The 57081-nt window shown below is 61.0% G+C and carries 51 protein-coding genes and 1 pseudogene (1 of these 52 only partly in view); 28 read left to right on the top strand and 24 right to left on the bottom strand.

Annotation, left to right across the window (positions count from 1 at the left end):
- The first annotated feature begins 27 nt into the window (after positions 1-27).
- From VF629_RS22850 to VF629_RS22860, 3 genes are all read left to right on the top strand, one after another.
- Positions 28-999, top strand: a complete 972-nt coding sequence (locus VF629_RS22850; RefSeq protein WP_331060891.1) for a polyprenyl synthetase family protein — start codon at positions 28-30, stop codon at positions 997-999.
- A gap of 98 nt (positions 1000-1097) precedes the next feature.
- Positions 1098-1751 carry a rhomboid family intramembrane serine protease gene (locus tag VF629_RS22855; protein ID WP_331060826.1) on the top strand — a complete coding sequence of 218 codons (654 nt, stop codon included), beginning with the start codon at positions 1098-1100 and terminating at the stop codon, positions 1749-1751.
- A 100-nt stretch (positions 1752-1851) separates the two neighbouring features.
- Entirely contained in the window at positions 1852-2121 is a 270-nt protein-coding gene (locus tag VF629_RS22860) for a PLD nuclease N-terminal domain-containing protein (RefSeq protein WP_331060827.1), read from the top strand.
- Positions 2122-2235: 114 nt separating this feature from the next.
- Here VF629_RS22860 and VF629_RS22865 read toward each other — a convergent pair whose 3' ends face one another.
- Complete coding sequence (locus VF629_RS22865) at positions 2236-2859, bottom strand: hypothetical protein (protein ID WP_331060828.1); 624 nt, start codon at positions 2857-2859, stop codon at positions 2236-2238.
- A gap of 1227 nt (positions 2860-4086) precedes the next feature.
- Between VF629_RS22865 and VF629_RS22870 the strand changes: the two genes are divergently transcribed.
- On the top strand, positions 4087-4512 hold the full coding sequence (locus VF629_RS22870; RefSeq protein WP_331060829.1) for a helix-turn-helix domain-containing protein: 426 nt from the start codon (positions 4087-4089) through the stop codon (positions 4510-4512).
- A gap of 423 nt (positions 4513-4935) precedes the next feature.
- Here VF629_RS22870 and VF629_RS22875 read toward each other — a convergent pair whose 3' ends face one another.
- Positions 4936-5244: a DUF721 domain-containing protein gene (locus tag VF629_RS22875; protein WP_331060830.1), complete on the bottom strand. Its 309-nt coding sequence runs from the start codon at positions 5242-5244 to the stop codon at positions 4936-4938.
- Between the two features lie 71 nt (positions 5245-5315).
- Positions 5316-6431, bottom strand: coding sequence for a DNA replication/repair protein RecF (gene recF / locus VF629_RS22880; RefSeq protein ID WP_331060831.1), 1116 nt, complete (start codon positions 6429-6431; stop codon positions 5316-5318).
- A 215-nt stretch (positions 6432-6646) separates the two neighbouring features.
- On the opposite strand from recF, the gene pdhA reads away from it, so the two are divergent.
- The 12 genes from pdhA to recJ all read left to right on the top strand — a co-directional run bounded on the left by pdhA (position 6647) and on the right by recJ (position 21401).
- Positions 6647-7678: a pyruvate dehydrogenase (acetyl-transferring) E1 component subunit alpha gene (gene pdhA, locus VF629_RS22885; RefSeq protein ID WP_331060892.1), complete on the top strand. Its 1032-nt coding sequence runs from the start codon at positions 6647-6649 to the stop codon at positions 7676-7678.
- 63 nt (positions 7679-7741) lie between these two features.
- Positions 7742-8515: a tetratricopeptide repeat protein gene (locus VF629_RS22890; protein WP_331060832.1), complete on the top strand. Its 774-nt coding sequence runs from the start codon at positions 7742-7744 to the stop codon at positions 8513-8515.
- Between the two features lie 72 nt (positions 8516-8587).
- Positions 8588-9064 (top strand): 6,7-dimethyl-8-ribityllumazine synthase, encoded by a 477-nt coding sequence (gene ribH, locus VF629_RS22895; RefSeq protein WP_331060833.1) that lies wholly within the window; start codon positions 8588-8590, stop codon positions 9062-9064.
- 179 nt (positions 9065-9243) lie between these two features.
- Positions 9244-9627, top strand: a complete 384-nt coding sequence (locus VF629_RS22900; protein ID WP_196280318.1) for a TraR/DksA family transcriptional regulator — start codon at positions 9244-9246, stop codon at positions 9625-9627.
- Between the two features lie 190 nt (positions 9628-9817).
- Complete coding sequence (locus VF629_RS22905) at positions 9818-11761, top strand: pseudouridine synthase (RefSeq protein WP_331060834.1); 1944 nt, start codon at positions 9818-9820, stop codon at positions 11759-11761.
- 123 nt (positions 11762-11884) lie between these two features.
- Positions 11885-12625 carry a type III pantothenate kinase gene (locus VF629_RS22910; RefSeq protein WP_331060835.1) on the top strand — a complete coding sequence of 247 codons (741 nt, stop codon included), beginning with the start codon at positions 11885-11887 and terminating at the stop codon, positions 12623-12625.
- Positions 12612-13946, top strand: a complete 1335-nt coding sequence (locus VF629_RS22915) for a hypothetical protein (protein ID WP_331060836.1) — start codon at positions 12612-12614, stop codon at positions 13944-13946. Before VF629_RS22910 ends, VF629_RS22915 begins: the two co-directional genes overlap by 14 nt.
- Before the next feature lie 25 nt (positions 13947-13971).
- Positions 13972-14535, top strand: a complete 564-nt coding sequence (gene lptC / locus VF629_RS22920) for an LPS export ABC transporter periplasmic protein LptC (protein WP_331060837.1) — start codon at positions 13972-13974, stop codon at positions 14533-14535.
- Positions 14536-14585: 50 nt separating this feature from the next.
- Positions 14586-14849: a hypothetical protein gene (locus tag VF629_RS22925; RefSeq protein ID WP_331060838.1), complete on the top strand. Its 264-nt coding sequence runs from the start codon at positions 14586-14588 to the stop codon at positions 14847-14849.
- 248 nt (positions 14850-15097) lie between these two features.
- Positions 15098-17221 carry a peptidylprolyl isomerase gene (locus tag VF629_RS22930; protein WP_331060839.1) on the top strand — a complete coding sequence of 708 codons (2124 nt, stop codon included), beginning with the start codon at positions 15098-15100 and terminating at the stop codon, positions 17219-17221.
- Positions 17222-17539: 318 nt separating this feature from the next.
- The gene (locus VF629_RS22935) at positions 17540-19366 is read left to right on the top strand and encodes a tetratricopeptide repeat protein (protein WP_331060840.1); all 1827 of its coding nucleotides are present in this window, start codon (positions 17540-17542) and stop codon (positions 19364-19366) included.
- A gap of 295 nt (positions 19367-19661) precedes the next feature.
- Complete coding sequence (gene recJ / locus VF629_RS22940) at positions 19662-21401, top strand: single-stranded-DNA-specific exonuclease RecJ (RefSeq protein ID WP_331060841.1); 1740 nt, start codon at positions 19662-19664, stop codon at positions 21399-21401.
- Here recJ and VF629_RS22945 read toward each other — a convergent pair.
- The 6 genes and pseudogenes from VF629_RS22945 to VF629_RS25855 all read right to left on the bottom strand — a co-directional run.
- Positions 21316-21942, bottom strand: a complete 627-nt coding sequence (locus tag VF629_RS22945) for a hypothetical protein (protein WP_331060842.1) — start codon at positions 21940-21942, stop codon at positions 21316-21318. The genes recJ and VF629_RS22945 overlap by 86 nt on opposite strands.
- A 67-nt stretch (positions 21943-22009) precedes the next feature.
- Positions 22010-23560: a T9SS type A sorting domain-containing protein gene (locus VF629_RS22950; protein WP_331060843.1), complete on the bottom strand. Its 1551-nt coding sequence runs from the start codon at positions 23558-23560 to the stop codon at positions 22010-22012.
- A gap of 19 nt (positions 23561-23579) precedes the next feature.
- A complete protein-coding gene (locus VF629_RS22955; RefSeq protein ID WP_331060844.1) occupies positions 23580-24338 on the bottom strand; it encodes a T9SS type A sorting domain-containing protein in 759 nt (252 codons plus the stop codon).
- Positions 24339-24348: 10 nt separating this feature from the next.
- The gene (locus VF629_RS22960; protein WP_331060845.1) at positions 24349-25914 is read right to left on the bottom strand and encodes a T9SS type A sorting domain-containing protein; all 1566 of its coding nucleotides are present in this window, start codon (positions 25912-25914) and stop codon (positions 24349-24351) included.
- 19 nt (positions 25915-25933) lie between these two features.
- Positions 25934-28468, bottom strand: a complete 2535-nt coding sequence (locus tag VF629_RS22965) for a hypothetical protein (RefSeq protein WP_331060893.1) — start codon at positions 28466-28468, stop codon at positions 25934-25936.
- Positions 28469-28524: 56 nt separating this feature from the next.
- A pseudogene (locus VF629_RS25855) lies at positions 28525-29046 on the bottom strand (RCC1 domain-containing protein); the annotation flags it as partial.
- A 257-nt stretch (positions 29047-29303) separates the two neighbouring features.
- On the opposite strand from VF629_RS25855, the gene VF629_RS22970 reads away from it, so the two are divergent.
- Positions 29304-30464 (top strand): acyl-CoA dehydrogenase, encoded by a 1161-nt coding sequence (locus VF629_RS22970; RefSeq protein ID WP_331060846.1) that lies wholly within the window; start codon positions 29304-29306, stop codon positions 30462-30464.
- Between the two features lie 158 nt (positions 30465-30622).
- Entirely contained in the window at positions 30623-31549 is a 927-nt protein-coding gene (locus VF629_RS22975) for an AraC family transcriptional regulator (RefSeq protein ID WP_331060847.1), read from the top strand.
- Between the two features lie 82 nt (positions 31550-31631).
- On the opposite strand, the gene VF629_RS22980 is transcribed toward VF629_RS22975, so the two are convergent.
- Entirely contained in the window at positions 31632-32498 is an 867-nt protein-coding gene (locus tag VF629_RS22980) for a hypothetical protein (protein WP_331060848.1), read from the bottom strand.
- Positions 32499-32680: 182 nt separating this feature from the next.
- Between VF629_RS22980 and VF629_RS22985 the strand changes: the two genes are divergently transcribed.
- Complete coding sequence (locus tag VF629_RS22985; protein ID WP_331060849.1) at positions 32681-33475, top strand: SDR family oxidoreductase; 795 nt, start codon at positions 32681-32683, stop codon at positions 33473-33475.
- Positions 33476-33549: 74 nt separating this feature from the next.
- On the opposite strand, the gene VF629_RS22990 is transcribed toward VF629_RS22985, so the two are convergent.
- Positions 33550-33915 carry a hypothetical protein gene (locus VF629_RS22990; protein ID WP_331060850.1) on the bottom strand — a complete coding sequence of 122 codons (366 nt, stop codon included), beginning with the start codon at positions 33913-33915 and terminating at the stop codon, positions 33550-33552.
- Positions 33916-34242: 327 nt separating this feature from the next.
- Here VF629_RS22990 and VF629_RS22995 point away from each other — a divergent pair, with 327 nt between their 5' ends.
- From VF629_RS22995 to VF629_RS23010, 4 genes are all read left to right on the top strand, one after another.
- The gene (locus VF629_RS22995) at positions 34243-34938 is read left to right on the top strand and encodes a C40 family peptidase (protein ID WP_331060851.1); all 696 of its coding nucleotides are present in this window, start codon (positions 34243-34245) and stop codon (positions 34936-34938) included.
- Between the two features lie 225 nt (positions 34939-35163).
- On the top strand, positions 35164-36909 hold the full coding sequence (locus VF629_RS23000; RefSeq protein WP_331060852.1) for a DUF1800 domain-containing protein: 1746 nt from the start codon (positions 35164-35166) through the stop codon (positions 36907-36909).
- Positions 36910-37122: 213 nt separating this feature from the next.
- Positions 37123-38700, top strand: a complete 1578-nt coding sequence (locus VF629_RS23005; protein ID WP_331060853.1) for a DUF1501 domain-containing protein — start codon at positions 37123-37125, stop codon at positions 38698-38700.
- A 176-nt stretch (positions 38701-38876) separates the two neighbouring features.
- Complete coding sequence (locus VF629_RS23010) at positions 38877-39200, top strand: hypothetical protein (protein ID WP_331060854.1); 324 nt, start codon at positions 38877-38879, stop codon at positions 39198-39200.
- Between the two features lie 143 nt (positions 39201-39343).
- Here VF629_RS23010 and VF629_RS23015 read toward each other — a convergent pair whose 3' ends face one another.
- The 3 genes from VF629_RS23015 to VF629_RS23025 all read right to left on the bottom strand — a co-directional run bounded on the left by VF629_RS23015 (position 39344) and on the right by VF629_RS23025 (position 43263).
- On the bottom strand, positions 39344-39529 hold the full coding sequence (locus VF629_RS23015; RefSeq protein ID WP_331060855.1) for a hypothetical protein: 186 nt from the start codon (positions 39527-39529) through the stop codon (positions 39344-39346).
- Between the two features lie 302 nt (positions 39530-39831).
- Positions 39832-42294 (bottom strand): penicillin acylase family protein, encoded by a 2463-nt coding sequence (locus tag VF629_RS23020; RefSeq protein ID WP_331060856.1) that lies wholly within the window; start codon positions 42292-42294, stop codon positions 39832-39834.
- 153 nt (positions 42295-42447) lie between these two features.
- A complete protein-coding gene (locus VF629_RS23025) occupies positions 42448-43263 on the bottom strand; it encodes a septal ring lytic transglycosylase RlpA family protein (protein WP_331060857.1) in 816 nt (271 codons plus the stop codon).
- A 550-nt stretch (positions 43264-43813) separates the two neighbouring features.
- Between VF629_RS23025 and VF629_RS23030 the strand changes: the two genes are divergently transcribed.
- Together VF629_RS23030 and VF629_RS23035 are read left to right on the top strand one after the other, a co-directional pair.
- On the top strand, positions 43814-44401 hold the full coding sequence (locus VF629_RS23030) for a phospholipid scramblase-related protein (protein ID WP_331060858.1): 588 nt from the start codon (positions 43814-43816) through the stop codon (positions 44399-44401).
- Positions 44402-44434: 33 nt separating this feature from the next.
- Positions 44435-45352 (top strand): DUF72 domain-containing protein, encoded by a 918-nt coding sequence (locus tag VF629_RS23035; protein WP_331060859.1) that lies wholly within the window; start codon positions 44435-44437, stop codon positions 45350-45352.
- A 176-nt stretch (positions 45353-45528) separates the two neighbouring features.
- Here the strand turns inward: VF629_RS23035 and VF629_RS23040 are convergent, their stop codons facing one another.
- Positions 45529-46116, bottom strand: a complete 588-nt coding sequence (locus VF629_RS23040; protein ID WP_331060860.1) for an arylesterase — start codon at positions 46114-46116, stop codon at positions 45529-45531.
- Between the two features lie 286 nt (positions 46117-46402).
- Here VF629_RS23040 and VF629_RS23045 point away from each other — a divergent pair, with 286 nt between their 5' ends.
- The gene (locus tag VF629_RS23045; RefSeq protein ID WP_331060861.1) at positions 46403-48316 is read left to right on the top strand and encodes a T9SS type A sorting domain-containing protein; all 1914 of its coding nucleotides are present in this window, start codon (positions 46403-46405) and stop codon (positions 48314-48316) included.
- A 192-nt stretch (positions 48317-48508) separates the two neighbouring features.
- Here VF629_RS23045 and VF629_RS23050 read toward each other — a convergent pair whose 3' ends face one another.
- From VF629_RS23050 to VF629_RS23085, 8 genes are all read right to left on the bottom strand, one after another.
- Positions 48509-48811: a DUF4286 family protein gene (locus tag VF629_RS23050; protein WP_331060862.1), complete on the bottom strand. Its 303-nt coding sequence runs from the start codon at positions 48809-48811 to the stop codon at positions 48509-48511.
- Between the two features lie 110 nt (positions 48812-48921).
- Positions 48922-49368: a DUF6526 family protein gene (locus VF629_RS23055; protein WP_331060863.1), complete on the bottom strand. Its 447-nt coding sequence runs from the start codon at positions 49366-49368 to the stop codon at positions 48922-48924.
- A gap of 109 nt (positions 49369-49477) precedes the next feature.
- The gene (locus tag VF629_RS23060; protein WP_331060864.1) at positions 49478-49915 is read right to left on the bottom strand and encodes a hypothetical protein; all 438 of its coding nucleotides are present in this window, start codon (positions 49913-49915) and stop codon (positions 49478-49480) included.
- Between the two features lie 87 nt (positions 49916-50002).
- Positions 50003-51238, bottom strand: coding sequence for an MFS transporter (locus VF629_RS23065; RefSeq protein ID WP_331060865.1), 1236 nt, complete (start codon positions 51236-51238; stop codon positions 50003-50005).
- Positions 51239-51419: 181 nt separating this feature from the next.
- On the bottom strand, positions 51420-52349 hold the full coding sequence (locus tag VF629_RS23070; RefSeq protein WP_331060866.1) for a cation diffusion facilitator family transporter: 930 nt from the start codon (positions 52347-52349) through the stop codon (positions 51420-51422).
- A 204-nt stretch (positions 52350-52553) separates the two neighbouring features.
- Positions 52554-53258, bottom strand: coding sequence for an ATP-dependent Clp protease proteolytic subunit (locus VF629_RS23075; protein ID WP_331060867.1), 705 nt, complete (start codon positions 53256-53258; stop codon positions 52554-52556).
- Positions 53259-53458: 200 nt separating this feature from the next.
- The gene (locus VF629_RS23080; protein ID WP_331060868.1) at positions 53459-53725 is read right to left on the bottom strand and encodes a hypothetical protein; all 267 of its coding nucleotides are present in this window, start codon (positions 53723-53725) and stop codon (positions 53459-53461) included.
- Between the two features lie 3 nt (positions 53726-53728).
- Complete coding sequence (locus VF629_RS23085) at positions 53729-54304, bottom strand: sigma-70 family RNA polymerase sigma factor (RefSeq protein WP_331060869.1); 576 nt, start codon at positions 54302-54304, stop codon at positions 53729-53731.
- A 151-nt stretch (positions 54305-54455) separates the two neighbouring features.
- On the opposite strand from VF629_RS23085, the gene VF629_RS23090 reads away from it, so the two are divergent.
- Together VF629_RS23090 and VF629_RS23095 are read left to right on the top strand one after the other, a co-directional pair.
- Complete coding sequence (locus VF629_RS23090) at positions 54456-55388, top strand: GlxA family transcriptional regulator (protein WP_331060870.1); 933 nt, start codon at positions 54456-54458, stop codon at positions 55386-55388.
- 27 nt (positions 55389-55415) lie between these two features.
- A complete protein-coding gene (locus VF629_RS23095; protein ID WP_331060871.1) occupies positions 55416-56300 on the top strand; it encodes a DJ-1/PfpI family protein in 885 nt (294 codons plus the stop codon).
- A gap of 33 nt (positions 56301-56333) precedes the next feature.
- Here VF629_RS23095 and VF629_RS23100 read toward each other — a convergent pair whose 3' ends face one another.
- A protein-coding gene (locus VF629_RS23100; RefSeq protein ID WP_331060872.1) for a TonB-dependent receptor crosses the window boundary here: on the bottom strand, positions 56334-57081 show its final stretch. Its footprint extends 1733 nt past the window's final position; 748 of the gene's 2481 nt are visible here — the last part of the coding sequence; its start codon lies off the right edge, out of view; its stop codon occupies positions 56334-56336.

The following is a 57081-nucleotide window of genomic DNA, read 5'->3' on the forward strand; positions in this document are numbered from 1 at the left end:
CGGCGCCTGCCGTTCTTTGCACGCAATATGACCCCAGCCGACTTCCCCGCTAACATCACCGCCGCCCTCGCCCAGCTCAGCTACGGCGAGCAGCCCGACACCCTCTACGCCCCCATCCGCTACATCATGGGGCTTGGCGGCAAGCGCATCCGGCCGCTGCTCACGCTGCTTGGCGCCCACCTCTTTACCGATGAACTCAGCGGCGTCATCAAGCCCGCGCTGGCCACCGAAGTCTTCCACAACTTCACCCTGCTCCACGACGACCTGATGGACCAGGCGCCCCTGCGCCGTGGCCAGGCCACCGTGCACGAAAAGTGGAACCCCAACGTGGCCATCCTCTCCGGTGACGTGATGCTGGTGCGGGCCTACGAGCTGTTCCTGGAAGTGCGGCCCGAACTGCTCCCGCGCATCCTCGCCCGCTTCAGCCAGACAGCCGCCGAGGTCTGCGAAGGCCAGCAGTGGGACATGAATTTCGAGACCGAGCCCCAGGTCAGCATCGACCAGTACCTGGACATGATTCGCCTGAAAACTGCCGTCCTCCTCGGCTTCTGCCTGGAGCTGGGCGCCCGCCTCGCCGGCGCCTCCGAGGAAGACGCCGAGCACCTCCGCCAGTTCGGCACCGACATCGGCCTAGCCTTCCAGCTGCGCGACGACCTGCTCGACGTGTACGGCGACGCCGCCACCTTCGGCAAGCGCGTAGGCGGCGACATCATCTCCGACAAGAAGACCTTCCTCCTGCTCTCTGCCCAAGCCCAGGCCAATGCCGAGCAACAGGCCATCTTGCGCCAGTCCATCGCCCAACCCGTCACCGATGCAGATGCCAAGGTGGCCGCCGTGCGTGCCATCTACGACGACCTCGAAATTCGCCCCCAGACGGAAGCCCTCATCAACGACTACTTCCAGGACGCCCTCCAGCATTTGGAGCGCGTAGCGGCGCCCGCAGCGCGCAAGGAGCCCCTCCACCACCTCGCGCTCCAGCTCATGGACCGGGAAAGCTAGTTGTCAGTTGCTCGTTGGCCGTTGTCAGATTGTTCTCGATGATGGCTCTTCGGGCCTAGCAACTGACAACAAACAATTGACAACTACATCCCCTTTCCGTGTTCAATCCCATCCTCATTCTCATCGGCCTCACGGTCGCCATCTCTGCCTATGCTTGGTCGAAAGACGAGCTCATGGACTCCTGGATAATGCAGCCCTACCGCATGGCCCGCTCCAGCGGCCAGTGGTACCGCCTGCTCACTTCAGGTTTCTTGCATGCGGATTTGATGCACCTTTTTTTCAACATGTTTGCCTTCTACTCCTTCGGCCCGGTGGTGCTGCGGACGTTAGTAGAAGTGTATGGTCAAGGGGCAGGCATTGGCCTGTTTCTACTGCTCTATTTGGGTGGCATCATCATCTCCGATTTGCCTACTTACTTCCGTCATCGCGACGACCCCGGCTACCGCAGCCTCGGCGCGTCGGGTGGCGTGTCGTCGGTGCTCTTCGCCAGCATTATGATTATGCCTGTCGCTCCCAAAGGCCAAGGCATTACCATTTTTCCGTTTAACGATTTCCCCATTCAGCCCTTCGTGTTTGGCTTCCTCTATTTAGCCTACTCCTACTACATGGGCCGCCGTCGGGGCGATAACATCAACCACGATGCCCACTTTTATGGCGCTCTCTATGGCGTGGTGCTCTTACTTGCGCTTATGCCCACTGCGGCGCCTGCATTTATTGAACAAATAAGCTTGTTTATTCAGTCAAAACTCTGATTATCAGTTAATTGATTCTAATTTTATAATCTGAAATAATCTATTTAGGGAGCATTTCGTACTGAGGGAAGATTCCATCTTTCACTTTCCTTCCCTCCACATGCAAACCCTCCGTCAATTCGCTTCTCGCTTGCCTTCCACGGCTCTTTTGCTGCCCCTGCTGTTGCTGGCCACTTCGTGTAGCCGTTACAACAATAACGGCAGCCTTTCCATCGTCGGAGTACTTTACCTCATTCTGGCTATTGCAGCTGTCATCAGCCTGCTAAAACAAGATTGGAGTTTGACCAAAAAGCTCGTTTGGGGCGCCATCATTTGGTTCTTCCCAGTTCTTGGGTCCATTATCTACTTTCTGTTCTCAGGCCGTAGGTAGCTAAAGTCAGCCTGTTTCCTTCAAACAAAAAGCCCCGGCCAATTGGCCGGGGCTTTTTGTTTTGGGATGCTTCACCGTCGAGCCGATTCTGCGGTCTATTCCAATGAGTGGCTTTTACTGATTTAGCAGCCGCTTTTTTTCCAGCCGTGCTACGCCCCGCAGCAGTTCGCCGCTGTTCGTAATTTGGGTCATTTGCCAGTGGTCGCCTTGGCGCCGCATCTTCACTTCCACCACCATTGTGGTATCGTATTTGGGCTGCGTTATCTCCAACCCCACGAAAGCATTGTCGCCTTCCTCCCGAGTGTATTTGATGCCCTTGAATTCGCTCTCTGGGCTCGCCACGCGGCTGGCCAGTCCGGTCAGCGAGAGGTTTACCATGCGCTTGGGTGCTGTCGCGGCGGCGGCCTCTAGTGAGCCGGTTTCTACGTAGCGCTGCACTTCCTGGTGTGCCGCTTTAGCGAGGGCTGGCTTGAGCATGCGCAGGGCCCCACCAGTCACAAGTCCGCCGCCGGGTATGAGCGAAGTCAGCGCCGAGCTTTGCTGGGCTACGTCGTCTACCAAGTGGCCCGTCACGCTGCTCACGTCAACGTACTTCTCGAACGTGGCCATGTCGTGCGATTGCACCGCCGCCGCGGCCAGCACCAATGCGCCCTGCGGCCCATTCTTCAAGCTTCGGTAATAGTAGTAGCCTCCGGCACCCAGGGCTATGAGTAACACAAGTAGCAGCAGTTTTTTCATGGATGCGAAAGCAATAAAGATGAGCTGCGAAATTACCCCAAAGCTTGGGTTTTGCTGGAACCCCCTGTGTGGTGCCCAAGCGGCACAGCAGCATTTGCCCTGAAGGCACTTCGGCCGCCTACGGGCGGTTTTGCTTCCCATACTGCTAAAACCTGTAGCAACGCCCATGCTCGTTCGGTTTCCTGTGCAGCGCCGTCATAGCACATCTACCGTAGTTGACGCTGCCTGCTCCCCAAAAACGCCATGCGAGCCTTTTTTTACGCCCTCATTACTCGGGGTGAATGCAGTTGAATTAAACGTCATGGTATCGTCAACAACCAAGTTTTCGTCTCGCACGAGCCGTGGCTAAATCCATTCATTCCTTTGACCTGAATGGGCAAAACACACTCCTTAGCGGGCCACGGCACCGCTGCTTATTTGCCTAGTAACGCCACCTTATGGCGTTGTGACTGCGGCCAGCTCCAGCACTCCAATTGCTCCGAGCATTTCCCCGAGCTGCCTACAAGCCCCTGCTGAAACAATTTCTTGAGTGCCTTAAAAACCACACCTCATCAGGGAAGGCTCGCCTCAGTACAGTACTCGCTTGAGTTCAAACGCACGTCTGGAGGAGAGAGGGTGTTTTCCATCGTTAGCGCTAGGCTTTCCTCACTTCGACGCTTAAAGTTTTTCTGGTGCGGGCGTTCTGACGCTTGCCACGCCACGCTGCTGTGCTTCGACACCTGCAACTCGGGTTGGCTCATTAGCAAGCATCCAGTCTAACCACTTAATTATTGGCCGAAGATGAGTTGCCTTGAGGTACCACAACCATTAGGCTTTGTACCCACCACTCTTGGGCCGGACATTATGCTGTTCCCCTGAGACTGCGCGGACAGAGTTCCTGCCCTTGTACACATGTCTGTAAACGGATTCATCGATTTGGTACGCCTAACACTTTTATGAACGCATGGCATCACTACAACCTTTCCGGTTAGGTTGATTGCCGCCCTATCTGGCCGGTAACAAACCGGCTGCATTGATAGTACTGCTCCACTAATGAAAAGGGTTTGCTTGATTCAGCAGACCTGTTTTGTAATAATTACAGTGCTTGTATTGTAACAAGCGTGTTCGTAACGCGTTATTGTCACGACCTTAATTGTAATTGTTACACTGTCTTTGTTTGTAACACATGTGTGATTATACATAATTTGTAATTTTATTGTTCGTACAAATTTGTCTAATTCGCGTAGAATGGACATATTTGCACAAGCGTTACGGAACACGTCAATTATGCCACATCAAGGGGAAATCCTGCAAGAAGCCATCAAAAACAGCGGTATTTCCATTACGCGTATCGTAGAGGAACTGGGCATTACACGCCCAACAATTTATCGTAAATTCAAAGAAGAAACAGTCGATTACAACATTGTAAAAAGAATTGGGGAAATAATAAATCACGACTTTTCAAATGATTTTACAGTTGTCCAGCAATCTGTACTTTCATTTGTAACACAACAAGCCAAAACACCTGTTACAAGTACTGTTACACCGCGTGTAACATCCTCTCTTAATGCAGAATCCGACCCCGCAAAGCAACTTTTACTTCTGCAGGCGAAGTATATCTCCCTGCTTGAGGCCTATAATGAGCTCCTGTTGAAAGTGTATGGGCCAAAGTGACAAAAATGTTCCACGTGAAACATTTTTGTTCGGGTCAGGATTGACGAACAGATGTGTTCTCTTGCGCAGCTTAGTTTAAGAAAAGCAAAGGAAACAAGCGGCACTTAGGTAATCCATGCGCGGCATGTGGTTAGACCAGTGTTTGACCGAGCGAGCATGTTGTGGGAGACGGGTTACAACCAGTTACAAAACACTTGCTCTTGCTATAATGACGCTGCTGCAAAAGCCTGAAAAATCTCCCAGAAAAAGTATGGTAAGCTCAAGTGTCCAAACCCGCACTTGCACCTACGCGGTGGGTGAGAAGCGAGGATGAGGAACTCACTAAGGGAAATAGGGAAATGTTGGCGTCATGAACGCACGGGAGTCCTGACCCTACAATGGGCAAGCCAAGGGCATGCGGAGCAAAGCCGACGGACGCTACCGCTACAGGAAGATGACTTCCTTGATAACTGTTTCGCCCACCTCAGCATTGATGAGCTCAGCTACCCGGGTCTTCGCCATGAGGAGCTCGTGTTTGAGCGGGGCAGAGGTCAGCCGAACGAAAAGCCGGCCCTGATTGACGTAGACCTCCTGGGTCTTTAAAGCAACGGCCTTCCCCATCACGCGCTCCCAGCTGGACACCACGGTCACTTCATTGAGCTTGCCTTGCAGCCGGTAGGTACGCACCAGTGTTTCGAGTCCCTCCTTGAGGGAAATGTCACCGGAGCGAGTGGGGGAGGAAGGCTTTTTCACGAGGCAGGCAGGCAAAATAAAGGGGCGAATAAACCCCTGTTATGTTACCGCAAAGGTAGCCCAGGCTACCGTTATACCGGCGCGACAGTACCGTCCTGGACTCGGAAACGGAGGATGGGAATGGTCACCCGAGCCAAGGCCTGGTCGGTTCGCTCAAGGTTGGTGTCGGTAAGAAATACTTGCCCGAAGGTTTCATCCGCCACCAATTCCAAGAGCCGGGCAATGCGCTTGTCGTCGAGCCGGTCAAATATATCATCAAGGAGGAGCAGCGGCTTGTGCTGTTGCTTGGCGGCCAACATTTCAAACTGCGCCAACTTGAGGGCAATTGCGAAGGATTTCTGCTGGCCTTGGGACGCGTGACTCTTTACGGGTTGCTCATCCATGAGGAAGACAAAATCGTCGCGATGCGAGCCGGTGGTGCTGCGCTGCAAGGCAAAGTCGCGGCGTTCGTTGCTGCGCAAAAGATGAGCGAAATCGGCACCCAGGAGCTGGCTTTTGTACGTGAGCGTAACCAGTTCCCGGCCGTCAGCTAGCTGCTGGTAGTGGCGCTGGAAGATGGGCACGTACTCCGCCAGGAAAGCTTCGCGGAGGGCGGTGAGTTGCTGACCGATGGGAGCAAGCTGCTCATCAAGTGCCAGAAGGTATTCCCGGTCGAAGCCGTGAGCGGGCCGGTCGCCTCCCTGCTTCAGGACGGCGTTGCGCTGGCGGAGCAGCGCGTTGTAGGAAATGAGCAGTTCAAGGAACTCGTGGTCGAGCTGGGCCATCAGGCTGTCAAAATATTTGCGTCGTTCCTCGCTGCCCTGCCGAATCAGGTCCGTGTCGTAAGGTGAAATGAGCACCGCTGGATACTTGCCGATGTGGTCAGCCATGCGCTCATAGGGCTGCTTGTTGTGGGTCAGCGTCTTTTTCTGGCCTTGGCGCAAACTGACCTGGATGGTTTCCTGCCCTAAGTCAGAATTCGACGTAAAATTCCCCTTAACTACAAAGAAATCAGCGCCTTGCTTAATGCAAAGTGCGTCTGAAGAAGTTATCGCACTCTTGGTCAGCGACAAATAGTGAATGGCGTCCAACAAGTTGGTTTTTCCGCTGCCATTGTCTCCGATGAAGCAATTGAGGCCGGGGGACAAGCGCAGGGCGGCGTCATCGTAATTTTTAAAAAAAAGCAGCTGGAGGGAGTCAAGGGTCATAAGGTTCGGTATTGCCAGCACTTTTACGTAATTTCGCCCTCCCAACGCGAATTATTCTTTTCCTTGAACGAGCTATGGCAGATACGAAAGTAAAAGCTGCTTCAAAAAAATCGACGGCAACCAATGGCGCAGCAGCTGCAGCCAAAGGAAAAGGCAAGGCGGCCACCACCGGTGGCCAACCCGACCCGGTAATGCCCGGCACCGACGCCCCCACCATGGCGGCCTCCGGTACCGACTTGTCTAAAGAAGCCAAAGCCGGTACTTCCTTCCCGAAGGAAACCTACTTGCGCTGGTACGAGCAGATGCAGCTCATGCGGAAGTTCGAGGACAAGGCTGGCCAGCTCTACGGCCAGCAAAAGATTAAAGGTTTCTGCCACCTCTACATCGGCCAAGAGGCTTGCGTAGCGGGGCAGGTATCGGCGCTGGAAAAAGGCGACAAGTACATCACCGCCTACCGCGACCACGCCCACCCGCTGGCGCTGGGCACCTCGCCCAATGCCGTGATGGCAGAGCTATTTGCCAAAGCCACCGGCTGCTCGAAAGGCAAGGGCGGTTCGATGCACATGTTCGACAAGGAGGTTGGGTTTATGGGCGGCCACGGCATCGTGGGCGGCCAAGTGCCCATGGGCGCCGGCATTGCCTTTGCCGAGAAGTACAACAAGACCGGCAAGCTGTGCATTTGCTCGATGGGCGACGGCGCCGTGCGCCAGGGTGCCCTGCACGAAGCCTTCAACATGGCCATGCTGTGGAAGCTGCCCGTCATCTTCGTGATTGAGAACAACGGCTATGCCATGGGCACGTCGGTGCAGCGCACCTCCAACGTGACCGACCTCTACAAGATTGGCTTGAGCTACGACATGCCGTCAGAGCCCGTGAACGGGATGCGCGTGGAAGATGTTCACGAAGCGGTGGCCCGCGCCGCCGAGCGCGCCCGCGCCGGCGAAGGCCCCACGCTGCTCGAGTTCAAGACCTACCGCTACAAGGGCCACTCCATGAGCGACCCCGCCAAGTACCGCACCAAAGAGGAGCTGGAAGATTACCGGCACCGCGACGCCATCGAGGGCGTGCGCCACACCATCCTCACGAACAACATGGCCACCGAGGCCGACCTGGAAGCCATTGACGAGCGCATCAAAGCCCAGGTAGCCGAGTCGGTAGAATTTGCCGAAAGCTCGCCTTATCCCACGCCCGACGAATTGTACAAGGACGTGTACGTGCAAGAAGATTATCCTTACATCCACGACTAACTAACCCGGTCCCTGTGGGCCACCCGGCCTGCGTGCAGGCCTATAGTAGCAATACCCTCCGCAATGTCGAAGATTCCTTACACTGGCAAGAGCCAGCAGGCCCGTCAGGGGCAACCCGTTCAGAACGTTTCGGCCGACCCGCTGGCGCCTGCCGAAAACCTGGCACCGGAAAACCCGCTGCTCGAAGACCCGGACGCGTTGGCGGCCCGGCTGGCGGAGTCGGAAGATTTTGTACGCAACAACCGCAACCTGCTGCTCGGCATTCTAGCCGTGGTGGTGCTGGCCGTGGTTGGCGCGTTCGGTTTCTACTACTGGCGCAACACGCAGGACGCAAAAGCGCAGGCCAGCATGTTCCGCGCCGTGAACCACTGGGAAGCGGACTCACTGAACAAGGCCATCAAAGGCGACGGCAAGGCTCCGGGCCTGACCACCGTGGCCAACGAGTACGGCAACACCAAAGCCGGCAACCTCGCCAACTTCTACGCCGGCGTGGCTTCACTGAAGCAGGGCAAGTTCAAGGAGGCCCTCGATTACTTGGAGGACTTCAGTTCCGACGACTACTTGGTGCAGAGCCGTGCCTACGCCCTGATGGGTGATGCGCAACTCGAATTGAACAAGCCCAAGGAAGCTGCCGACCTGTACGCCAAAGCTGCCGACCACAACGCCAACGAGTACTTCTCGCCCGGTTACTTGCTTAAGGAAGCTACGGCTCGTGAATTGGCCAAGGACAACGAAGGCGCCGTGAAAGCCTACGACCGCATCATCAACGAATTCCCCTCGGCCCAAGAAGTGGCGGAAGCCCGCCAGTACAAAGCCAAACTGGAAGGCGCCAAATAAGCAGCACTCCACTATCATTGCCATCCCCATCCTGCACCGCGCAAGATGGGGATGTTGTTTATAAGACCACCTATGGCCACTTCTCTTCAAAACCTCAGCGACTACGACGCCACCAATTTTATTGACATCAGCGAAAAACGCTTCGGCCTAGTGGTTGCAGACTGGAACCGCGACATTACCGACGTGCTCAGCGCCGGTGCCTACGACACGCTCATCAAACACGGCGCCACTGCGGAGAACATTTTCTGCAATAGCGTGCCCGGCAGCTTCGAATTGACGCTCGGGGCGCAGTTCCTGGCGCAGCACGACGAGATGGACGCCGTCATTTGTTTGGGGGTCGTGATTCAGGGCGAAACCAAGCACGACGACTACATCTGCCACGCCGTGGCGCAAGGCATCACCCAAGTGGGATTGAAGTTCAACAAGCCCGTCATTTTTGGGCTTGTCACGACGAATACCTTGGAGCAAGCCTGGGACCGCGCCGGGGGGAAGCACGGCAATAAGGGAGTGGAAGCCGCTGTGGCTGCTATTCAAATGTTAGGTTTTTAGCATTCGGAGGAAAAGCGGCCCTGCGTTCGTAACTTTGCAGCCGCAAAATCAAGCGTGCAATGGCCTTACGTAGAGGCCGCAGGCACGCAACGGTTTGGCCAAACCATTTAGCAGGTGGCGGTGTTGCCGCTTCGCTGCCCAATGGCGGCGCATTTCCTACCCCTTTTACCCCCCTTTCGATGAACGAGGACAACATTCGCTATTCCCGGGAAGACTTGAATGAGTTCGACCAGATTATTCAGGAGAAACTGACGGCGGCCCGCAAAGAGTTGGCATTCATCAAGGAAACCCTGAACCGCAGCAACGATTCCGGCACCGACACCACCGCCTCGTCGGCCAAGGTGCTGGAGGACGGCGCTGACACCGCCGAGAAGGAAAGCATGAACCAGTTGGCCTCGCGCCAGATGAAGTTCATCCAGCAACTCGAAAACGCGCAGGTCCGCATCAAAAACGGCACCTATGGCGTGTGCATCGGCACGGGCAAGCTGATTCCGAAGGAGCGCCTGCGGGCGGTGCCGCACACCCAGCATTCCATCGAAGCCAAAATGGCTCGCCGCGACTAGTCCACGCGAAGGCCTGGGGCCCGAACCTGCGGGCTGGCGCTGCGGCGGCCGGCTAGCGGGTTCGGGCTTTTGCTTTTAACTTGAGGGAATCATTTTTGCCACCGTTAGCCTTTGTCGGCTATGCGAGCTTCCCCTCAGACCACCACGTTTTTCATCATACCGTAGCGATACGGCAAGCAACTACTTTCCCATGGGCAAGAAACATTTTTCAGAAGATAAGACGAACCGTCGCGGCGGTCGCAGCGCAGGAGGCCCGGGTGGCTTCGGCAACCAAAACGAGCGACCGAGCAATGGCGGACCCGCTGGCCGAGGCGAGCGCGAGCGTGGCAGTGACCGCGGCGGATACTCCGCGGCCCGTCCTGGCAATGGCCGTCCAGCCACGAACGGCGCTTTCGGGCGCCCGGCCACGAACGGCGCCTTTGGCCGTCCGAGCAACGGCGGCTTCGGCGGCGGGCGCAGCTTCGGCGAGGGCGAGAAGCGCAGCTTTGGTGCCGGTGGAGGCAAGAACTTCGGTGGTGGCCGCGATGGTGGCCCGCGCGAGCAAGGCGGTTTCCGCCCCGGCGCCGACCGGTTTGAGCGCGGCGAGCGCCCGGGCAAAGAGCAGCGCACCGGCACCAGCTACGGCCGCACGGCCCAGCGGCCGGAGCGTGGCGGCTTTGGCAATGACCGTGGCGACCAGCGCGGCGCGGGCCCCGATGCCCGGCCCATTCGGGAATACCAGCCGAAGGAAAACTGGAACGGCCAGCCTTACCGCCGCGATGGCGAAAAGGCCGTGCCCCGTGGCATGCCCGGCGAGCGCAACCGCAAGTTCCAAAAGCAAAACCCCAACGAGCCAACCGAAACCAGCGCCCCCCGCGGCGGCAGCTTTGGGCGGAGCACGCCCCGCGAGCCAGAGGATTTCCAGCGCAGCGAAGAGCGGGGCCCAAACCGGCCCATCCGAGCAGCCCGTCCGTTTGAAGCCAACCCGCCCCAGCCCCGTGAGGAGCGCGGTGAGCGGCGCGACTTTGCAGGCGGCAGCGATGCCGACCGCCGCGGCGACGAAGCGGCCTTCGGTCGGAAGTTTACGCCCGGCGCTTTTGGCAAACGTGAGAATGCTAACTACGCTGCTAGCCGCAGCACGGGCGAGCGCCCGGGTGGCTACGAGAAGCGCAGCCAAGAGAAGTGGACTCCCGCGCCCGGCAGCTTTGCCGAGCGTCGCGAGGCCTTGAAAGCGCAGGAGCGCAGCGTCCGTCGCTCGGGTACCGGGTATGGCGCTAGCGTCGACAAGCCGCGGGCGGCCCGCCCGGTGGTGCAGGAGAACCGCGCCGACAAGCCCCGCTACGGCGAGAAACCCGGCGAAGCGCCCGACTACAAAAACCTCAAGCACTACGAAAACGACAAGAACCGTGGCAACAAGCGTCGTCGCGAGGAAGAGGATTTCGGAGCTGACGAGACGCGTCTGAACCGTTACATCGCGAACGCCGGTATTTGCTCACGGCGTGAGGCCGACGCGCTGATTGCCGCCGGTGAAATCCGGGTGAACGGCGAAGTAGTGACGGAGATGGGCTACAAGGTGCAGCCCGCCGACACCGTGCAGTACGGCAAGACCAACCTCAACCGAGAGAAGTCGGTGTATGTGCTGCTGAACAAGCCCAAGGACTTCATCACGACCACCGAAGACCCCGAAGGTCGTCGCACGGTGATGGACTTGGTGGCCAGCGCCTCGAAGGAGCGCATCTTTCCCGTAGGCCGGCTCGACCGGAACACGACGGGCTTGTTGCTTTTCACCAACGATGGCGAGATTGCCCAGAAGCTTTCTCATCCTTCACACAAAAACAAGAAAATTTACCAAGTCGAATTGAGCCAACCGCTGGCGGAGGAAGACTTGCGCAAAATTGCCGAAGGGGTGGAGCTGGAAGACGGCAAAGCCGTGGTGGACGACGTGGCCGTAGTGGCCGGCAATGCGCACTTCGTGGGCATCGAAATTCACATCGGGCGGAATCGCATTGTCCGCCGCATTTTCGAGCACCTGGGCTACGAAGTGGTGGCCCTGGACCGCGTGCAATACGCCGGCCTCACCAAGAAGGACCTGCCCCGCGGCAAGTGGCGCTTCCTCAGCGAGCAGGAAGTAATTCGCTTGAAGTACTTCTTGTAAATCTGAAGCAAGTGTAAAGAAACGTCATGCTGGGCTGGTCGAAGCATCCTTACTACGGTAGGGATGCTTCGACCAGCCCAGCATGACGTTCTACTTCTACTCATTCTTCTCAATCAGTTCGAATTGCGCACGCTTGCATTGGACATCGGCAACACGGCAGTTAAGGCCGGCTGCTTCGAGGGGCCGCGCCTGCACCAGATGCAGGCTGCGCTCACGGCGCCGGAGGTATTGACGCTGGTGCAGCAGTGGCGCCCCGAGCACGTCATCATTGCCTCGGTGGCGGAAGATGCCGCGCTTCGAGCCGAGGAACTGCGAAGCTTGGTGCCGGGCGAAATTCTGACTTTCGCTTCCAGCACCACCGCCATTCCCCTGCGCAATGCCTACGCCACCCCGCATACTCTTGGGGCCGACCGATTGGCGGGCGCGGTAGGCGCGGCAGGCTTGCGGCCCGGCCAGCCCACGCTCATAGTGGACGCCGGCACCGCCCTGAAGGTTGACTTGGTCACGGCCGACGGGGTGTACCACGGAGGCAGCATCTCGCCGGGCCTGAGCATGCGCTTTCGGGCCTTGCACGCGTTCACGGGGCGGCTGCCGCGGTTGGAGCTGCCAGCGGCCGATGCAACGATTCCGCTCGTGGGCGACTCCACTACGGGAAGCCTGCTGAGCGGCGTGGTGCACGGCACGGTAGCCGAAATTACCGGGTTGATTGCTCAATATCAGCAACTCTATCCCGGACTTGGGGTGTTGTTGACGGGGGGCGATGCTGCTTTTCTGGCGGCCCGGCTCTCGGCTCGTATCTTTGTTGTGCCTGAGCTAGTGCTGCTCGGCCTTAATCGGATTTTAGCGTATCATGTTGTCAAATAAAGAGATGGGTTGCCTGCGTTTGGGCTTGGTGTTGGCCGGCGTGGCGGGGTTGACCGTGAGTGGCGCGCAGGCGCAGGGCCTGGGCAACTCGCCCTACTCGCGCATTGGCTTGGGCGAGTTCAACGCCAATACCGGCGGCGTGCGCCAGATGGGCATGGGCGGCGTTGGCTTGGCTGCGCCTAACGCAGTCAATGTGAACGAGTTGAATCCTGCCATGTTGTACTACACTTCGCGCACCACGTTTGAGGCCGGCTACAACGGGCAGTACAAAACGGCGAAGAATGCGAACGGCTCCATCCGCAGCGGCAGCGGCACGCTGGGCTACCTGGCCCTGTCCGTGCCATTAAGCTCAAAGTGGGGCGCCGCGGTGGGCCTGAAGCCGCTGAGCTCGGTGGACTACGAGTCGAACACCATACAAGGCGTTCGAAATGACCCCACCACCCAGGTGCTCACCCAGGCGAAAGGGGAGGGCGGCGTTTCCGAAGCCTACCTGGGCCAGGGGTTTCGCATCACCAAGAACTTCACGCTGGGGTTCACGGCTTCCTACGTTTTTGGCGTAATTGACGAAACCTCCAGCACCACCCTGCAGGTGGCCAACACCTCCACGGCGCTGCAGGAAACGGCAGTAGACCGCACTCACATTCGTTACTCGGACTTTGGGTTCCGGGCCGGCGCGCACTACCGGCACAAGCTCGGCAAAGAGCTCAGCGTGAACCTGGCGGGCGTATACGGTTTTGCCCACGACTTGCGCGGCACCCGAGACGTTACGCAGGAACGTCAGGACGCCGCCGGCGCCGTAAGCGCCAGCACCACCGTGAGCGATGGCCGCGGCAGCACCTACGTGCCCGCCCTCGCCCAGGTCGGCATCAGCTTCGACAACGACAAGAACTGGAGCGCCAACTTTGATGCTTCGCACCAGCAGTGGTCCAAATTCCGCAGCTTCGGCGAAACAGGCGTGCCCCTGAGCAACACGCTGCGTCTGGGTCTGGGCGGGGAAATCACGCCGGACCCGGGCTCGGTAGAGCATTACTTCCAGCGCGTGACGTACCGCGCGGGCCTCTCGTTTGCGCAGCTGCCGTACCAGCCGGGCGGCAAAGCCCTCTACGACCGGGCCGTGAGCTGGGGCTTTGCCTTCCCGCTGCCCACGGCCACTCCCCTGGAAGCCACCACTTTCAGCCTGGCGTTTATCTATGGCGTGCGGGGCAATACCGACGTGCTCAACGCCGCTACCGGCACCAGCAACGTACAGGAAAGCTATATCCGCGGGCAGCTGGGCATTACGTTGAACAACCGCTGGTTTATCAAGCGGCGTTTGCAGTAAGTCGCAGACTTTTTCAACCAACACAATGCTGACATTGAGGTTCGTTTTTGGAAGTGGGGCATTGCTGGCGGCGCTGGCGTTGGCTGGCTGCGACAAAAAGACGGCGACGGGCCCCAAGCAGGAATACAAGGGCCCGCTGATGGAAACCACCAACGTGAAGGCCCTCTTCAGCGACTCGGCGAAGCTCAAGTTTCAGCTTACCGCGCCGCTGGAGCAGCGCTTCGAAAACGGCGACTTCATTTACCCCAAAGGGGTGAAGGTGGTATTCTACTCGGCCGACGGGAAAAAGACGGTGGTGAACACGCTGACGGCCAACTACGGCAAGTCGGACAACTCCAAAAACCTCTACATCATGCGCGGCAACGTGCAGGTGACAAACGTGCCGCAGGAACAAAAAATGAACACCGAAGAGTTGTTCTTTGATAAAACCAAGCAGCTCATCTACACCGACACCGCCATGTTCGTAAAGGTGGAAACGCCCAACGAATACATTGACGGCTACGGCTTGAAAGCCAACCAGAACTTCTCGCGCTACAGCATCAAGCGGCCCACGGGCATCCTCTCCAAGTCGGGGCAGGCGCCGCTGTAGGGCCTTGGGTCAAGGCCGTCTTGGGCGGTGTTCCATTCAACTCGTTTCTCATGAAGTTCGACAAATCCCTGCTCCGCACCGTGCTCTTCGCCGTGGGCGTAGTGGCGTTGGTCATTGGCATCTACCAGACCATTCTGTTCAACGACTTGAGCCGAAACTACTGGTTGTTTATGGTGGCCATGACGTGCTGGATGCCGCTGCTCTACTGGCGGCAGCAGGAGCGCCTGGAAGCAAAAATTGCCGAGGAGCAAGCCCGGCTGGCCAAACAGGCCAAAGCCAAAACGCCCGCCAAGTCGGGGAAAAGACGCCGGTAGGCCAGTGCGCTTGACGAAGCAGCGGCAAGGACTTTTTGGGGCAACTATGCGCGATGAAGCAGGCTTTCCGGCTCTTTTTCGGGACTTTAAATCGGCTAATACTTTGATTACCGGTCAAATTCTGGTTATTTTGCGCCTCTTTTGACTAACGACAAGAATTGTCAGTTGCTCGTTGTCAGTTGTCAGCTTGTTCTGAATAACTGCTTCCCGAGGCTGACAACAGACAATTAATAACTGACAACCAAGGAATGGCTTTAATTAACACGATTCGAGAAAAATCAGGCGTGGCGGTGGGCCTCGTGGCGGTTGGCATGGTGCTGTTCATTGTGGGCGGCGACTTGGTGGGTGGCAACAGCCGCCTCTTCAACCGCAACGACACGACGGTGGGCGAAGTGGCCGGCCAGAAAGTGGAGCTGGCTGATTACAACAACGCCCTCGAGCAAGCCAAGCAGGCCTTCATTGCCCAGCAGCAGCGCCAGCCCGACGACCAAGCCATGGGCTTCTTGCGCGACCAAGCCTGGAACCAGACCATCTACCGCATGGCCTTCCAGCCGGAGTGGGAAAAGCTGGGCTTGAGCGTGTCGGGCGACGAGGAATGGGACATGGTGCAGGGCGACAACATCAGCCCCGCCATCAAGCAGGCCTTCTCCGACCCCAAAACGGGCCAGTTTGACCGCGCCCGCCTGATTGACTACTTGAAGAACCTCGAGAAGCTGCCGCCCGAAAACCAGGCCGCTTGGCGCAATTTCGAAGCCAACCTGCCCACCGAGCGCATTGCCAACAAATACAACGCCCTGCTGAAAAACTCGGTGTACGTGACCACCGCCGAAGCCAAACGCTTCGAGCAGGCCCAGAACACCAAAGCCACCGTGAAGTACCTGTTTGTGCCCTACGGCAGCATTTCCGACTCGGCGGTGAAGGTGACCGACGCCCAGCTACAGGCTTACCTCGACAAGAACAAGGGCAAGTACAAAGTGGAAGACGGCCGCACGGTGGAGTACATCACCGTGCCCGTGGTGGCTTCGAAAGAAGACAGCGCCGCCGTGAAAACCTCCATCGCGGACCTGGCCACGCAGTTTGCGTCGGCGCCGGTGGATTCGCTGTTCGTGTCGGCCAACTCAGAGCAGCCCTACAACAAGGCCTTCCGCAGCCCCGCCGACCTGCCCGAGGAGTTGCGCAAGCAATTGCCCCTTATCCAGGGCAAAGTGTACGGCCCCTACGCCGAAAACGGTACCTACTCGCTCTACAAAGTGACCGGGGCCAGCACCGGCACCCAGTCGGCCGCTCGCGCCAGCCACATCCTCATCAAAGCCGAAGGCGCCACGCCCGAAGCCAAGGCCGCAGCCAAAGCCAAAGCCCAGGACATCCTCAACAAAATCAAAGGCGGTGCCGACTTCGCCACCCTAGCCCGTCAGTTCGGCACGGACGGCACCAAGGAGCAAGGCGGCGACCTGGGCTGGTTTGGCCAGGGCCGCATGGTGCCCGAGTTCGAAAAAGCCATTTTCGGCGCCACGGCCCCCGGCTTGTTGCCCAACGTGGTGGAAACTTCGTTCGGCTACCACGTCATCAAGGTAACGGCGGCGCCCACCAAGCAGACCTATCAGGTGGCTGAGGTGAAGAAGACCATCGCCCCGAGCGATGCTACCCGCGAAGCCGCCTACGCCAAAGCGCAGGAGCTGAAAGGCCAAGCCACCGACTTGGAGAGCTTCCGCAAGCTGGTGACCAAAGACAAGACGCTGGTGAAGCAAGAAGCCAAAAACCTCGACCGCGCTGCCCGCAACGTCAACAACCTGCCAAATGCTCGTGAGCTGGTGCGTTGGGCTTTCGGCTTCAACCAGAACGGCGACGAAACCAAGGTGGGCGACATCTCGGAAGTGTACGAGATGGGCGACCAGTACGTCATCGCGGCCCTCACCGACCAGCGCAGCAAAGGCACCGCCACGGTGGCCAACCTGCGCCCCGAGCTGACGGCGCTGGTGCGCAACGAGGAGAAGGCCAAGCTAATCTCGGCCAAGCTGCCCACCGCGGGCACGCTGGAAGAAATGGCCTCGAAATACGGCCCCACTGCTCAGGTAGGCACCGCCCCGGACGTGGTGCTTGGGCAGGGCAACCTCACCAACGTGGGCTTCGAGCCCTTGGCGGTAGGCAAAGCCTTCGCGCTGAAGCCGGGTCAGAAGTCGGCCCCCATCCAAGGCGAGCAAGGCGTGTTGGTGGTGGAGCCCGTGAGCGTAACACCCGCGGCTTCTACCGCGGCCATCAAGGCCACGCAGCAGCAGCTCTTGCAGCAGCGCGCGCAGCAGCAGGATTCCAAAATTTACGAGGCCATCAAGGCCCACGCCAACGTGAAAGACAACCGCACGAAGTTTTTCTAAGCGACAACTTGTTGGGTTAAAAAGGGCCGTACCTTGGGGTGCGGCCCTTTTTGGTTTTGGGCATCTTTGTGAAACTGGAGAACCGGCACCCTACACCGCCGGGTTTGCGTTGAACGAACGCGGCGGAGCCAAGCGTTGAGGTCGAGGTTTGACTACTGTGTGTACTGAGCAGCAGGAACTAGGTAGTAAGAATTAAGTAACCAGTAGCTCCAGGTCGTGGCTTGCTTTTCAACGAGTGGGTCCACGTCTGCTATTTCTACTTGATTCTCGCCACTGTTTACTTGCTGCCTGATTCCGGCTACTTAATTCTATTCATTTATGCGTCCGCATTCTATTCTTCTCGCTGCTTCCATTGCACTAGCTCTGCCGGCTCAGGCGCAGCAGCCCGCTAAAGAGTGGGCGCCGGTGAGTGGGTCCGCGCTGGCCCAGGACTACGCCCGTCGCGGCGAGCACGAGAAAGTGGTATTCCTGTTCGAGAAGTTGTCGGCCGAAGAGCAGTCCAGCCTGTCGGTGTTTCCGGTCTACCTGGCCTCGCTGCAGGCACTGAAGCGCCACAAGGAGGCCGAGAAGCTCGCCAAAAAAGCCGTCAAGCTGCACCCCGAAGACGCGACCTACGGGGTGGCATTAGGCGGGGTATATTCCGCAGCAGGAGAGAATGCCGATGCCGAAAAACAGTGGCAAAAAGTCTTGAGCCAACTCACACCCGCCCAGGTGCTGCCAGTGGCCACCGAGTTTGCCCGCCGCGAGCTGCCCGCCTGGACCGAACGCACCTACCTACGCGGCCGGGCCCTGGCCAAAAACGACACCGAATACGCCCCTCAGCTGATTCAGCTGTATACCCAAACCCAAAACCAGCCGCAAGTGCTGGCCGAGACCCTGCGGCTAGTGGCGCAGAACGAAAAGCAGCTGCCTTTCGCCCGCAACATGCTGCAAAACGCCCTGCGCGAAGAGAAGGACTTTGACGCGCTGGAAAAACTGCTGCTCACGGCCACCCAGGAGCACCCCGAGCAGGCGTCCTATAGCGAGCTGCTGCTGTGGCTGCAAGTGCAGCGCCGCGATTTCAGCGGGGCCCTGGTGCAGGCCCGCGCCCTCGACCGGCGCAGTCGCAGCGAGGGCGTCCGGGTGATGGAGCTGGCTAGCATTGCGCAGCAAAACAAGGACTACGAAAGCGCCATCGAGGGCTACGCCTACGTGGTGAAGGAGTACCGCGGCGGCACTTACGGCAACATGGCCCGCCAGCGGCTGCTGCAGGCCCGGGAGGCCCAGGTGCGGGAAACCTACCCCGTGGACGTGGCCAAAGTGCGCGCCCTGGTAGGCGACTACGAGCAACTGCTGACCGAGCTGGGCCGCACTCCCGACACCGCACCGGTGCTGCGCAACCTGGCCAACCTCTACGCCTTCCAGCTGAACGACCGCGCCAAAGCCATGACCCTGCTGCAAGAGGTGATTGACATGCCGCGCGCCAGCGACGAAGTAGTGGACCAAGCCAAAGTGACCCAAGGCGACCTGTACCTGTTGAAAGCCGAGCCCTGGGAGGCCACCCTGCTGTACTCGCAGGTGGAAAAGTCGCACAAAGACTCGCCCTTGGGCTACGAAGCCAAGCTGCGCAACGCCCGCCTGAGCTACTACGCCGGCGACTTTAAGCTGGCCCAAAGTCACCTCGACATCCTCAAAGAAGCCACCACTCGCGAAATCGCCAACGACGCCATGCAGCTTTCGCTGCTCATTCAGGACAACACGGTGGAGGACACGTTGGGCCTGGGCCTGCGGGCCTACGCGGCCGTAGAACAGCTGGTATTCCAGAATAAAATTGCCGAAGCCATCAAAGGGCTGGACAACCTGCTGGAGAAATTCCCCGGTCATTCGCTCTCCGATGACACCTACTACCTCAAAGCGCAATTGCAGCGGCGCACCGGCGACTTCCCCGGCGCCGTGGCCACCTTGGAGCGCATCACCGCAAACCCCAAATACGACGTGCTGAGCGACGATGCCCTCTTTCTGCTGGCCCGCATTCAGGAAGAGGATGTGAAGGACAAAGTGAAGGCGCAGGAGCTCTACAACCAAATCATCACCAAGTACCCCGGCAGCATTTACGTGGCCGAGGCCCGCAAGCGCTTCCGCAAGCTGCGCGGCGATGGGGTGTAGGTAGTTTTTGAGGGCAAGAGGGTGTGGGAGTAGGGGTTAAACTTCCTACCCCCACACCCTCTTGCCCTCCTGCCCTCGAAAAACTACCCAAAAAACACGAACATCAGCGCCAGGGCCACGATGAATACCACGTACATCAGGCCATCCGAAAGGATGTACTGGCGGTATTTGCGGTAAAATTCCTGGAGCTTATTCATCGTCTGCGGCGGGGCGAGCGGCCCAGTGCCAAAGGTACGGCGGCAAGGATGGGGCGGGGTTTGGTCGTACTTTTGCGACCATTTCTACGACCTATCTAATGCCCATATCCGCTACTAAGCGCTGGAATTATATCCCCGAAGCTGACCCTGCCCGCGCCCAACGGCTGACCGAGGCCCTGTTCATTGCTCCCGAAATAGCCGCCCTTCTGGTGCAGCGGGGCATCGACACGCCCGAAGCCGCCGCCGCCTTCTTTCACCCCAACCTGCGCCAGCTGCCCGACCCGCTGCTGATGCGCGACATGGACCGCGCCGTGGCCCGCCTGGCCCGGGCCTACGAGGAAGATGAAAAAGTGCTGGTGCTGGGCGACTACGACGTGGACGGCATCACGTCGGTAGCCACGGTGATGAGCTACCTCACGCCGCTGTTCGGAGCCGAGCGCCTGCGCGACTACATTCCGGACCGCTACACCGAGGGCTACGGCATTTCGGAAAAAGCCATTGACTTTGCGGCCGAAAACAAGTTCACGCTCATTGTGGCGCTCGACTGCGGCGTGAAAGCCGTGGAGCAAGTGGCCTACGCCACCCGCCAAGGCGTCGACTTCATTGTCTGCGACCACCACCTGCCCGGCGACGAGCTGCCGGCCGCCGTGGCCGTGCTCGACCCCAAGCGGGCCGATTGCGAGTATCCCTACAAAGAGCTTTCCGGCTGCGGCGTGGGCTTCAAGCTGATGCAGGCCCTGGGCGAGCGCCTGGGCTTGCCCGACGCGCCCCTCCACGACTTGCTCGACCTGGCCACCGTCAGCATTGCCGCCGACGTCGTGCCCATCACCGGTGAAAACCGGATTCTGGCGGCCCACGGCTTGCGGCGTTTCAACGAAGACGCGCATTTGCTGCGGCCAGGCCTTGCCGCCTTGCGCGAACTGGCCACACTGCGCGAAGGCCCCTTGGGCATCAGCAGCTTGATATTTGGTTTTGCCCCGCGCATCAACGCCGCCGGCCGCATGGGCGACGCCCGCCGCGCCGTGGCCATGCTGCTGGCCCCCGACCAGCAAGAGGCCCGCTACACCGCCGAAGTGGTGGACCAAATGAACCAGGAGCGCCGCGGCTCCGACCAGCACACCACCCAGGAGGCGCTGGACATGATTGCCGGGAGCCCCGCCCTGCAAAACGCCCACGCCACCGTGCTTTACAAAGCCGACTGGCACCAAGGCGTGCTGGGCATTGTGGCCTCGCGCTGCCTCGACCAATACTACCGCCCCACGGTCATCCTCACCCAGCGCGACGGCAAGGCCACGGGCTCGGCCCGCTCCGTGGCCGGCTTCGACGTGCACCAGGCCCTGGAAGCCTGCGCCCCGCTGCTCGACCAGTTTGGCGGCCACCGCGCCGCGGCCGGGCTCACGCTCAAGGTGGAAAACGTGCCCGCCTTTCAGCAGCGTTTCGAAGAAGTGGTGGCCGACACCCTTACCACGGAGCACCTCGTGCGGCCCGTGGAAGTGGCGGCTACACTGCCCCTGAGCCGCATCAACGAAGAATTCTTTGCGGAACTGCGGCGCATGGAGCCCTTCGGTCCCGGCAACCCTAACCCCGTTTTTGCTTCGATGCGGTTGGTAGCCGTGCCCCACAGCGCCCGCGTGGTGGGCCAGGGCCACCTTAAATTGCGCTTGGCTTCGGCCGATGTGACCGGGCCTGCCGTCGACGCCATCGGGTTCGGCCTGGCCGATTATCTGCCCGAAATCGACCAAGGCAAGCCCTTCAGCGCCTGCTACACGGTGGAGCTGAACGAGTACCGCGGCCAGCGCAGCGTGCAGCTACGCTTGCTGGACGTGCGCTGGGAGTAAGGACGCTGCGCTTAATGAGGAATGAAGAGTGAAGAATGAGCAATGCAATGTCTGTCATCCTGAGCGCAGCGAAGAACCTTCTCACTTCCGCGCCGGTTGGTGGCAGCACCAGTTGTTCTACCTTGATAAGGTCCTTCGCTGCGCTCAGGACGACAGACATTGCATTGCTCATATTGCTTTGCTCATTAAGCGCAGAGTTCCACACCCACCACAGCAGCGGCAGCTGCAAGGGCAGCCGTCCCCACGCCACCCAGCCCGGAATGCCCAGTTGCTCGTGAATCAAGGCCATGTACACGTTGGCCGGAAACACGGCGACCAGCAGTGCCAGCAGGCCCCAACCGGCAGCGCGCCGCATGCCACGCAGCAGTAACCCCAGCCCGCCCAGGATTTCGAATGCGCCACTCGCATACACCAGCGCCAGCGGCTGCGGCAGCCACGGCGGCATGATGGCCAGGTACGTGGCCGGGTGCACGAAGTGCCACGCGCCCGCCAGCACAAACAGCACAGCCAGTGCGTAGCGGCTCAGCAGGCGAAGAGGCATAGTGGTTTAACTTTTTTGGCTCTTGCGTGGCCGCGCAGTCGCCAGATAAATCAAAACCGCACTGCCTTCAGTGCGTAACCACTAGCTTGCTGCGAGCCACCTGCTGTCCGTTCACGCGCATCGTCGCGAAATAAAGCCCCGCTGGCAAGGCCCGCACCGAAAGCCGGGTTTCGGTTTCTGTTGCGCTGACCGGTTGGACCAGCACCACCCGGCCCAGCGCATCGCGTAGCTCCAGCGTGGCCGCACCCGGCGCCGGGGCGTAGCGCGCGGCCACGATTTCGCTGGCCGGGTTGGGGTACAGGTCCAAGCCGGCGCCGGCGGCGCGGCCGGGGCGGGCGGCCAGGGGCTGGGCGGCGGGCACGACGTGGGAGTCCACCACGCGCGGCAGGCCCGGCACCCGCAGGTGGGCCAGGTAAATGCGTGAGGAGTTGATGTCGTTGCTGCCGGCCACGACCACCAAGCTGGAATCGGAGAGGGGCTGCAGGCCCTGGGCCACGCCGAAGAAGCCGAAGCGCCCGCCGCCGGTGTTGGCCGTGAGCACCTGCGAGACGAAAGGATAGCGCTGTTGCAGGGCCCCGGCCGCCGAGAAGCGGAAGAGCCAGTAAGGAAAGCCGCGCCCGCTCTGCCCGTTGCTGGCCACTACCACCAGCGAGCCGTCGGCCAGTTCCCGGGGCTGGGTCAAGGCGGTCGCACCCTGGCGGTGGACGTGGCTCCAAACCAGATTCAGGTTGCGGTCGAGCCGGGCCAAAAAAGGGCTAAGCGCGACATTGGTGGAGTCTGCGTATCCCACCAGCGCAAAGCCTCCGTCACGCAAGGGCACCAGCGAGCCGGGCTTGGTCAGGGGCAGCGTGGAATTGCCCAGGAGGCGGATGACCACGCGACGCGTGGTGAGCGAGTCGCCTTGTTGGTTGAACTCCATCACCCCGGTGGCAACGGCCAACACGGGCAAGCGCACCGGGTACTGCACGGCTAGCAGCAGGGTGCCGGTGCGGGTGTACACGGGGTTGCTCAGGGTAAAACTAAGGCGTTGGCCGTAGGTACGCCGCCACTGCACCTGGCCCAGGCTATCGAGCCGGATGACGAAGGAATGGTTGCCGCCCTGACCGTTACTTTGGCCACCGAACAGGAAAAAGCCGGCGCCCGGTGCTTCAATCACGCCGCTGACCCCCTCGCCACTGGATTGCGGTGGAACGACCCGCCGCCAGCGGGTGCTGCCATCGCGGTTGAACAAGCTCAGCACAATGCGAATGCTGTCGCCGTTGGTGCCGGCCGCCAGGGGCCGTACGAGTTGTTGGGTTACCAGCACTTGCCCCCGCCGGTTGGTGCCTGCCACGCTGCTGATGCCGCTAAGGCGCAGGCGGGCCGTCGTCGACCCGGTTGGCAAGGTGTCGCAGCTGCTCAGGCGCAGCCGCTGCACCCGGGTCACCGCCGACGCGATATTGGTGGGGTAGTAGTCGCTCACGAGCCGCAACGAGTCGGGTTGCCAGCTGACCAACGCGGTGGCCCTCAAAAAGGTGGTGGCACCACTGTTTAGCTGCCGCTCACACAGCAGTTGCTGCGCCGTGGCGCTGCTGGCGTGGCAAACCAGCCACGCCAGCAATAAAAGTCCGTGTTTCATCGGCGTAGATGCGACAACATTAGCGAACGATGGTCAGCTTGCGACTAGCTCGCACTTGCCCGGCCACTTCCACCGTTCCCACGTAGAGGCCAGGGGGCAACTGCGACACTGAGAAGCTGATGTTGCCCGTGTGATGCAGCAACGGCTGCGTTAGTACCGGCTGCCCCACCGCATTGCGGAGCACCAACGCCGCTGGTGAGGTATCCGCTGGTAAAGCGTAAGCAAATGTTGCTGTTTCACTGGCTGGATTGGGGTACGCCTCCCGCAGGATACCATTGCCGGCTGGCGCTTCTCCTGTCTTGCTTGGTGGCGTAGCGGCGGACCGCGCGTTCACACCGGGCGTGGTGGAGCCACCGCAGGCGTTGGTGCCGGAGATGGTGGTGATGGGTGCGCTGCCGGTTGGTGCCCCTTGAGCATTGGTGCCATAAATTTCATCGTTATTAGGTCCCGCAAATGATTCCTGTCCGGAAGCAGAGTCATAGCGGAAATACCGAAACAAGCCACCGCCAGTGGGTTGCGTCCCATCATACATAAACCGCTTCCTGTCATCCGCCATGCCGTCAAAGCGGTTGCCGTTGGGCTGACTGGCCGTGCCCAAGCTGGCCGGGAAGGGCGTGCCCGCCTTCACCCACACGCCCGCGCCGCCGGCCAGGGCGTTGCGGAACGTGTTGCAGCGCAGCGTCACCTGCGGGACGCCCTGGTAATAGTAGGCGTAGCCAGAAAAGACGAGCCCGTCCTCTTGCGGGGAGGAGCGACGGAAAACAAGGGCGTGGGGCATGGGCAAATCCTTAGCGGACAATGGAAACTTTGCGGCTGGCGCGTAGCTGCCCGGCCGCCTCCACCGTGCCCACGTAGAGGCCAGGCGGCAGGTGTTGCACCGACACGCGCACCTCGCCCGTGTCGATGTGTGGCAGCGGCTGCGTGAGCACCACCCGGCCCAGCGCGTCGCGCAGTTTCAGCGCGGCGGGGGCCGTGCCCGGCGCCGGGGCGTGGCGCACGGTCAGGGTTTCGCTGGCCGGGTTGGGGTACAGTTCCAAGCTGGCGCCGGCGGCGCGGCCGGGGCGGGCGGCCAGGGGCTGGGCGGCGGGCACGACGTGGGAGTCCACCACGCGCGGCAGGCCCGGCACCCGCAGGTGGGCCAGGTAGACGCGCGAGGAGTTTAAATCGGCAAAACCAGCAGCCACAACTAACGTCGAATCCGACAGGGACTGCAAGCCCTGAGCCACGCCGAAGAAGCCATAACGCCCGGCGGCGTTGTAGGGCGTGAGCGCCTGCGATATGAAGGGGTAGCGCTGCAGCCAGGCTCCACTGGCCGAGAAGCGAAACAGCCAGAAGGGGAAGCCGCGCCCGCTCTGCCCGTTGCTGGCCACCACCACCAGCGAGCCGTCGGCCAGTTCCTGCGGCTGCGCAAAAGCGGTGGCCAGACGCTGGCGGTGGAGGTGGCTCCACACCAGGTTCAGGTTGCGGTCAAGCCGGGCCAAGAAAGGCCGGCCATAGCTGGTGTTGGCCGAATCGACTACTCCCACTAAGGCAAACCCGCCGTCTTGTAGTGGCAGCAGCGAGCCGGAGGCACTCGTTGGCCAAGTAAGTTGCTGCGGGTCGAGCAACACGCGCCGGGTAGTAAGCGAATCCCCCTGCTGATTGAATTCAGCAACGGCAGTTGCAGGGGCGCGAGCCGGGGTGAGGGCAGCGTACTTTAGTGTTGCCAGCAGGGTGCCGCTACGGGTGTATACCAAGTGGCCGTAATCGTAGCTGCCCGTGCGCGAGTACACGCGTCGCCATTGCACTTGTCCCAAGCTATCGAGTCGCAACAAGAAGGTATTACTCCCGCCCCGTCCGTTGGTTTGGCCCCCAATAATGAAAAACCCATTACCTGGGGCTTCAATTAGGCTGGTGGCGCCCTCCGACTCTGTTTGCGGGCGGATGGCGCGAAACCAACGCAAGGTGCCGTCGCGGTTGAATAGCTGCATCCCGAATCGCAGACTGTCCCTGTTGGTGAAGGTTCGGCCCCCAGTCAGTTGAACGGCCACCAGGACTTGTCCCCGGCGGTTGGCGCAGGCCAGGGACTTAGCCGAATAGGGATTGGCTACGCGCACCACCGCCGGCCCAGCCGGCAGGGTGTCGCAACCGGCCGCATTCAGGCGCTGCACCCGCGTGCGCAGCGGACGAGCAACCAGCGGAAGAAGGTTGTCGCTGACCAAGCGCAGGGTGTCCTGTCGCAGGCGTAGCAGCGTCACTGCCTGCACATAGCTCGGGGCGTTCGTGCGCAGTTCCCGCTCGCACAGCAGTTGCTGCGAAAAAACCTGGCTGGCGTGGCATAGGAACCACGCCAGCAAAAAGAGTCCGTGTCTCATTGTGGTCAAGCCCCTGCGCTTAGCGCGCGACGTTTACTTTGTGACTGGCGCGTACCTGCCCGGCCACTTCCACTGTGCCCGTGTAAAGGCCTGCTGGAAGGGTTAGTACGGAGAAACGCGCCTCGCCCGCGCTGGCCTCCCGCAGCGGCTGCGCAGCCACGCGCTGGCCCATCGCATTACGCAGCACCAATACTGCCGGAGGGCTGCCGGCCGGTATGAAATAGGCGAAAGAAACCGTTTCCGAGGCTGGGTTTGGGTAAACATCCCCCAATTGAACTTTGGTGGCTGCTGTGTTGCCAAACTGAGGCGACGACGGCCCCGCCGCAATTGAGCGCGCCTCAACTCCGGGCAAGGAACTGCCTCCGCAAGCATTCGTGCCGACTATTTGGGTGTTGTTCGCAACCGCAACGACCGTACCAGCAGAATTAGTAATTTGGTCGCTAGAAGGGCCGTCAAATTCTTCTTGCGGCGAATTGTAGCGATGGTAAGTGAAAGGCACTGCTCCGCTTGGTTGCACAACGTCGTACACAAATCGTTTTTTACGGTCCGCCATGCCGTCGAAGCGGTTGCCGTTGGGCTGACTGGCCGTGCCCAAGCTGGCCGGGAAAGGCGTGCCCGCCTTCACCCACACGCCCGCGCCGCCGGCCAGGGCGTTGCGGAACGTGTTGCAGCGCAGCGTCACCTGCGGGACGCCCTGGTAATAGTAGGCAGAGCCGGAGAAGATGAGACCGTCTACGTTGTTGTCGAACGTGTTGCCGACAACGTAGTGCGTCGAGCCGCTGCCGTAGTCGCTGGTTGCCATGGCCAGTCCCTCGCGGAGGTAGCTCAGGGCATTCCCGTCGTATATCCGGCAATTGCCGGCCAATGCCATGCCCACCTGCCGTACGGGGTTAGCGGCAGGGGTCCGGTTGGCGCCGATGACGGTATTGGCCGTAATTTCCGTTGCCCCGGTGGCGTTGATGCCCGTCGATACGGGGGCGTAGCCAGCTGGGAACTGCGCCAGCAACGCGGCTGGCCACACCGCGGGCACCACCACGGTATTGTGGTGAATGCTGCCGCCACTCGCGGCAGTAGCCAGAACCTCTATGGAGGCAAAGTAATTGTTGGTGAAGGTGCTGTTGGTGACGCGCAGCGCCCCTGCCTGCCCCAGCAGGCCTTGTTGCAGGCTTTGGAAGCCGTTTGCGTCGAACACGGCGTTGCGGTAGTCGCCGCCGTACACCCTCGTAGGAAAGTAATCAACAGATTCAAACTGGATGCCGACCCGTCCGTCCTGGAACACGCACTCGCGGGCGCCCTCGCCCGGCTTTGCCGTGCCCTTCGCCAGGTCGAAGAGCCCGGTGTCGTTGTTAATAAAATTGGTTTGCAACAAGTAATATTCGTTAGTATTGTCAACGGTGTAATCGGCCGTATAGCTGTGCACGCCGATGCTGGCGTCTCGGATGACGGAGCGGGTAGTAGACTTGCCGCCGAAGACCGCCTCGGTGTAAATCTTGCCGTTGCCCGTGAGCGTCACCCCGCCCCAGGGTACGGGGCAGTTGGCTCGCAGCGTGGCCCCGGACAGCCGCAGCGTGGCGTTTTGCACGTCAAGGGTGGTGGCGTTGTAGTACGGTTGGGCGCGCGCTTGCCCGCTGTTGCCATCCACGTAAAAAATCGTGTTTCTCAACAAAGAGAAGGTCCCGTTAACCACCTGCACGTCGCCGCGCAGGTGGTACACGCCGTCGAACGTCACGGTGCCGTTGTAGGGCGGTTGGCTGGCGTCGATGACGGTGGTGGTGCCATAGGTGCCCACCTCGGCCGGCGATAGCGTGTAGCCGTGCTTGGCCGCTACGTAGGTGGCGCTGGGCCGTTGGTAATAGGCCCGTTGAGGGCCGCATTCCGGGAAGGAGGCAGCAGGCACCGCCGGGCACAAGCCCGCCGGGGTGGTGGGCACGTAGGAGCCTCCACCGGGGCTGGGTGAAGCGGGCGTATACCCCAGCGGTTGAGCGCCCCAGGTTTTCACCACGCCAGTGCGCTCAATGCTGGCAAATTGGAAGTACTGCCCATACACCTGCACGTTCGGAGAAAAGACAGGTCCGAGTATGGGAACGGGAGCCGAAGCAGGCGAGACCACACCAAGTGCGCCGTAATAGTTGTCGCCCCACACGTAAGTATCGCCGCTGGGCCGCACGGCAATGGTGGCGCTGGTGCACATGGCCACGGCCACGGCGTCGGTGATAGTGCCAGTCCCTACTTGGGTAGGCGTATTCACATAGGCAGTGTTTCCAAGCCCCAACTGGCCTCCGCCGTTGCTGCCCCAATTGTAGACCGTGCCGTCCGCCAGCAGGGCCGCTGCCCGCACGTTGGTGGCATCTATCTGGCGCACGTTGTTGAGTTGTATCTGAGCAGGCGTAAACTCGCGATGGAGAGTGTTTGCTGGTAAGCCCAGGCCCAACTCCCCATAGATATCGGTTCCCCACGACCAAATGTGGCCGCTGGCGTCCAGGGCCAGCACAAACTGGTCGCCGCTGGCAATGGACCGGATATTGGCCAGTGTAGTAATTCGCTGGGGGTATATTCAACGGATGCTCCGCTGCTCCCCGTGCCCAGCGACCCGTCTCCGCGGCGGCCCCAACTCCACACCGTGCCGTCGGCGCATAAGGCGACGACGTGGTAAAAACCGCCTGCTACGGCTATTACATTGGATAAAGTTGGCACTTGCATGGCCGTGGTTGTCATTAAGGTTCCGCTTCCAACGCCCAGTTTTCCGTCGTCGTTGCTGCCCCAGGCCCACAACGTGCCGTCGGACAGGATGGCAAAGCTGCAGTTGGGAACAACTGCAACCTGCACGATGCCGGCCGGTAGCACCACCGGAACTGTGACCGGTGTTGTTGGGTAGGCGGCGTTGTTGCCCAGTTGCCCAGAGCTGTTGTCGCCCCACCCTTTAACAGTACCGTCCTGGCATAGAATCAATTTGTGCCCGCTGCTACTGCCGACAGGATTTAGCACTTCGCCAGGGTTTTGGGCTTGGGTCTGCGCAACGGCCGACGCGCCCGTCCCGGCCAGTAGCCCGAAAAACAAGGTCAGTACCCAATGCGCCAAGGTACGCTTCTCGCGTGACGCTGGGGGAGTGCGAGGAGTAAATGGTAATGTCATGCGGAGCGGTTTAGAAAAGTGAAAAAGCACCGCTATGTATAGAGGAAAAACGAGAATATTGATGACGAGTTAATTAAAAGAAAGTGTTGTGAGTCGCTGGTCCAAGGATTTCATGTGCTGCCTTGTGCCGGTCGGGCCGCCACAGAATCTTTTGCCTGACGCGGGTTGTTGTACTGGCTACATCCCTTTTGTTCACCTTGCCAGCCGCTCGCGAAGGCCGTACTTTTGTCGCATTATTCAACTTTCCCACCAAGTTCATGCAAACCGCCACTCACCCCAACATTTACCAGCTTACCGAAGAGCAGCTCGCCGTGCGCGACGCCGCCCGGGATTTTGCCCAGAGCGAGCTGTGGGCCGGCGTTATCGAGCGCGACGAGCACCAGAAATTCCCCGTTGAGCAGGTGAAGAAGATGGGCGAGCTCGGCTTCATGGGTATGATGGTGAGCCCCGAGTACGGCGGCAGCGGCCTCGACACCGTGAGCTACGTGCTGGCCATGGAAGAAATCAGCAAGGTGGACGCTTCGTGCTCCGTCATCATGTCGGTGAATAACTCGCTGGTGTGCTGGGGCCTGGAGAAATACGGCACCGAAGAGCAGAAGCACAAGTACCTGCCGCGCCTGTGCTCCGGCGAAATCATTGGCGCCTTCGCACTGTCGGAGCCCGAAGCCGGCTCCGACGCCACCAGCCAGCGCACCACCGCCGAGGACATGGGCGACTACTACCTGCTGAACGGCACCAAGAACTGGATTACTAACGGCACCACGGCCTCGGTCTACCTCGTTATTGCCCAAACCCACCCCGAGCTGAAGTCGCGCGGCATCAACGTGCTGATTGTGGACAAGGACATGCCCGGCTTCATCCAGGGCCCCAAGGAGAACAAACTGGGCATCCGCGGCTCCGACACGTGCTCGCTGATGTTCACCGACGTGAAAGTACCCAAGGAGAACCGCATTGGCGACGACGGCTTCGGCTTCAAGTTCGCCATGCAGGTGCTGGCCGGTGGCCGCATCGGCATTGCGGCGCAGGCGTTGGGCATTGCGTCGGGTTCGCTGGAACTGAGCCTGAAATACGCCAAAGAGCGCAAGGCTTTCGGCGTGGAAATCGCCAAGCACCAAGCCATCCAGTTCAAGCTGGCCGACATGGCCACCAACGTGGACGCCGCGCGTCTGCTGTGCCTCCAAGCCGCCGCTGATAAAGACAACGGTGCCGACTACGCCAAGTCCGGCGCGATGGCCAAACTCTTTGCTTCCAAAGTGGCCATGGACAGCGCCGTGGAGGCCGTACAGATTCACGGCGGCTACGGCTTCGTGAAAGAATACCACGTCGAACGCTTCATGCGCGACGCCAAGATTACCCAGATTTACGAGGGAACATCCGAAATTCAAAAAATTGTGATTTCGCGGGAAATCCTCAAATAAGCTGGAATTGCCTAAAATTCAGATTCATTGCACAAAACCCAGCCACCATTTGGCTGGGTTTTTAGTTTTTGTGAATTTCAAGGTGTTATATTGCATTGCGGTAGCCACCCAGGCGTTTACTCCGCTTCTCTCAAAGGCCACATCGGCAAGCTAGATTTATGGAAGATTACAATAAAGTTATTGAGTCGCTAGGGGTACGATACATCAAGGCAAAGAACTTGGTATTGCACCAGCCTTTCACCGTGCGCAATTCTTATGACGTCGGCAATAACCTCATCCTGTTGCACAAAGGACACCTAACCTTTGGCGAGGAAGAGTTAGTGGTCGAGGAGGGCGAAATGCTCTTCATCCCCGGCGGTCGTCCCACCCGGGTAGCATATGGTGAGGACCTGAAAAACCGCGTCATCACCAACGATGACCTCATCACCAACAAGGACAAGTTCTTCCACTCGAACGACAACCTCGACCTGATTGGCGAGGACGAGGAAAGCCACAGCTTCGTGAGCTTCGAAGCCAAGGTGTTCGACTCGGTGAACTTCTTCTCTTCGCTCGACGTGCCGGCTTTCTTGATTAAGAACCAGTCCAAGCTCGCCAACTTGGTGATTAAGGTGGTCGAGGAAAGCATTCAGGACTTGCCCGGCCGCGAGCGCCTCATCAACATCTACACCGAGAACATCGTGGTGGAAGTGGTGCGCTACGTGCTGCGCAACAACATGTTCGTGGAGCAGCTGGCCACCAACAGCACCTACTTCAAAGACCCGCGCCTCATCGACCTGTTCAACTACATCAAGGAGAACCTGGGCGGCGACCTGTCGAACAAGGTACTCAGCGGCGTGGCCAACGTGAGCGAAGACTACGTGGGCCAGTACTTCAAGATGCTGACCAACATCAACCCGCAGGACTACATCGAATACCAGCGCATGGAGCGCGCCGTGTTCTTGCTGCGCACCACCAAAAAGAGCATCCGCGACATCGGCAAAGAAGTGGGCTACAAAGACACCGCGTACTTCTGCCGCCGCTTCAAGATGATGTTCGGCATTCCGGCTGGTAAAATGCGCCGCCGTGAGTCGGCCATGAACATCTAATGCAACAGTTTTATACGCTATAAAAAAGCCCCGCTTCATCTAGAAGCGGGGCTTTTTGTTGCAACAGGAGTTGGCCTATTGCTTATTCAATGCTGCGAAAGTCGTCGCTTTTGCCAGCACTGCCAGCGCGGTAGCTGCTCTCGGAAGTGCGGCTGCCGTAGTCGCCGCTGCTCGCGCCGCTGTTAGCCGACGAACTGCCGAAGCCCGAACCGCTGTCGGTGCTGCGGTTGCTCGAAGAGCTGCCACCTACGCCCGAGCCCGAACCCGCGCCGTAGCTGCTGCCGCTGGCGTAGCTGCCGGAACCGCTGTTGCCATAGGCTGAGCCGCTGTCGGTGCGGCCGCTGCCGGAGCTTACGCGGCGGCTATTGGTGGCGTCAGGGGCTTGGTAGCCGTAGTTGCGGCGGCTGTAATTGCCGCTGCTCTTGCCGCCGTAGCCGTACTCCGATTTCGAGGATTTGCCTTCCGACTTGCCCTTACGAGTGGCGAGGTAGCCAATGCCAACGGCCAACAGGGCGCCGCCAACAATTTTCTGGGTTGTGGTGAGGTCACCCACGCGCGAAACGGCGCGGTTGCCCCAGTCTTTTACGCTTTGGGGCAGGGCATTCACGTTGCCGAGTACGCCCGAGTCTTCAATCCACTTTTTGCCGCTCTGCAGGGCCGTGTCGAGGAGGGTGCCGCCTTCTTGCTGTTGGCCTTCGCCTTGGCTGCTCTGGTTGTTTTGGTCGCTACCGCCAGCGCTGGCAGTGGCTTGGTCGGCGCCGGCAGTTGAGCCTTGGGCTCCTTGCGAGGCACGGGCCGAAGCGCCGCCTTTGCGGGCGCTGCCAGTAGCGCCGCCCTCTTGCGAGTTGCTGGCGCCGGTGCCAGAGTTGGCATCAGACGAGCCAGCATTTTGTACGCGAATGTCGTTGCCGGGCGTGGGCGAGCCGGGTTGATTCTCTTGATTATTCATGGGAAAGAAAGGATGTGTGGTGGTGGAAAGAACGCATTGCTTCGCTGGTAGGCGAAGGACACTTTTATTCGTAATCGGTTCGCAGATGTTGCATTACGGCTACTTTATTTTTTGTTCCACCCACAACTTTAGCTCAAGCATACAGGTATTTAAAGGCTCCTTCCACCTTTCCACACACTGTTATGCCCAAAGACCCCAACCTGTCCGTGGCCCTCGTCACGGGCGCAGCCGCCGGCCTTGGCCAAGAGCTGGCCCACCTGCTGGCCAAAGACCAGTACGAACTGATTCTGGTTGACCAGAACCCCGGCGGCCTCGCCGAATTTGCCGAGTACCTGCGGTCGGCGCACGGCACCACCGTCACGCTCATCACCCAGGACTTAGCCGAAATGGGCGCTGCCCAGGCCGTGTACCAAGCCGTGCAAGCCCAGGGCCGCCAAGTCGACATCCTGGTGAACGACGCCGGCTTTGGTGAGTACGGCATGTTCCTCGAGTCGAGCATCGAGCGCAATTCCGCAGTCATCCACACCAACATTCTGGCGCTGGTGGAACTGACCTACCTGTTTGGCCGCGACATGAAGAGCCGCGGCAAAGGCCGCATCCTGCAGCTCGGCTCGACGGCGGCTTACACGCCCTCGCCCCAAATGGCCGTGTATTCGGCCACGAAGTCCTTTGTGCTGAGCTTTTCGGAGGCATTGGCCAACGAGCTTAAAGATAGCGGCGTGACCGTGACAACGCTTTGCCCCGGCGCGACGGACACCGACTTCTTCGAGCGGGCGGGTGCCGAAAACACCAACGCTGCCAACGGCCCGCTTTCCGACCCCAAGGACGTGGCCAAGGACGGCTACGAAGCACTAATGAACGGCGAAATGCGTGTCATTTCCGGCATCACCAACAAGGTGCAAGCCATGTTGAGCAACCTGACGCCCGATAACCTCGTGGCCGCCGGCATGCGTAAGATGTTTGCCGAGAAGGAATAAGTCAGCCTTCTTTATAGATTCAAAAAGCCCTTCCGCCTGATGGCGGAAGGGCTTTTTTCATGCAGTAACACCCGCTATACTGGCGGCACCGTGGGCGGCTGGGAGTGGCGGGGCAACGGGCGCAATACGTGGTGAGGGTTGGCCAGCACCACGCGCCGGGCTTCTTCGCGGGCTTCCACTTCATACCGGTTGTGGTAGTAGCCCACCCGCGCCGACTCCACTAGGTATTTCCACAGGAAGGGGAGGAGGCCATGCTCCTTGTACTGGCGCAGGTGCACCTGCTCGTGCGCTACCCACTCGGCATCGGCTAAAAACTCTGCTCGCGAGGCGCCGCTCAGGTGTACCGTTTGGCCGACGACCATCGCAACACGCTGGCTGCCTAGCACTAGCCGCGCAATGCGCGCGAGGGGGGAACGGGTCCAAGTGCGGAGATTTTGCATATGGGCAGGATATATAAATATTTATGGCTGAGGAACTACGGTTGCTGTCGAGCTATGGTTGCAATGATTAACTGGACTTTATCGTAATTTATTTACAATTTATAAAGAACTTTTGGCCTATTCCAAGCAAAAGTGCAGACATTTCCAAAAGTTAGGACTAGCTTTACCCAAGTACCCTTTCAGAAGGCAATATAATTTACCCGGTACGACCTCATTTCCACCTCTTTTTCTCGGCTTAAAATAAGCCTTGCCTATCGCCTAAGAAATCTACTGCCCGGCGCTTCTCCCTGAGAATCCGGATTTTGCCCCAACCCCTAACGACGGACAATGAAACATAGCATTCTGTATTGCCTCGCCGCTGGTTCGCTAGCCCTCTCTTTCCTCTTCGAACGTGCCCCCGACGCTTCGGTTGCGGTCCGTGCCAGTGTGGCACCGGTCGCTGCCGAAGCGTCGCTGTTTCCGGCCCTGACGACGACGAACGAGCCCGCTTCCGACATGCTCCTGCGCACCAGCGCCCTGGTCAGTGCACCTGCCACGCCGCCCACCGCCGCCGAACTGGCTGCCGCCCGCGACTCGCTCACCTACAACTACTACGCACAGACCCTGGGCCTGCACCTCGCTCACAACGAGAACAAGGACCTGCTGCGCACGGTGACCGACTGGATTGGGACGCCCTACCGCTACGGCAACAACTCCCGCAAAGGCACCGACTGCTCGGGTTTCGTGACCCGCGTGTTCCGCGAGGTGTACGGCATCACGTTGCAGCGCTCGTCGCGCTCCATGTTCAGCACGACCAAGCACGTGGCCAAAGCCGAGATGAAAACCGGTGACTTGGTGTTCTTCCGTCGGGGCAAAGGGCCCATCTACCACGTCGGCATCTATTTGAAAGACGGCAAGTTCGCCCACTCCGCTACCAATGGCGGCGTGATGGTAAGCTCGTTGAAGCAGGACTACTACCGTCGTAACTTCTACGCTGCCGGCCGCGTGCGCGCCGCCGAAGAAGCCGAAGCAACAGACAACTAAGGTCCATCATTCCTGAATTAAGGCGAAGCGCCCGGCCCCCAACGGCCGGGCGTTTTTGCGTCCTGCTGCTTTGGCAGTGGGCCAAGGGGTAGTAAAAAATTCAAATGATTGAATTAAACTAGCGCTTGGTCCTGGTGTCTGATGTAAACAGCTGAATATTAGTGGGGGAATTGAGGTTTTTTCACTACATTCAAAGCTGTTTTCGGCATCATTTCGCGCTTGATTATGAATCGTAGACTTTTCCTCCAACGAAACGCGACCGTACTCAGCGCCCCAGTTGCAGCCGTGGCTAGCCCGCCGCAAGCGCCCCCGGCAACCGCTGCTACTCCTGCGCAAACCGACCCGCCGGAAACCGTCAGCCGCTACGCGAATAAGAAGCTGCCCACGGGCTTGGCCCGGACTACCAGCACGCTCGCGCCTTACACCGGCGCTTGGGGCTACGCTCAGGCCGCGCACTTGCTGCGGCGCTGCTTGTTTGGGCCCACGCGCGCTGAGATACTGGCAGCCGCGGGCTCTAACCTCACCGCGGTGCTTAATGGGCTGCTGACTGCGCCTGCGGCGCCGGCTCCACCGGTCAACGTATCGGCCACCGACACGAGCGTGGCCATTGGCCAAACCTGGACCGCCGAGGTGTTCAACCAGACGTTTGAGGGCGCCCGCCGAACCTCGTTGCGCGACTGGTGGCTGGGGCAGCAGCTAGGCCAAAGCGTCTCGCTGGTCGAGAAGATGACATTGTTTTGGCACAACCACTTCGCGATTGAGTTCGGGGACATCAACGACGCCCGCATGGGCTACGAGTACTGCCGGCTGCTGCGCCAGCACGCGCTGGGCAACTTCCGGCAGCTGACCAAGGACGTGACCGTGACGCCCGCCATGCTGCGCTACCTCAACGGCAACCAAAGCACCGCCGGCAACCCCAACGAGAACTACGGCCGCGAGCTGCTGGAGCTGTTCACGGTGGGCAAGGGGCCGCTCATTGGGCCCGGCAACTATACCACCTACACCGAGGCCGACGTGCAAGCCGCCGCCCGGGCCCTTACCGGCTGGCGCGACCAGGCCGCGCCGGTGGGCAGCTACTTCACCGCCAGCCGCCACGACAACACGACCAAGGTGTTCTCGGCGGCCTTCGGCAATGCCACCCTGGCCGGCAGCGGCGCCGCGGAGTACCAGAACCTCATCAACCTGCTTTTTCAGCAGGCCGAAACGGCGCGGTTTATCGTGCGCAAGCTCTACCGCTGGTTTGTGTACTATGTGATTGATGCGCAGGTCGAGGCCGACATCATTCAGCCCTTAGCAACACTCTTGATACAGAGCAACTTTGAGGTGGCGCTGGTACTGCGGACGCTCTTTGGCTCACAGCATTTCTTCGACGTGCTGAACGTGGGCTGCCTCATCAAGAGCCCATTCGATTTCACCGTGGGGCTGTGCCGGCAGATGCAGATGGTGTTTCCGCCCGCCAGCAGCGCGGTGGCGCAATACGGCATGTGGAACTACCTGAATTCCCAGACCACCGTGCAGCAACAGACCCTGGGCGACCCGCCCACCGTGGCCGGCTGGGGCGCCTACTACCAGACTCCGCAGTACCACGAGCTCTGGATAAACGCCGTGACCCTGCCGCGCCGCAACCAGGTAACGGACCTATTCATTGGCAACGGCTACTCGCGCAATGGCGCCCGCATTCAGATTGACGCGGTAGCGCTGGCGCAGTCGCTGCCCGCAGCCACGGCTTCGGACTGCAACCTACTCATCGCCGAGTTCGTGCAATTGATGGTGCCGTTTGCGCTGACGACCAACCAGCTGACGTTTCTAAAGGCGGCATTGCTGCCCGGCCTGCCCGACTTTGAATGGACCGTGGAGTGGCAGGAATACCTGGCCTCCCCTACCAGCACGGCCAAGAAAAACGCCGTGAACACCAAGCTGAAGGCCATGCTGCGCGCCCTGATGGGACTGGCCGAATACCATTTGAGTTAACCAAATGGCCCTCATTGTCATTGCGAGTGGAGCGCAGCGAAACGCGGCAACCGAAGGCCAGCGAAGCTAAGCCGTCCTTTTCTAGCGGCCAGCCCGATAATGTGATAAGCCTTTTGGAGGTGGCTCACGCTTTTTAATTCATCACAACTTAACGTGTCTGAGAGCTAGAGGAAGGATTGCTTCGCTCCGCTCGCAATGACAGTTCCTCTGCTCATGAAACGTCGCGAATTCCTTCAGACCACGGCTGCGGCCACGGCGGGCACGGCCCTGCTCAGCGGGCTGCCCATTGGCGCCTACGGCTACTCACCGGAGTTGGTGGCCCTCACCAACGCCACCACGCAGTCCGATAAAGTGTTGGTCATCATTCAGCTGCAAGGCGGCAATGACGGCTTGAACATGATAGTGCCGCTGGACCAGTACCCGGCCCTGATGGCGGCGCGGCCCAACCTGGCCCTGCCGCAGAATGCGGTGCTGCCGCTCACCACGGCCACGGGCATCCACCCGGCCATGGCGGCGCTGCGCAACCTCTACCAAAACGGTCAGATGGGCGTCGTGCAAAGCGTGGGGTATCCCAGCCCCAACTTCTCGCACTTTCGGGCCACCGATATCTGGACCTCGGGCTCGGATTCGAACGTGACCCTAACCACCGGCTGGGCCGGCCGCTACCTCGACGACGAGTACCCCGGCTTCCCCACGGGCTTCCCCAGCGCCCAAACCCCCGACCCGCTGGCCATCAGCATTGGTTCGGTGGTGAGCAACTGCGTGCAGGGCCCCACCGTGAACATGGGCATGGCCATTGCCAGCACCTCGTCGTTTTACCAGCTGCTGAGCGGGGGCGTCGACGCCGCGCCCAACACGCCGGCTGGCCACGAACTCACGTTCATTCGGCAGGTGGTGAGCCAAACCCAGGTGCACACCACGGCCATACAGGCCGCCGCCAGCCGTGCCCAGAACCTCTCGCCGCTGTACCCCGCCGCCGGCCAAAACTCGCTGGCTGACCAACTCAAGATTGTGGCCCAACTGGTGGCCGGGGGCTTGGAAACGCGCATTTACGTGTGCAACCTGGGCGGCTTCGACACGCACACCTTGCAAGTGCCAGCCACGGGCAGCACGGCTACGGGCACCCACGCCACGCTGCTGGGCAAGATTGCCGAGGCGGTGAACGCCTTCCAGGACGACCTGCGCCGGCTGGCCGTGCAAGACCGGGTGGTGGGCATGACGTTCTCCGAGTTTGGGCGGCGCATTCGGGCCAACGCCGGCTTCGGCACCGACCACGGCGCCGCGGCCCCGCTGCTGGTTTTCGGCACCAAGGTGAACCCCTTGGTGCACGGCGCCAACCCCACGCTGCCCGCCAACGCCGGGGTAAACGACAACGTGCCGATGCAGTACGACTTCCGCAGCGTGTACACCAGCATTTTGCAGGACTGGTTCCAGGTAGCGCCGGCCATGCTCACGCAGCTCTTTGGCCGCAGCTTCCCCTACGTGCCGGTGCTGCGGCCGGGCGCGCTGCTGGCCACCACCAAGGCCATGGAGGTGGCCGACTTCACGGTGTACCCCAACCCCGTACTGCGCGAGGGCACCGCCACCGTGGCCTACGACAGCGCCGGCGGCCACGTGCAACTGGTGCTGCTCGACACCCTGGGCCGCGAGGTGCGGCGCGTGGTAGACCGCCTGCTGCCCCGCGGCGCGCAACAGCTCCCACTCGACCTAAGTGGCTTGGCGGCAGGCGCCTACTACTGCCAGGTGCGCGAAGCCAAGCGCAGCGGTTCGCGAATACTGGTAATTGAGTGAGGTGACTACCTTTCAAGGTGTAACCGACAGTAAACGTGGCCGAATGGCTGGGCTGGCGGTCGGTTATTTCGCACGAAAGCAGGAAAAAAGGCAGCCCGGTCGCAAACTTTTGCGTACAGGTTTTCCGGGGCGCATGCCTCGTTTTCCTTTCACCTCCTCTTTACAATACCTTCTTTATGGAAGCGCAAATCGAACAGCAACTCGAAAAAATAATGCCCGAAGACCTCGCTCGTACTTTCGAGAGTGCTTACCACGTATTTCAGGGCCACCACGAACACATGGACGACCTGCTCAAGAACGGCGCGGCATTGCTACGCAAAGTTTCGCAGCGGTTCACGCCCACCCAAACCATCCTCGGCATCGCTGCCATCGCAGCCGTGGCCGTGGTGCTCATCAACCGCGCTACCGACGAGGGTAACGAAGGCGAAGCCCACGACGTGAGCAACCGCGCCGACAAGCCCAAGATTGGTGCTAAGAACCAAGACAAACAGGGCCAATAGTACTGCTTATAGCTTGTGCTAACAAAGAAGCGGCCTCCAAAGGGCCGCTTCTTTGTTAGCATAATCTGGCTGGTGCTCGCACCTGCGGCGTCAACGGGCCGCCGCTTCAAGCCTGTAACCAAAGCGGCGAGTGGCTTTGCAGCTCACGGAAACGGAGGGTTTATGGTTCCGTCGCTGCCTTTCTCGCCACGTTCTTGCGCTGGGGAGCGCGACGTTCCCAAGGAAAGAATGTTGTCTTCAATGTCTTCTGCCTTGTCATCTTCGTCCTCTTGGGCTAGCTCGTCGTCCGGGTCGGGATTGAGGGAGAATTTGGGTGGGATTTTGCGCATGGCTTCAAGAAAAAAATGCGAGAAAATGCAAGCAACCTATTAGCGAAAGGGCCCGGACCAAGTAGTTCGTAAAGGAGCGGTGACAGCGCCACAGGACGGCGCGCCAAATAAGCCGGGGCGAGCTCGGAACTCGCCGATGGTAGCAGCGGAAGCTCAGGCTAGCACGGATTCAAGCAGGCGAAGTCCTTTTGACTTGAACAATATAACGATTTTATAGTAAAAAAGCACAATGTTTTGCACTTCTTTACGTGCCCATGACCTACCCTCTGCGTAGCGAACCCCTACGTACTTAAGGCTATTGGTCAAGGCTTAGTAAGCGTCCATGACGTGGCAACCCGAGGATTCTGCTCATTCGGAGCCCGCAAAAACACCAGCTCGTCGAGTTTGCCCACGCGCCAGGTTTCCAGCATGTTATTGTAAAAAGGCGAGCCGGGGTTGCCGCTTTGGCCGCCGGGGTACACGCCGTAAGCGCGCACCTGCGGGCCCAGCGCCACCACCATGCGCCACGAAGGCCCATTGCGCTCCGAAGTGGCGTTCACGATGCCCGCACCGCCGCCGCAGTCCACGTCCATTTGCCCGAAGCCGGGAAGCTGAAGCAGGTGCAGCACGTCGGTGCTTTTCTGGTCGGCCCAGCGCCACTTGGGCGAGAGCGGCCCAAATTTGCGGGTGAGCGAGTCGGTGGCGAAGCGCAGGCTTTGCAGGGCCAGTTGCGGCAGGGTTTCGCGGGCGGGAGTGGTGCGGTCGTCCACCCATTGGGAGTTAGGCTCGCTCAGGAGCAAGGTGTTGGTGCGGTCGCGGGCGGGGTAGCGGTAGGCGGGGCCGTCGGGCGTAAATGGGAAGTCGTCTTCCCACAGCCGCTTCACCAGGTTGCCGTACCACAGGTTGAACACGCTGGGCCCGATGGCGTCGGCGGTGTATTGGTAGGGCCAGCGACGCAGCTCGGCCAGCACCTTGCCTTCGGCCGAGGTGGCGGCGGGCGGTGTAGCTCCCAGCGCCGGGTCGCTGACCAAGGCCAGCAGGCGAGGCAGCATGAGCTGGGCGTTCAGGTCCAGCACGTCGTTTTGGAGCACGCGCAGGCTATCGGGCGTGGCCTGCGTCATGGCCGCGAGGCGCTCGTTGATGCGGTGGCCGCGCTCGTAGCTGCCGTAGGTCCAGTTCAGGTAGTAGGGGTAGTCGGGGCCGGCCGAAAACTGGTTGGCCGAACTCACAAAGCCGCGCGGCGGGTTTTTCACGTGCGGGTTTTGGGGCTGCGGAATCCAGCCCTGCCAGTCGTAGGCCGGGTCGGTGCCGTCGAGGATGAACTTGCCCTGGTCGCGCCACTTCAGCGGGAAGCGGCCGTTGGGCCAAATGGCTACGTCCTTGTCGTTGTTGGCAAAGATAAAATTCTGGGCCGGCGAGCCGTAGCTGGTCAGGGCGGTGGTGTAGTCGGCGTAGGTGCGGGCCCGGTTCAGCCCGTAAAACGTGAGCACTTCGTTGGCGCCGTCGTGGGCGGTCCAGCGCAGGGCGTGGGCAATGGGCGTCTGGTTGAGGAAGGGCCGCTCGGCCTTGTCGTACACCACCGGGCCGTGGTGGGTGTAGAGCACCGTGTCGAGGCGGTCGGGCTGCCCGCGCACTTTGATGTGCTCCACCACGCGGCGCACGGGTTTCCAGCGCCCGTCGTGCCAGTATTCGCGTCGCGCATCGTCTTTGAATTTCAATTGGTAGAAATCGAGCACGTCGGCGGCTACGTTGGTCACGCCCCAAGCCACGCTTTCATTAAAACCGATGATGACGGTGGGCGAGCCGGGAATGGTGACGCCGTACACGTTCACGCCCGGCGCGCTCAGCTGAATCTGGTACCAGATGCTGGGCAGGTTGAGCTGCAAGTGGGGGTCATTGGCCAGCAGCGGGTAGCCCGAGGCCGACTTGCTGCTGCTCACCGCGAAGTTGTTGGAGCCCAATTCGGCGTCGGGCTCGGTGCGCAGCTGCTGAGCGGCGTAGGCCGCCGTGAACGACGGCGGCGTGGGCGGCGCGGGCACGGGCTTGAAGTCGAGCGGCGTGCCCACCGGCACGATGGGGTCTTCGCGGGTGGGGTAGTCCGGAAACAGGTCCTTGGTCACGGCCGGGCCGTACTTGCGCAGGATGTTGCTCATGCGCAGGTCGTCGGTGCGCCCGCTCAGGTCCCAGGCCATGAACTTAAGGAGCAGCGCGCATTTCAGCGGCTGCCAAGGCTCGGGGCGGTAGTCGAGCAGCTTGTACTCGAAGGGCAGCGTGGCGGGCGTGAGCTGGTTGATGTAGGCGTTCACCCCCGCCGAATATGACTCCAGCACGGTGCGCGTGGTGGGGTTGGCCATCATCACCTTCAACGAGTTGGCGGCGCCGAAAGGCAGGCCCATGCGGCGGAAAAACCGGTCGGTTTCGAGCCGCGCCGGGCCCACTATTTCGGCCAAGCGCCCAGCCGCCACGTGGGTTTGAAACTCCATTTGCCACAGCCGGTCGCGGGCCGTGAGGTAGCCTTGGGCGAAGTACAAGTCGTGGTCGTTTTGGGCGAAGACGTGCGGCACCCGACGGTCATCGTAGCGCACGGTCACGGGCTCGCGCAGGCCAGCCAGCCCCAGGGTTTGTTGGGCCGGGAAGTCGCCGGCCTTCTCGCCGTTGCGCCAAAAGCCGCGGTAGGGGCTCAGCAGCTTGCCAAGCGGCGGGATGTCCCCGTGCTTCGTGTTCAGCGTCCAAACCAGGGTGAGGCTGACGGCCAGCGCCAGCAGGGCTTTAATCCAAGATGTCATAGGGCCACGGCTCGGGCCAGCCAGCCCGAATGCCTAAATGTAGTCGGCGCCCGCCTTTCTGCCCAGGGGTTACGCAAATGGCCCCGCTGCGCTGGGCGCACTGGGGCCATTACTCACAGCTCAGAAAGAAGAAAAAGGGGTAGGAATGTTTCGTCAGCGCAGGGCCACCTCGCGCACCATGCCGCCAATGCCCCAGCCCATGAGGCGCTGCCGAATGGCTTCGGCTTCGGGCCGGTCGTTGAAGTTGCCCACGAACACGCGGCTGCGCTGCCGGCCGTCGAGCAATTCCTGGGATAGGTTCACCTCCACGTTGGGCAGCAGCGACTTGATGCGGGCCTGCACCGTGCGGGCATTGGCCGCATCCACAAAAGAGCCCGCCTGAATGAGGAAGCCCGCGGGGCAATTCGTCGATTCGGTGGCGGTAACCACTTCCTTGCTCGCCACGCGAGCGGCGGCGATGAGGGCCGGCGTTTCGGTGGGGGCCACCTGGTCTACGGCAGTGGGCACCGTGTACGTAGTATAAGCGGCTTCCGGGTCGGGGTCGGCGGCGAAGAGGGCGGCCAGGTTGTCGGGCGTGGTGGCGGGGCCCAGGGGGGTATCAGCGGCCACTATTTCGGCTACTACCGTGGCGGCACCGCATTCGGTGATGCCCAGGGGGCGGGCCGCAATCTCGGAAAGGTCAATGATGCGCTCGTGGCGGAAGGGGCCTCGGTCGGTGACGCGCACCACCACCGACTTGCCGTTTTTCACGTTCGTGACCCGCAAGCGGGTGCCGAAAGCCAGGGTTTTGTGGGCGCAGGTGTACTTGAAGCGGTTGTAGCGCTCGCCGCTGGTGGTCTTGCGTCCCTGAAAGTAACTGCCATACCAGGAAGCCCGGCCGCGCAACACGGTGGTGGCGCTGGGGGCGGCGGTTGCTTTGGTGGCAGGGCTGGGGCCCGAGGCCTGCGCCGGAGCGCTGCACAAAGTCAACAGAAGAAAAAGAAAGCTGGAAAGGACGGGTACTCTAAAGGGACGAAATAAACTCATGCTTTTTGCAGATGGTGAGCGGAACAAACATAGCCGGACTCCTTTATGAATTGCTAAGTTTCTCCGGCATCTGCTAAGCCCATTAGGCTAAAAATTGAGCTTTTTCAATAAATCTTGCATTTATTTAATTCGTCCGTTAGCATCAAAAGCAGCCGTGGAGTTACTTCAAACTATATTTTTCGGTTTTGGGCTCTATCCATTGCGCAGGTGCGAAAATTAGATTATGCGACGGGTATAAAATTTGGGCATCGGTCGGCTGCCTGCCTTCGGAAGCCGGTTGCAGAAGTCGCCTTTTTTTCGTAATGCCGCAACGCAAAAACCGTTTGTAAATCGGGCCGGTAGCCGGTCGAAAAAGGAAGCAAGCCGAAGAGGCTGCGGCGCATAAGACCAAAGCCGCCAGCCATTCCGGCGGGCTCAGGTGGGCTCCGTTGAGTAAAAGTCCGCTATACTTGCAGCGTATAGCCTCTTCTATAGTTTTTCTTAATCACTCGGAATGAACCCCATTCTTACCCGCAACCAATTTTTTGTTAAAGAGCACGTCGGCATGTTCAAGGCCGCCAACAGCTACGACATTCTCGACCTGGAATCGCAGCAAACGCTGCTGGAGTGCCGGGAGCCCAACCTGGGGTTTTTCACCAAGATGTTCAGGTTCACGAAGTACAAGACCCAAACGCCTTTTGAGATTGAGGTGAAAGACGGGGTGGGGCAGGCAGTGCTGCGGCTGTCGCGGGGCGTTTCGTTTCTGCGGTCCACGGTGCAGGTTTTCGACGGCAATGAAGTGCTGGTGGGCAAGTTCCGGCAGCGGTTGCTGAGCTGGGGCGGAAAGTTGGACGTGCTTGACACCAACGACCAGGTGATTTGCACCGTGGAAGGCAAAGTCACCAGCTTTCACTACAAGTTTCTGCGCGACGGCGAGCAGATTGCGCTGGTTACCAAGAAGTGGATGGGCTTGGGCAAGGAAATGTTTACCACCGCCGACAATTACGTGGTCAGCATCGAGCCCCAGGTTCCGGCCGCCGACGCCATTCGGCCCATGATTGTGGCCGCGGCTTTGTGCATCGACATGGTGTTTGCCGAATAGCGGCCTAGCGGGGCGGGTGGCTACCTTTGCACCATGGATTTTGGCCGCTTGCCCGACCTGCGCTACGTTGATTTTCGGCTGCCGCCCGACCACCCCGAAACCGCCCGCGTGCTGGCCCGGGCCCGGCCCGCGCAGCCCGCACCCGCCCGGCTGCACGTGGGTTGCCCCATCTGGACCAACAAAGAGTGGCTGGGCTCTTATTTCCCGGCCGGCATCAAAGAGCCCGATTACCTGCACTACTACGCGCAGCAGTTCAACAGCATCGAGCTGAATACCACGCACTACCGCATTCCGGACGCCGGTACGGTGCGGCGCTGGCGCGAGGCCGTGGGCCCGGGGTTTCAGTTTTGCCCGAAGCTGCCGCGCAGCATCAGCCACGAGCGGGAGCTGTTTCAGGCCGACGATTTGGTGGTGCCCATGGCCCGGGCCTACGAAAGCTTGGGCGACAACCTGGGCTGGGCGTTTCTGCAGCTGCCGCCACATTTTGGGCCCGAGCACCTGCCCCGCCTCGAGCGGTTTCTGCTCGACTTTCCCGAGGCCGTGCCGCTGGCCGTGGAGCTGCGCCACCCCCGCTGGTACGCCGACCGGGTGCTGGCCGATGCCGTCTTTGCCACCTTCGAAGCCCTGAACAAAACGCTGGTGATAACCGACGTGGCCGGCCGGCGCGACGTGCTGCCCATGCGCCTGACCACGCCGGTCGCCTTCATCCGCTTCAACGGGCACGGCCTGCACAGCACCGATTACCAGCGCGCCGACGCCTGGGCCGAGCGCCTGGCGGCCTGGGTGGCCCAGGGCGTGCACGACATCTACTTCTTCATTCACCAGAAGGACGTGCGCCACGCCCCCGTGTTCGCCACCTACTTCCTGGAAAAGATGAAGGCGCTCACGGGCATTGCCGTGGCGCCTCCCTTCATCATTCCCCAGCCGGTCCAGGGCAACCTGTTTGGGTAATTGCTTGGCGCGTAAACAGGCCGTCATGCAGCGCGCAGCGAAGCATCTCGCTTGTGGTAGTAACTCAATCGTGACAGCGTTAATGATTACTTACTGCACGCGAGATGCTTCGCTGCGCGCTGCATGACGGCCTGTTTACGCGTGGCTACTTTCGACGCATTGCTAAAGGCGCAGCCTTAAGACACTTGCACTTGCAGCAGCGGCCCTAGCACCTGCCATACGTTTTCGGCCAGGATTTTCTGGCCAGCCGCGTTGGGGTGCACGCCGTCGGCGAGGTTGAGCTCGCGGCGGCCCAACACGCCTTGCAGCAGGAAGGGCACAAAGGGCAGGCTGTTCTTGTCGGCCAAGGTCCGGAAGAGAGCTTTGAACTCGGTGGCGTAGTGGGCCAGGCGGTGCCCCCCAAGCGGGCCGAGGTCGAAGGGAAACTCCAGGCCGGCCAGCACAATTTGCGCCTTCGGGTACTGCCGCTTCACGGCGTCGATGATGAATTGCAGGTTTTGGGTGGTTTCGCGGACGGGAATGCCGCGGATGCCGTCGTTGGCGCCCAGGGCAAGCACGAACACGTCGACCGGGTGCCGGGCCAGCACCGAAGCCAAGCGCTGCCGGCCGCCGGCGCTGGTTTCGCCGCTTACGCCATAATTATAGGCCTTGTAAGAAAGGTCTTGCTCGTCGAGGCGCTGCTGAAGCAGCGCTGGGAAGCTTTCGCTTGCGCGCAGGCCGTGGCCCGCTGTCAGGCTATCGCCAAAGAAAATGATATTTTTCATGCTAGATACCAAACAGCCGGAACGGGGTATTGGTGCCGGCAAAACGGGCTTTAGCAGTACCAAATAACCTGTTTCCTGGCTGTAGCAAGAGCAAGGCGGAGCTACGCAATCAGACCTGCCTAGGGCGCAGTGAATCCAATTAATTCCGATTTAATTAACAGAACAAGAAATAGTTGCTTACTATTCGACCGGCTTAGGGCCTTGAGTGAGTAGCAGCAGAAAAGTTGCTCATCCAGAATTTCCTCATTCAGCAACCGCTTTTCCCACTCACCCACTTTTTCCAGCAATGAAAACAACTCTTACTCTTTTGGCTGGCCTGGTGCTGGCGGGCGCTGCGGGCGCTCATGCCCAGGCCCTGACGGGCACCGTTACGGTGGGCGGCACCACGCCCACGTACGCCACCCTGACGGCCGCCGCGGCCGCCCTGCAAACCAACGGCGTAGGCCCCGGCGGGGTGACGGTGGCCATTCGCCCCGGCACGTACCCCGAGCGGCTCGTGCTCAATAACATCGCCGGCTCCTCGGCGGCCAACCGCATCCGATTTGTGGGGCGGGGCGGCAACGTGACCCTGCGGCCCGCGGGCACCGCCGCCACCACCGACGCGGCCGTTCTAATCACGGCCTGCGACTACCTTACGCTCGATTCGTTGAACGTGGCCGACGGCGGCAGCACCGCGGCCGACCAAGTGGAAGTCGGCGTCAGCATCACCGGCACCGGCACCAAAGGCAGCACCAACGTCACGGTGAGCAACTGCGCCATTCGCCTGGGCGGCGGCACGGCCCCGGCGGCGGTGCCCGGCTCGCGCGGGGTGCAGATAGTATCGGCCGCTACGGCTGCCAGCGGGGCCAACAACAACAACCGCATTGTGAACGTGCAAGTTGACCGGGCCAGCACGGGCATTCGCCTGGCCGGGGTGGCGGCATTCTCCGGGGCGCCCACCTTCACCGATTCCGGCAACGAGGTGGTTGGCTGCGTGCTGGGCGGCCAGCGGTTCATCGGGCTCGACGGCGGCAGCGGGACAGCCGCGGGGATTTCGGCCGCGGCGCAGCGCCGGATGCGTCTGGTGGGCAACCGCATCGACAGCGTGCTGATTCGCAACGCCAGCCCGGCACTTCCGGTCAGCGCCTCGGCCTTTAGCTTCGACAATTCGAGCGGGCTTGTGGAGAACAACCGCGTTGGTTATGTGCGCTTTGCGGGCACGGGCGGCTCGCAGGCCCTGGGCATTCGGGCCAGTGTCATCCTCGGCGATACCCTGAAGGTATTCAACAACTTCATTGGCGGCATTCAGCGCATCGATTTCACGGCCAGCACTACCGATAATACCCTCTACGCGCAGGGCATCTGGATATTCCGGCAAGCGGGCGGCGGCGGGCTCACGCAAGCTTTTCACAACACCGTTGTGCTGCCGGCGGCCGCTGCCCCGGTGGCCTATTCATCCGCCGGCTTTTACCTGACTGGCGGCAGCACGGGCTTGTTTCCGGCAGAGCTGCGCAACAACATTATCATCAATCGCCTCAGCACAAGCGTGAGCACGCAAAACGCGCTGGCCGTGGTCGACGGCAACACCACCCGCGGCAACCTTACCAGTACCAACAACGTGCTGCTGGCTCCCGGCACCAACGGCGCCATTGGCCAGACGGGCCGCGAGCTGGGCGGCACGCGCATCACCTCCGCCACGCTGGCCGACTGGCAAACCAATTCTACGTACGACGCCGGCTCGGTCAGCAAGCCCATTGCGTTTGTGAACGAGGCCGCCGGCGACTTGCATGTGGCTGGCGCGTCGGTTGGGGACCGCGCCCTCGCCAGCCCGCCGCTGGCCGCCGTGCCCCGCGACATCGACGGCGCCCCACGCAACCCAACGGCCACCTACCGGGGCGCCGATGAAGGGGCCACGCCCCTGCGCACGCAGGCCGCGCAAGCCGCGCGGCTGCGCCTGGAGGCATACCCCAATCCCACGGCCAACGCCCTGACGCTGAATTACCAACAAGAAACACCCGGCGCGGCGCACTTTACCGTGCGGGATGCCGTGGGACGCCCCGTGCGCACCCTCACCGGCGCTTCCCAACGGGCTGGTGTTCAGCAGCAGCGACTGAATTTGAGTGGTTTGGCGGCGGGCGTATACTTGGTGCAGATGGCCGTGCCGGCGCCAAACGGCACTTGGACAACCGCCACGGTACGCGTGGGCGTGGCTGCCAATTGAGAGTGAGACGTAAGTAGGAAAAACCAAGCAGCAAGATTGCAGGAGACGGTTTCTTAAGGTGCGTCTCCTGCAATCTTGCTGCTTGGTTCTTTCTGCTTACATCTTATTCACAAGGAGTTAACGTGAATAAGCCCGCCAAGCGGCTACGTTTGGCGGGCTTTTCTTTGGTAATGGGCGGGGAGTGAAGCGGGGCTATTCTACTATTTCGAGCACGGTGCGGAACGAGACGTACTGGCCGGCAAAACGGGCTTCCATGTCGGCGCGCAGGGCGGGGGCGCACACGCGCTGGTATTCTTCGAGCTGCTCAACGCTGATGCAGTAGTACTGGGCGGCGTAGGTGATGCCGTTGTCTTCTTCGTTGAGGAGGCGGCAGAGCTGGCTTTTGAGGAAAAAGCCAGTTTCCATCACCTCGGGCATGTGGGTGGTACGCATGTAGTCCAGCCACTGGTCGGCTATGGCGGGCTCGAGGCTACTGGTGACGTTGTAAAGAATCATGGGGGCAATGGGTGAATGGGCGAATGAGTGAGTGGGCGAATGAAAAGGTCAAAGTTGGCAGAAACGAAAATATTCGCTTCTTCACCCGTTCACTCCTTCGCCCATTGACCTCACACCCGCATGGCGTCGAACTGAAAATCAGTAATACGGGCCTGAATGTCTTTTGGCGAAAGCTTTTCGGCGGCGGCGGCTTGGGCCAGGGCCGGCAGTTCGGCGTCGCCGGCCAGGCGGAGGCTCAGAATCTGGCTGAGGGTGAGCTGCTTTTCCAGCGCTGCGAAGCGTTGGCCGCTCACTTCAAAATACCGCTGGCGCACTTCGAGCCGGCACACCCGGTCTTGCAGCTGCAGGGCGTAGTGTTGGCGCAGCATTATCAGCACGCCCAGGCCAACCACGGCCACGGCCGCCACGGTGAACCACAGGCGGGCAATTTCATCGTCGTTGCCGGCCACGTTGAGGTAGTGCTTGATGCCGTAGCCCGCCAGGATAAGGGCCAGCGGCAGCAGCACGAAATGGTGCCAAGGGTAAAACTGAACGGTGTTTTTGGTGGGAGTGGCCATGTAATTGAAATAGAGAAACGGCGCAACAGTGAGCGCCAGGGCAGCGGATAGGGGCGTAAAAAAAGCTCCGGCCGGGGCCAGAGCTTTTGTAGACGAGTACGGGCCGGAGTTATTTGCTGGCCTTTTCTAGTTCTTTGGCGCGCTGCTTTTCGGCTTTGGCCTGGGCCTTGGCGGCGCGCTCCTGCTTTTTGGCTTCGCTGGCGGCTTTGCGCTGCTCTTTGAGTTGGGCTTTCTGCGCTTTCTCTTGCTCGCGCTGGTCTTTGAGCTGCTTTTTCAAGTCTTTTTCAGCGTTCTCCTGCTCTTTGAGCTGGTTTTTGCTGTTGCGCACCGACTGCTCGGTGCTGCTAGACTGCTGCTTTTGAGCTTCGTAAGCGGCTTTGGCTTCGTCGGCTCGCTGCTTTTGCTGCTCGGGAGTGAGCGGCACGGCGGCGGGGTCGGTGGTCGTGGTTGGAGCCGGAGTGGTGCTGGTAGGAGTGGTTTGGGCCGAGGCGGCCGAGGCGGTGGTCAGGGCGGCCAGGAGGGCGGCGCTGAAAAGAATATTTTTCATAATCGGAGTTAAAAATCAAGCAATTACTGCTTGTACTCTCTAACGTAACCCGTAGCCGAAGGTTGATGAGAGGAGCTTTGCAACGGGCTATTCTTCCACGTAGTCAAGGTCTTTGCCGTAGGTTTCGGGCAGGGTGCGCACGGCCCACACGGCCAGCACCAGCGTGATGCCGCCCAGTGCCAGTGCGCCGGTCAGAAAGCCCCATTGCTCGCTCAAGTACTTGAAGGCCGGCACGAGGCCCACCACCGCGCCGCGGGCAAAGTTGGGGGCGGTAGTAGCCACGGTAGCGCGCAGGTTGGTGCCGAATTGCTCGGCGGCCACCGTTACAAACAGCGCCCAGAAACCCACTGAGATGCCCAGCACAAAGCACACCGTGTAGAACTGCGTGGGCGTGGCGCCGCGCAGCATAATCAAGTACGTGGCCACCATGGCGGCGCAGAAGCCCAGGAACACCAGCAGCGCCTTGTTGCGCGAGTGCCACACCTGGCTGAGGGCGCCGCTCAGGAAGTCGCCAAACACGAGCCCGAAGTAGCACCAGAAAACCGCCAGCCCGGCCGTGACCTCGCCCGTAATGCCCAGCTCGCGGCCAAACTCCGGCGCCAGCGTGACGAGGATGCCCACCACAAACCACAGCGGCACTCCTATTAGTAGGATGCGCAAGTACTTGCCCAGCCGCGTCGCATTGGTGAACAAGCTCAGGAAGTTGCCGCGGCTGACGCCCGTTTGGGCCTGCACCTGCTGGAACATGCCCGACTCGAGCACGCTCACGCGCAGCAACAGCAGCAGCAGGCCCAGCCCGCCGCCCACGAAATAGGCATTGCGCCAGCCAAACTTGGCCACCCAATACGCCAGCAGCGCGCCGCTCACGCCGATGGTGGCCACTATCATAGTGCCGTAGCCGCGTTTTTCTTTGGGCAGACTCTCGCTCACCAGCGTGATGCCCGCGCCCAGCTCGCCGGCCAAGCCGATGCCGGCAATGAGCCGCAGCCAGGCGTACTGGTCGATGGTGGTGACGAAGCCATTAGCAATGTTGGCCAGTGAGTAAAGCAAGATGGAGCCAAACAACACCGACAGCCGGCCCTTCTTATCGCCCAAAATGCCCCACAAAATGCCGCCGAGCAGCATGCCGCCCATCTGCATGTTTATCAGGAAAAGGCCCTGGTTGGTGACTTCGGCGGGCGCAGTAATGCCCAGGGTTTTCAGGCTCTCGACCCGGACAATGCTGAACAGAATCAGGTCATAGATGTCGACGAAATAGCCCAGCGCGGCCACAATGACCGCGGCGGTGAAGACCGTGTTTTTAGTAGGGTGGGAGGCTTGCATGGCGAAATGTAGCACGGGCCGCATAAATCGGCCCCCGCGCCCTAAGCCCGTCATGCAGCGCGCAGCGAAGCATCTCGCCTGCTACCACTACTTACCACCTCACGCAAGATGCTTCGTTGCGCGCTGCATGACGGCCACGCTTTGTGGGTTAGCCGCGTTTAAATGCCACCGTCTCGTGCAGCTAACAGCCGCTGGCGCAGCCGCCGGGCGTCAGGCCGTCTTCCACCTGCACGGTGCTGTGGTGGATGTGAAACTCGTTTTCCAATTCCTTGGCCAGGCGGGCCAGCCAGGCGGCGTCGGCCCCGCCGGGGCGCACGAGGTGGGCCGTAAGGGCGGCGTCGTGGTCGCCGCTGCTCAGGCTCCAGATGTGCAGGTCGTGCACGCTCACCACGTCGGGCTGATTCAGTAAAAAGGTGCGCACAGCTGCCAAGTCGATGCCATTGGGCACCGCCTGCAAGCCCAGCCGCACGGTGTCGCGCAGCAGGCCCCAGGAGCTCACGGCAATCATGACCAGGATGCCGAGGCTGATGAGCGGGTCGAGCCAGGTCCAACCGGTCCACATCACCAGTCCGCCGCCCAGCACCACGCCCACGCTCACCAGCGCGTCGGTGAGCATGTGCAGGTAGGCGCCCCGCACGTTCACGTCCGACTTCTGCCCCGCCCGGAATAGCCAGGCCGTGAACCCGTTGATGGCAATGCCAATGCCGGCCAGCACCATCACCGACCAGCCGTTGACTGGGGCCGGGTGGCGCAGGTGGTCAATGGTTTCCCACAAAATGAACCCCAGGGCCGCGTAGAGCAAGGCCGCATTCAGCAGCGCGGCCTGAATGGTGGCGCCCTTGTAGCCATAGGTATAGCGCGCCGACGACTTGCGACCCGCCAGCCACGCCGCGCCCCAGGCCAGCGCCAGGCTCAGCACGTCGCTCAGGTTGTGGCCCGCATCGGCCAGCAGGGCCGCGGAGTTAGCTGCCAGGCCGCCAATGGTTTCGGCCACCACGAAAGCCAAATTGAGCCCGATACCGGTGGCAAAAGCCGCGCTGAAGGCGCCCCCGGCGGGCGGTGTGGCGTGAACGTGGCCGGCGTGGCTGTGGGCGTGGTGGTCGTGGGGCATGGCAGAACGCGTGGAGTACACGAAGAACACACCGGCGGCGCATTCGGTGCCGGTTAGGAACTACAAACCGCGGCCAAGAAAAACGTCATGCAGCGCGCAGCGCAGCGCAGCATCTCGCGTGCCACCACTACCCAGTGACTGCGGGCGAGATGCTTCGCTGCGCGCTGCATGACGGGCAATGGGGGTATTTTTCCAGCGCACGCCCTACACCGCGGCGGCCGTTCGCGTCAGCACCTCGTCAATCAGGCCATACTCCTTGGCTTCGTCGGCCCGCATCCAATTGTCGCGGTCCGAGTCGTCGTGGATTTGCTGGTAGGTTTTGCCGGTGCGCTCCGCGTAGATGCCGTAGAGCTCTTGGCGCAGTTTCACCACTTCGCGGGCCGTAATCTCAATGTCGGCCGAAGGGCCCTGCACGCCGCCCGAAGGCTGGTGAATCATGACGCGGGCGTGGGGCAGAGCCGAGCGTTTGCCGATGGCGCCGCCGCACAGCAAGAAGGCCCCCATGGACGCGGCCAAGCCGGTGCAGATGGTGGCCACGTCGGGGTTCACGTACTGCATGGTGTCGAAAATGCCCAAGCCCGCGTACACGCCGCCGCCCGGCGAGTTGATGTAGAGCAGAATGTCTTTCCGGGCATCAGCCGACTCCAGGAAGAGCAGCTGGGCGTTGATGATGTTGGCAATGTGGTCGTCCACGGCCTGCCCCAGGAAGATGATGCGGTCCATGATGAGGCGCGAAAACACGTCGATTTCGGCGAAGCGCGTGGGCCGCTCCTCGATGACGGAGCGGGTCATGCCCGTAAAGTGCTGGCGGGCCAGGCCTTCGGCATGGGTCAGGTACTGGTCCACGGCGAGGCCGTTGAGGCCCTGGCCGTGCACGGCGAACTTGCGGAATTCGGGAGTGGTCAGCATGAGAATTAGGGAGATAAAAAAGGGCATAGCGGGGCCGGCCAGGCTGAAAAGCACGGGGCGGAAAACCCGTAATGCGGGGTGAGAAATCAGTGGAATGAAGTAGCGGCGTAACCGGTGGCGTCTCGGCGGCCGTGCCGTTCGGGCGTCGTTGAAGGTTCGTTCAGGGGGCGTTCAACGACGAGACTCCAACCGTTGCGGCGTTACCTCGGCCACAGGCGGCGCAGCCAGGCCGGCCAGCCCGTGGCGCGCGGCCCGTGCAGCTGCTCGTGAATCTGGCGCAGCTCGTGGCGTAGCTGGCGGCGGCCGGCCAAGCGCAGGCCCTGGTACAACTGCTGCTGCGCTACCGTGTCGGCGTGCAGGTCGCCGTCAATCAGCAGGCGCACGTTCCATTCGTGGGCCGGCAGCGCCGCGGGCCGGTGCAGCAGCTGCCGCTCGATAAACTGCAGACGTTCGAGTTCGGAGCGCATGGCTTAATACTCAACGGTTTCGGGGGTGACCACGGCCCGCACGGCTTGCCGCAGCCGCTCCAGGCACTTGAACTTCTGCACCGTGGCCGAGCGGACGGTGCGGTAGCCCTTGGCCGCGGCAATTTGCGTGAGCGGCTGCTGGAAGTAGTAGAAATCCAGCAACAGGCCCTTGCACTTTTCACCCAATCGTTCCACGTAGTCGAGCACGGCAAACCCGGTTTCCTCGGCAGCGGGCGGGGCGTCGGCGGCCAGCGTGGGGTCGTCGGGCAGGGCCTCGTGCGGGAGGCGGGCGCGGCGGCGCTGCTCGTGGTGCCACAAGTTGCGACTCACGCTCACCAGATAGGTGCTGGCCGAGGCCGTGAGCACCAGCGTGCCGCCCACGGCCTGCTCGTACAAGATGACCAAAGCATCCTGAAATACGTCTTGCGCGTCTTGGTCCGTGCCGCCGTGGCGGCACACGTAGCGGCGCACCAACGGGAAAGCCTGTCGGTAGAGGCGCGTCAGGGCCTGCGCGCGGTTGGCCAGCAGGGCTACGCGGAGGGCGGTGGCGGGCGGGGAAGTAGTCATCGAAGTAGACATGGTACTAATTAATCCACTTCGGGGGCAACTATCACCTTGGCCAGGAAAAATAGTTGGCTGCAGGCCCCGGAAAATTGTCTCAAAATGGCCGGTGAATGGCCGGCGCGCGTTTTCCCTGGCCAATACCTTTGAGGCAACAACGACAACCCGTATGAGTGCCTTACCCCATGTTGTGTTTGTGGTGCCGCCGGGTGTGCATGTGCTCGACCTGACCGGCCCGGTGCAGGTTTTCTACGAGGCGGCCACTTACGGCCAGCCCTACCAGCTCACGTACTGTTCCTACCAGCCGGCGGTGAGCAGTTCGGCCGGCCTGGGCCTGAGGCCGTTGGTGCCGTTTGCCGAGGTGGCGCTGCAGGCCGGGGATTTTGTTTTCGTGCCGGGACTGGAAATGGAGTATTTGCGCTCGGCGGCGTTTCGGCAGGAGGAGGCGTTTTTTGCGTGGCTGCGCGCGCAGCAGGCACGCGGGGCCCGGCTTTGCTCCATCTGCACGGGGGCTTTTGTGCTGGCCGAGGCTGGACTGCTCGATGGACACAAATGCACCACGCATTGGCGGCGCTTGGCTGAGCTGCAAGCGCGCTTCCCGCGGGTGCAGGCGCTGCCCGACACGCTGTTTGTGGAAGATGGCGGCGTTTATACCAGCGCCGGCGTCACGGCGGGCATCGACTTGGCGCTCTACTTGTTGGAGGAGCAGCACGGGCCGCTGTTTGCAACCAAAGTAGCGCGCGAACTGGTGGTGTACACCCGGCGCGGCGGCGCGCACAAGCAGCAAAGCATCTACCTGGACTGCCGCAACCACCTGCACTCGGGCGTGCACCACGTGCAAGACTGGCTGGCCGAAAACCTGGCCGCCAGCGCCACCCTCGAAACGCTGGCCGAGCTGGTGCACATGAGCCCGCGCACCCTCACCCGCACCTTCCGCAAGGCCACCGGTATCAGCATCAACGAATACACCACCGCCTTGCGTCGGGAATTGGCCCACACCCTGCGCCACAACCCGGCCCTGACCCTGGAAGCCATTGCCGCCCAGTGCGGCTTTCGCAACGTCCGCCAGCTGCAGCGCATCTGGTCGAAACCCACCGCCTGATTCCCACCACTTAACTCCCTGCTGCTTATGAAAGCTGTTCGCATTCTCTTGGTCTTGTTGGCCGCGCTGTTTTCCGGCTCCACATATTCCCAACTGGCAGCCAAGGCCGGCACCCTGGCCTGGCATTGCCCGCCCTGCGACCGGGCCTGCGACCTCACGGCCGCCGCCGGGCCGGGCACCTGCCGCGACTGCGGCATGGCTTTGGTGCAACGCTCCGCCGCGGCCGTGGACTCGCTGCGTAGCCAGCGCCTCCAAGCAGCCCAAAACGAGCCGCCAAAGAAAAACGTGGCCATTCTGGTGTTTGAGGGCATGGAAATCCTGGACTTTGCGGGCCCGAGCGAGGTGTTTGCCGTGGCGCCGGGCTTCAACGTGTACACCGTCGCAACCACTGCCGCCCCCATCAAAAGCCAGGGCTTTGTGTCCATCACGCCCAATTACACCTTGGCCAACTGCCCGGCCCCGGACATCGTGGTGGTGCCCGGCGGCTCCACCGACCCGCTGCTGCGGGACGAGGCACTCGTGCGTTGGGTGCAGGCCTCCGCCACGCGGGCCGAAGTGATGCTGTCCGTCTGCACCGGCGCGGTGCTGCTGAGCAAAGCCGGCCTGCTCGATGGCAAGCAAGTCACCACCTTTCACAGCTACATCGACGAGCTACAACGCGTCACGCCCAAGGCCACCGTGCTTCGCAACACGCGGTTTGTGGATAACGGCCAGGTAATTACCACCGCCGGCATTTCCGCCGGCATCGACGGCGCCCTGCACGTGGTGGCCAAGCTGCGCGGCGAAGAAGCCGCCCGGCGCACGGCTCAGCACATGGAGTACGACAAGTGGCAACCCAACCAAGGCCTGGTGGTGAAAGCCGCGCCGCCCCAAGCGAAAAGCAAAGCAGCGGGCGCAGCGCGCAAGAAGTAGCGCGGAGGCCCCCCGACGCCAGCAGCCTAACGACTACTTAAACGCCAGCGGCACCACCAGACGCACGCTCACGTTGCGGCCTTGGTTGAACACCCCACGGCGGCCGTTCGCGGCGTTGAAGTCGGCGTATTTCAGGCGGCTGAGGTGGCTTTGGTAGCCCACGTCGAACAGGTTGTTGGCCGTGATGAAGACGGAAAACAGCGTTTGACCCTGGGCGTTGGCCAGGTCCGAGCCCAGGCCGGCGTTAATCAGGGTGTAGCCCGGCGTGGCCGTTTCGGTGTCGAAGGCGGAGAAGAAGCGGTTTTGAGCAAAGGTGTGCTCCAGCTGCACGCGGGCATACGGATTGGTGATGCGCTTGCCCTGGCGGCGGAAGTTGGCTCGTAGCTCCGACTGCAGGCGGTCGGCCGGAATGAAGGGCAGGTACCGCTCGGCTTCGGGGCGGTCGAGTTGCTCGGCGCGCACCATCGAGAACGAGTTTTCGAAGTGCAGCCAGTCCAGCGGGTGCGGGTGAAAGTCGAGGCTGACCTCGCCGCCCAGCAGCCGGGCCTGGCCCTGCTCGTAGCGAAACACGCCGTCGCCCTCCACGCTCAGCGAGTCGGCGCCGCTGGGCGTAAGCAGGCGGCGCGTAAAAATGTAGTTGTCGATGCTGTTGGCGAAGGCATCCACGCTGAAGCGCACGTGGTCGCTCACGTAGCTCACGCCCGCATCAACCTGCAGGCTGGTTTCGGCGGCCAGGTTCGGCTGGCCAATTTCGTAGCGAATGGTGCCCTCGTGGATGCCG

This window comes from Hymenobacter sp. (assembly GCF_036388155.1).
Lineage (GTDB): Bacteria > Bacteroidota > Bacteroidia > Cytophagales > Hymenobacteraceae > Hymenobacter.

What these genes read in the sequence shown, in the direction of transcription:
- VF629_RS23085 (WP_331060869.1), bottom strand. Translation starts at nt 54,304, where the DNA reads ATGTCTACTTCGATGACTACTTCCCCGCCCGCCACCGCCCTCCGCGTA.
- VF629_RS22850 (WP_331060891.1), top strand. Translation starts at nt 28, where the DNA reads ATGACCCCAGCCGACTTCCCCGCTAACATCACCGCCGCCCTCGCCCAG.
- VF629_RS23020 (WP_331060856.1), bottom strand. Translation starts at nt 42,294, where the DNA reads ATGACATCTTGGATTAAAGCCCTGCTGGCGCTGGCCGTCAGCCTCACC.
- VF629_RS23080 (WP_331060868.1), bottom strand. Translation starts at nt 53,725, where the DNA reads ATGCGCTCCGAACTCGAACGTCTGCAGTTTATCGAGCGGCAGCTGCTG.
- VF629_RS23000 (WP_331060852.1), top strand. Translation starts at nt 35,164, where the DNA reads ATGAATCGTAGACTTTTCCTCCAACGAAACGCGACCGTACTCAGCGCC.
- VF629_RS22900 (WP_196280318.1), top strand. Translation starts at nt 9,244, where the DNA reads ATGAACGAGGACAACATTCGCTATTCCCGGGAAGACTTGAATGAGTTC.
- VF629_RS22995 (WP_331060851.1), top strand. Translation starts at nt 34,243, where the DNA reads ATGAAACATAGCATTCTGTATTGCCTCGCCGCTGGTTCGCTAGCCCTC.
- VF629_RS23090 (WP_331060870.1), top strand. Translation starts at nt 54,456, where the DNA reads ATGAGTGCCTTACCCCATGTTGTGTTTGTGGTGCCGCCGGGTGTGCAT.
- VF629_RS22955 (WP_331060844.1), bottom strand. Translation starts at nt 24,338, where the DNA reads ATGCCCCACGCCCTTGTTTTCCGTCGCTCCTCCCCGCAAGAGGACGGG.
- VF629_RS23075 (WP_331060867.1), bottom strand. Translation starts at nt 53,258, where the DNA reads ATGCTGACCACTCCCGAATTCCGCAAGTTCGCCGTGCACGGCCAGGGC.
- VF629_RS22930 (WP_331060839.1), top strand. Translation starts at nt 15,098, where the DNA reads ATGGCTTTAATTAACACGATTCGAGAAAAATCAGGCGTGGCGGTGGGC.
- VF629_RS23010 (WP_331060854.1), top strand. Translation starts at nt 38,877, where the DNA reads ATGGAAGCGCAAATCGAACAGCAACTCGAAAAAATAATGCCCGAAGAC.
- pdhA (WP_331060892.1), top strand. Translation starts at nt 6,647, where the DNA reads ATGGCGGCCTCCGGTACCGACTTGTCTAAAGAAGCCAAAGCCGGTACT.
- ribH (WP_331060833.1), top strand. Translation starts at nt 8,588, where the DNA reads ATGGCCACTTCTCTTCAAAACCTCAGCGACTACGACGCCACCAATTTT.
- VF629_RS22915 (WP_331060836.1), top strand. Translation starts at nt 12,612, where the DNA reads ATGTTGTCAAATAAAGAGATGGGTTGCCTGCGTTTGGGCTTGGTGTTG.
- VF629_RS22870 (WP_331060829.1), top strand. Translation starts at nt 4,087, where the DNA reads ATGGACATATTTGCACAAGCGTTACGGAACACGTCAATTATGCCACAT.
- lptC (WP_331060837.1), top strand. Translation starts at nt 13,972, where the DNA reads ATGCTGACATTGAGGTTCGTTTTTGGAAGTGGGGCATTGCTGGCGGCG.
- VF629_RS22985 (WP_331060849.1), top strand. Translation starts at nt 32,681, where the DNA reads ATGCCCAAAGACCCCAACCTGTCCGTGGCCCTCGTCACGGGCGCAGCC.
- VF629_RS23050 (WP_331060862.1), bottom strand. Translation starts at nt 48,811, where the DNA reads ATGATTCTTTACAACGTCACCAGTAGCCTCGAGCCCGCCATAGCCGAC.
- VF629_RS22990 (WP_331060850.1), bottom strand. Translation starts at nt 33,915, where the DNA reads ATGCAAAATCTCCGCACTTGGACCCGTTCCCCCCTCGCGCGCATTGCG.
- VF629_RS23005 (WP_331060853.1), top strand. Translation starts at nt 37,123, where the DNA reads ATGAAACGTCGCGAATTCCTTCAGACCACGGCTGCGGCCACGGCGGGC.
- VF629_RS22945 (WP_331060842.1), bottom strand. Translation starts at nt 21,942, where the DNA reads ATGCCTCTTCGCCTGCTGAGCCGCTACGCACTGGCTGTGCTGTTTGTG.
- VF629_RS23060 (WP_331060864.1), bottom strand. Translation starts at nt 49,915, where the DNA reads ATGAAAAATATTCTTTTCAGCGCCGCCCTCCTGGCCGCCCTGACCACC.
- VF629_RS22935 (WP_331060840.1), top strand. Translation starts at nt 17,540, where the DNA reads ATGCGTCCGCATTCTATTCTTCTCGCTGCTTCCATTGCACTAGCTCTG.
- VF629_RS23015 (WP_331060855.1), bottom strand. Translation starts at nt 39,529, where the DNA reads ATGCGCAAAATCCCACCCAAATTCTCCCTCAATCCCGACCCGGACGAC.
- VF629_RS23070 (WP_331060866.1), bottom strand. Translation starts at nt 52,349, where the DNA reads ATGCCCCACGACCACCACGCCCACAGCCACGCCGGCCACGTTCACGCC.
- VF629_RS22860 (WP_331060827.1), top strand. Translation starts at nt 1,852, where the DNA reads ATGCAAACCCTCCGTCAATTCGCTTCTCGCTTGCCTTCCACGGCTCTT.
- VF629_RS23030 (WP_331060858.1), top strand. Translation starts at nt 43,814, where the DNA reads ATGAACCCCATTCTTACCCGCAACCAATTTTTTGTTAAAGAGCACGTC.
- VF629_RS22890 (WP_331060832.1), top strand. Translation starts at nt 7,742, where the DNA reads ATGTCGAAGATTCCTTACACTGGCAAGAGCCAGCAGGCCCGTCAGGGG.
- VF629_RS23035 (WP_331060859.1), top strand. Translation starts at nt 44,435, where the DNA reads ATGGATTTTGGCCGCTTGCCCGACCTGCGCTACGTTGATTTTCGGCTG.
- VF629_RS23040 (WP_331060860.1), bottom strand. Translation starts at nt 46,116, where the DNA reads ATGAAAAATATCATTTTCTTTGGCGATAGCCTGACAGCGGGCCACGGC.
- recJ (WP_331060841.1), top strand. Translation starts at nt 19,662, where the DNA reads ATGCCCATATCCGCTACTAAGCGCTGGAATTATATCCCCGAAGCTGAC.
- VF629_RS22905 (WP_331060834.1), top strand. Translation starts at nt 9,818, where the DNA reads ATGGGCAAGAAACATTTTTCAGAAGATAAGACGAACCGTCGCGGCGGT.
- VF629_RS22925 (WP_331060838.1), top strand. Translation starts at nt 14,586, where the DNA reads ATGAAGTTCGACAAATCCCTGCTCCGCACCGTGCTCTTCGCCGTGGGC.
- recF (WP_331060831.1), bottom strand. Translation starts at nt 6,431, where the DNA reads ATGACCCTTGACTCCCTCCAGCTGCTTTTTTTTAAAAATTACGATGAC.
- VF629_RS22950 (WP_331060843.1), bottom strand. Translation starts at nt 23,560, where the DNA reads ATGAAACACGGACTTTTATTGCTGGCGTGGCTGGTTTGCCACGCCAGC.
- VF629_RS22970 (WP_331060846.1), top strand. Translation starts at nt 29,304, where the DNA reads ATGCAAACCGCCACTCACCCCAACATTTACCAGCTTACCGAAGAGCAG.
- VF629_RS23055 (WP_331060863.1), bottom strand. Translation starts at nt 49,368, where the DNA reads ATGGCCACTCCCACCAAAAACACCGTTCAGTTTTACCCTTGGCACCAT.
- VF629_RS22975 (WP_331060847.1), top strand. Translation starts at nt 30,623, where the DNA reads ATGGAAGATTACAATAAAGTTATTGAGTCGCTAGGGGTACGATACATC.
- VF629_RS22960 (WP_331060845.1), bottom strand. Translation starts at nt 25,914, where the DNA reads ATGAGACACGGACTCTTTTTGCTGGCGTGGTTCCTATGCCACGCCAGC.
- VF629_RS23065 (WP_331060865.1), bottom strand. Translation starts at nt 51,238, where the DNA reads ATGCAAGCCTCCCACCCTACTAAAAACACGGTCTTCACCGCCGCGGTC.
- VF629_RS22865 (WP_331060828.1), bottom strand. Translation starts at nt 2,859, where the DNA reads ATGAAAAAACTGCTGCTACTTGTGTTACTCATAGCCCTGGGTGCCGGA.
- VF629_RS23095 (WP_331060871.1), top strand. Translation starts at nt 55,416, where the DNA reads ATGAAAGCTGTTCGCATTCTCTTGGTCTTGTTGGCCGCGCTGTTTTCC.
- VF629_RS22980 (WP_331060848.1), bottom strand. Translation starts at nt 32,498, where the DNA reads ATGAATAATCAAGAGAATCAACCCGGCTCGCCCACGCCCGGCAACGAC.
- VF629_RS23045 (WP_331060861.1), top strand. Translation starts at nt 46,403, where the DNA reads ATGAAAACAACTCTTACTCTTTTGGCTGGCCTGGTGCTGGCGGGCGCT.